This window comes from uncultured Hyphomicrobium sp., from assembly GCF_902826555.1.
Classification (GTDB): domain Bacteria; phylum Pseudomonadota; class Alphaproteobacteria; order Rhizobiales; family Hyphomicrobiaceae; genus Hyphomicrobium_C.
The window spans coordinates 1-50140 of record NZ_CADEFI010000013.1 but is presented as its reverse complement, the minus strand read 5'-3'; the positions used below and the strand labels follow the sequence as shown (position 1 = coordinate 50140).

Below are 50140 nucleotides of genomic sequence, written 5' to 3'. Positions count from 1 at the left end.
CGGCGCTTCAGGCCCGGCATGCGGTCGACCAATCCGAGTCCGAAATCGCGTGCGGCGCGGAGAAGCGTTGAGTCGTTCGAGAAGAGCTTGTTCAGACCGTCGAAGGCCGCGGCGGAAACGAAGCCGTCGAAACGGCGCCATTTCTCATAGCGGCCGAGGCTTTCCATGCTGCCGGGGTCGAGACCGAGGCGGAGGCTGTCGGCCACGATCTCGCTCAAGGCGGCGACGTCGCGAAAGGCGAGATTGACGCCCTGGCCGGCAATCGGGTGCACGCCGTGGGCCGCATCGCCGACAAGGGCGAAGCGCGGCGCCACGTAAGCGCGCGCCAGATGCATTTCGAGCGGCCAGGATTGGCGCGGACCGGCGATCTCCAGCGTTCCGAGGCGGCCGGCGACGCGCGTTTCGACCTCGGCGAGGAAGCCAGCGTCGTCGAGCGCCAGAATGCGGGTCGCTTCGTCGGCCTCCTCGGTCCAGGTGAGGCAGGAGCGGTTGCCCGGCAGCGGCAGGATCGCGAAGGGGCCTGCGGGCAGGAAGTGCTGGATAGCGCGTCCATCGTTCGGGTGGTCGTGGGCGATGGTGGTGACGATGGCGGTCTGGCCGTAGCGCCAGCCGACGGTCTTGATCCCGGCGCCATCGCGCGAAGCGGAGCGGCGTCCCTCGGCGCCGACCAGGAGCGACGACGCGAGCTCGCTTCCATCGCGCAAGGTGATGGACACATGATTTCCGGCATCGGAGAAGCGGTCGATCTCGGCGGGTGCGATGACGGTAAGGCCGGGATCGCGGGCTACGCTCTCGTAGAGCACGCGTGCGAGGGCGGGGGCGGGCACAATGTAGCTCGCGGGGGCGGCATCATCTTCGACGAGGTTGTCGTATTTGAGCAGCACCGGGCGGACACCGGCAGCGAGGCTCGAGTCCGTGATCTCGATCCCGGTCACGGGCGCGGCGTCCTTGGCGATCGCCTGCCAGATGTCGAGCGTCTCCAGCATGCGCCGCGTGCCGGCCGAGAGGGCGAAGGCACGGGCGTCGGGTCCGGAGGGCGCCTTCAAGGGTGCCCGATCGACGAGAGCCAGGCGGATGTCGCTGCCGAACGCCGACAGCATGGCGCGGGCGAACGCGAGGCCGGCGAAGCTCGCTCCCGAGATGACGATGTCGAAGCGCTGGGTGCTGGGCGTATCGGTCATTGGCAATCGAGGGCTCCGGTCGTGGCCAAGCATGCTCGGCTGCTACAGATGGAAGCCTTGACCCATTTGGCGGCGCAGCCCATCGTTTTCGCACCGTTTCGTTAGCATTTTTGCCGGGGAGACTCCATGTCCGCAGCCTCAGAGCCGTCTTGCCAAGCGCTCGCAGGACTTCTCGAGGTGCTCGATCTCGAACGGCTCGAGGTCAACCTTTTCCGGGGGATCAGCCCGCAGAACGGCTGGCAGCGGGTCTATGGCGGGCAGGTGCTTGGGCAGGCGTTGGTGGCCGCAGGGCGAACGGTCGAGGAGCCGAGGGCGGCCCATTCGCTGCATGGCTATTTTCTGCTGGCGGGCGATCCGGCCCACCCCATCCTCTACGAGGTGGAGCGAATCCGCGATGGCGGGAGCTTCACCACGCGCCGTGTGAAGGCGATCCAGCACGGACGCGCCATCTTCGCCATGAGCGTTTCCTTCCAGAAGGACGAGGACGGGTTCGAGCATGCGGCGGTCATGCCGGAGGTGCCTCCGCCGGAGGCTTTGCCTTCGGCGGCGGAGCGGGTTGCGGAACTGATCGATGCGCTGCCGGAGAGCATGCGCAGCTATTGGCAGCGCGAGAACCCGATCGAGCTCAGGCCAGTCGATGTTTCACGCTATTTGAGCCGCGATCCGCACCCGCCGGCGCAGAACATCTGGCTCAGGGCCAACGGCCGGCTGCCGGACGATCCGCGCCTGCATCAGTGCGTGCTCGCCTATGCGTCCGACTTCACGCTCTTGGACACGGCGCTGATCGCACACGGCAAGCTGCTGTTCGATCGCGATATTCAGCTTGCCAGCCTCGATCACGCCCTGTGGCTGCACCGTCCTTTCCGTGCCGACGAGTGGCTCCTCTATGCCCAGGACAGTCCGAGCGCTTCGGGGGCGCGTGGCTTCTGCCGGGGCAGTTTTTTCACGCGCGACGGCCGGTTGGTCGCCTCGACGGCCCAGGAAGGCCTGATCCGAAAGCGGCAGACGGCCTACCTGATCAAATAGACAGCAATTGGTAAGGTCTGCCTATTTATTGAGCGCGTCCCTACGGGCTTTGACGTCGGGAAAGTTGCGACGTTATATTCAATTAATTCAACACTTTAAGTGCCAAATCGAGTTGGCACGTGACTTGAGTATCCCTTCCGGCATTGGTGCCGGCTTTTCACCGGTGCCCTGTCCGAGGCCGTCTTGCGCTGATGCTCAAGCGTGGGACCAAACAGGGGGGGTGCTCTCCATGAAGCTCATCACTGCCATCATCAAACCCTTCAAGCTCGAGGAGGTGCGGTCGAACCTGACCGATATCGGCCTCCAGGGCATGACCGTGACCGAAGTGAAAGGTTACGGGCGTCAGAAGGGCCATACCGAGGTCTATCGCGGCGCGGAGTACGCCGTGAGTTTCCTTCCCAAGATCAAGATTGAAGTCGTCGTTTCCGGGGCCCTCGTGGACAAGGCCGTCGAAGCGATCGTGAAGGCCGCAAAGACCGGCCAGATCGGCGACGGAAAGATCTTCGTCTCCTCGATCGAGCACACGCTGCGCATCCGCACGGGTGAATCGGACGATGCGGCGCTCTGAGAACATGCGGCACAACGGTCAACACGAGGGAGTTTTGGAAATGAGCTTTGGACGATTTTCGCGGATCGCGAGCGCGCTTGGCGGCGCTGCAGCGCTCACGCTTCTACCGGAGGCCATGGCCTTCGCCCAGGACGCCGCTGCCGCGGCGCCCGAGCCTACACCTACGGCCGACTCGGGCGATACCGCGTGGCTGCTCGTCTCGACGGTTATCGTGCTCATGATGAGCATCCCGGGTCTCGCCCTTTTCTACGGCGGCATGGTGCGCAAGAAGAACGTGCTCAACACCACGGCGATGGTGTTCGTGTCGGTCGCCGTGCTTTCGGTGGTCTGGATGCTGATCGGCTACTCGCTGGCCTTCACCGATGGCGGTGAGCTGCAGCCTTACATCGGCGGCTTGGATAAAATCCTGCTAGCTGGCGTGACGAAAGACGCACTCTCCGGGACAATCCCCGAGACGCTGTTCGTCGTCTTCCAGATGACCTTCTTCGCCATCACGCCGGCGCTCATCGTCGGCTCGGTTGTCGAGCGGATGAAGTTCTCGAGCCTGATCGTGTTCCTGGTCCTGTGGAGCCTCATCGTATACGCGCCGGTTTGCCACTGGGTGTGGGGCGGCGGCTTCCTCAGCAAGGACGGCGTGCTCGATTTCGCCGGCGGCACCGTGGTGCACATCAACGCCGGTGTTGCAGGCCTCGTTGCCGCGATCGTTCTCGGCAAGCGCAAGGGCTACGGCACAGAAAATCTTGCTCCGCACAACCTCGTGCTGACGCTGATCGGCGCCTCGCTGCTGTGGGTGGGCTGGTTCGGCTTCAACGCCGGCTCGGCTGCCGCCGCTAACGCCTCGGCCGCCAACGCCGCGCTCGTCACGCAGGTCTGCACCGCCGCCGCCGTTATCGGCTGGCTCGTGGTGGAGTGGATCGTGCATCGCAAGCCGACGGTGCTCGGTGCGACCTCCGGCGCCATCGCCGGTCTGGTTGCCATCACGCCGGCTGCCGGCTTCGTCGACGCCACGGGCGCCCTGATCATCGGCCTCGTTGCCGGCGTGGTCTGCTACATCTTCGCAACCGGCGTGAAGCGCGCGCTCGGCTACGACGACAGCCTCGACGTGTGGGGTGTCCACGGAGTCGGCGGCATCGTCGGCGCGGTGCTCACGGGCGTTTTCGCCCGCGAGGCGATCGGCGGCACGGCCGGAGCCATCGAGGGCAACGTCGCGCAGGTCTGGACCCAGGTCTACGGCGTGCTCGCAACCGTCGTCTGGTGCGCGGTGGCGACGTTCGTGATCCTCATCGTGATCAAGATCGTGATGGGGCTGCGCGTCTCGGAAGCCGAGGAGCTCGAAGGCCTCGACATCAACCAGCACGGCGAAGTCGTACAGTAAGGCTTCGGCTGGCGGAGACATACCGCCAGCCCGTTCTCTGGGTGTTTTTCACCGATGCCTCCCGAGGGCGTTTCGCCTTCGGGAGGCTTTTTCGTGATCAATTGACTGGCAAAACCCGCTTGGTGCTTAAAAATTACGCACGCGAGGGCGGCAGTGATGGCTAATTTGTGGCCGTCGATTTTCGAATTCCCAGGGGATTCAACCCCCTACATAATCTCCGCAAACTTGGCACAGCTCTTGACTCTCCCTCCGTCGATTGTTGCCGGCCGTTCGCCGGCGGCATGTCGGAGGCCTGTCTCGCGCCTTCAAACGTGCGCGGGACGAAAATCAAGGGGTGCTCTCCATGAAGCTCATCACTGCCATCATCAAACCCTTCAAGCTCGAGGAGGTGCGGTCGAACCTGACCGATATCGGCCTCCAGGGCATGACCGTGACCGAAGTGAAAGGTTACGGGCGTCAGAAGGGCCATACCGAGGTCTATCGCGGCGCGGAGTACGCCGTGAGTTTCCTTCCCAAGATCAAGATTGAAGTCGTCGTTTCCGGGGCCCTCGTGGACAAGGCCGTCGAAGCGATCGTGAAGGCCGCAAAGACCGGCCAGATCGGCGACGGAAAGATCTTCGTCTCCTCGATCGAGCACACGCTGCGCATCCGCACGGGTGAATCGGACGATGCGGCGCTCTGAGAACATGCGGCACAACGGTCAACACGAGGGAGTTTTGGAAATGAGCTTTGGACGATTTTCGCGGATCGCGAGCGCGCTTGGCGGCGCTGCAGCGCTCACGCTTCTACCGGAGGCCATGGCCTTCGCCCAGGACGCCGCTGCCGCGGCGCCCCCAACGCCGGATAAAGCCGATACCGGCTTCATGTTCGTTGCCACCACCATCGTGCTCTTGATGACGATCCCCGGCCTCGCTCTCTTCTACGGCGGCCTGGTGCGTACGAAGAACATGCTTGCGCTCCTCATGCAGGTGTTTGCGATCGTCTGCGTGGTGGCGCTGATCTGGGTCACCTACGGCTACAGCATGGCCTTCACCAACGGCGGTGCGCTCAACGACTACGTGGGCGGCTTCTCGAAACTGTTCCTCGCCGGTGTTACGCCGTCGTCGCTCGCAGCGACGTTCTCGAACGGGGTCTACATTCCGGAGCTGTCGTTCGTCGCCTTCCAGATGACGTTCGCCTGCATCACGCCGGCGCTCATCGTCGGCGCCGTCGCCGAGCGCATGAAGTTCTCGGCGGTGATGGTGTTCGTGATCCTCTGGGTGACGTTCGTCTACTTCCCGATGGCGCACATGGTCTGGTACTGGGGCGGCCCGGACGTCTTCGCCGATGCTGCGAAGGCAGGCGAGCCTAAGCTCTCGGAAGTGCTGGCCGACGCGGGTCTCCTCTTCAAGTGGGGTGCTCTCGACTTCGCCGGCGGCACCGTGGTGCACATCAACGCCGGCATCGCCGGTCTCGTTGGCGCTCTCATTGTCGGCAAGCGCGTCGGCTACGGCACCGAGCCCATGCCACCGCACTCGCTGACGCTGACCATGGTTGGCGCATCGCTGCTGTGGTTCGGCTGGTTCGGCTTCAACTGCGGCTCGAACCTCGAGATCAGCGTCACAGCCGTGATCGCCATGATCAACACGTTCGTGGCCACCGCTGCGGCAGGCGTGGCCTGGATGCTGGCGGAGTGGATCGTGAAGGGCAAGCCGTCGCTGCTCGGCCTTGCTTCGGGTGTCGTTGCCGGTCTGGTTGCGGTCACGCCGGCCGCCGGCTTCGCCGGTGCCATGGGCTCGATCGTGCTCGGACTGGTCGCGGGTGTCGTGTGCTTCATCTTCTGCACGGGCATCAAGAACCTGTTCGGCTACGACGACAGCCTCGACGTGTTCGGTGTGCACGCCGTCGGCGGCATCATCGGCGCCATCGGCACCGGCATCCTGGTGAGCCCGGATCTCGGTGGTTCGGGTCTCGCCGACTACACGTCGAAGCCGGGCGAGCTGGTTGCCGGCTCCTACGACATGGCTACGCAGGTGTTGATCCAGTCGAAGGCGGTGGGCTTCACCATCCTGTGGACCGGCATCATCTCGGCGATCCTGTTCCTGCTCATCAAGTTCACCATCGGCCTGCGTCCGGTGGTCGACGGCGAGCGCGAGGGTCTCGACATCACGGATCACGGCGAACGCGCTTACCACTACTAGGCGCCTTGGGCTCGCCGTCCTGGAGACGGCGAGCCTTTTCGATTTCGGACTTTCTTGTTCAGCCCGGGGTTTTCAGCCCCGGGTTTTTTTACGCGACGATGACGATGCGCGGGTCTGGCTTGCCTGAAGATCGTGCGCGACGCGGCGAGGATCTGGGCAAGGGGAGGCGGTGACAGCCGAAGATGCCTAGCTTTTGGGCGCGTTGGGATTGCGATGCGGATGGGATCGAAAAGATCACCAAGTGGTTTCAACTGGTTGCAGCCTGATGGCGTGTTGGCACGAGTTTTGAACACCTCGTTGCGGTGCACGCTTTCCCGGGTGGCGTGCACAGGGGCGCTCAATGAACACCTCACACTACGCAGCTCATTCCTGGTCGCCGGAGTACGCCACGTAGGCTGCTCGATCCGGCACAACCAAGGATGGCGTCCACTCTAACGACGGTGGACGCAACGGGCTCGGGAAATCGGCGGCGCTCAAGCGCGGCCGAAGGGGCAACACGAGGGAGTTTGGGACCATGACACTAAAATTACTGAAGCGCGTTGCGGGTCCGCTGGGGGCGGCCGCGTTCCTTACGCTCGGTAGCGCAAGTGCCGCGCTGGCACAGGCCGCACCGACGCCGGACAAAGGCGATTCGGCCTTCATGTTCGTGGCGACGATTGTCGTGCTGTTGATGACGGTTCCGGGCCTGGCCCTGTTCTACGGCGGCCTCGTGCGTTCGAAGAACATGCTTTCCATCCTCATGCAGGTGTTCGCCATCACCTGCATGGTGGCCATCATCTGGGTCACCTACGGCTACAGCATGGCCTTCACCAACGGCGGCGCGCTCAACGACTACGTGGGCGGCTTCTCGAAGATGTTCCTTGCGGGCGTCGACGCCACGACGCTGGCCGGCACGTTCTCCAACGGTGTCTACATTCCCGAGTATGCCTTCGTCGCCTTCCAGATGACGTTCGCCTGCATCACGCCGGCCCTCATCGTCGGCTCGCTGGCCGAGCGCATGAAGTTCTCGGCCGTGCTGCTGTTCGTTGCGCTCTGGGTGACGTTCGTCTATTTCCCGATGGCGCACATGGTCTGGTACTGGGGCGGCCCGGACGTTTTCGCAGAAGCCGCGAAGGCGGGTGAGCCCAAGCTCTCGGAAACGCTGGCTGATGCCGGCCTGCTCTTCAAGTGGGGTGCTCTCGACTTCGCAGGCGGCACGGTGGTGCACATCAACGCCGGCATCGCCGGTCTGGTCGGCGCTCTCATCGTCGGCAAGCGCGTCGGCTACGGCAAAGAGCAGATGCCGCCCAACTCGCTGACGCTGACCATGGTCGGCGCGGCGCTGCTGTGGTTCGGCTGGTTCGGCTTCAACTGCGGCTCGAACCTCGAGGTCAGCGCGACGGCTTTCGTCGCCATGATCAACACCTTTGTCGCTACCGCTGCGGCCGGCCTCTCGTGGATGATCATCGAATGGCTGGTCAAGGGGCGTCCGACGCTGCTCGGCCTTGCTTCAGGTGTCGTTGCCGGTCTGGTCGCGGTCACGCCGGCTGCCGGCTTCTCCGGCCCGATGGGTGCGATCGTGCTCGGTCTCGTCGCCGGTCTCGTTTGCTTCTTTGCCTGCACCGGCGTGAAGAAGCTGCTGCGCTACGACGACAGCCTCGACGTGTTCGGTGTGCACGGCATCGGCGGCATCATCGGCGCCATCGGTACGGGCATTCTGGTGAGCCCGGATCTCGGTGGCTCGGGCCTCGCCGACTACACGTCGAAGCCTGGCGAACTCGTTGCCGGCTCCTACGACATGGCCGCGCAGGTGTTGATCCAGGCCAAGGCGGTCGGCTTCACCATCCTGTGGACCGGTATCCTCTCGGCCATCCTGTTCAAGATCGTCGATATCCTTATCGGTCTGCGTCCCACCACGGACTACGAGCGTCAGGGTCTCGACCTCGTCGATCACGGCGAGCGGGCCTACAACCACTAAGGCACGCTTGAGGAACCTGCCGGTTCTCCGGCCGGCAGGTTCCAATCGGATTCTCTCCCGAGCACGCGTCTCCCCTAGACGTGCTCCAAACTTGGCCCGGCGCTTTGTGTGCCGGGCCTTTTTCTTTCTTTGCGTCTAGATGATGGTGATGCGGGTGCGTCGGCCTACGCGGGCGAGCACCTTCAAGAGATCGCTTCGCTTCAGCGCGACGCAGCCTTCGGTCGGCTTCAATCCATCGCTTGCGACATGCATGAAGATGGCGCTGCCGGAGGCGCGTCTGCGGGGCCGCCTGTTGTAGTCGATGACGACGACGACGTCGTAGAGGCGGTCGCGGCGCCAGAGATGTTCCGCACTCGCCGGATAGGGATGCGTGATAGGGCAGTTGTAGTTGCGATCGTTCGCTGCGTCGCACCATCCGTCCTGTGGTTTGGTGATCCGGAGCGGCAGGGCCGTCCTCGGGCGGGCGAGCACGTCCCGGCGCCAGTAGGCGCCCTCAAGGCGGAACGTGCCGCGCGGGGTGGCGCCGTCTCCTTCGCATTTTCGCGAGCGAATTCCGCTGCGTCCGAGCGCACACCGGAGCAAGAGGTTGCCGCAGGAGAGGCGGCCCACGGTCTTTTGCGGTCCGGTGCTTCTCACGACGATTTTACGTACGGTGATGGCGCATCCCCTTTTCCAATCGCGTCCGGATCCGATAACCGTCCGCCCTCAGCACCCTACCTCAGCCGAAAAGCAGATGCTAAGAGGGTGCACCCAACACTTTGCCAATCCGGAGCCGCCGAGCATGAGCGCAGCACGCAGGATCCTTCTTGTCGACGATGACGAGGATCTCCGCGGATCCCTGCAGGATCAACTGGCCCTGCACGACGAATTCGATGTTTCCGTCGCGGGAACGGCGGGCAAGGGGATCGAGGCGGCGAAGAGCGGCCATCACGATCTCGTCGTGTTCGACGTCGGGCTTCCCGATATGGACGGGCGCGAGGCGGTGCGGCTGCTGCGCAAAACGGGCTTCAAAAGTCCCATCATCATGCTGACGGCCAACGACAGCGACGCCGATCAGATTCTCGGCCTCGACGCGGGCGCCAACGACTACGTGACCAAGCCGTTCAAGTTCGCCGTGCTGCTGGCCCGTATCCGTGCGCAGCTGCGCCAGCACGAGCAGAGCGAGGACGCGGTCTTCACGATCGGGCCCTACACGTTCAAGCCGGCCTCGAAGCTCCTGCTCGACGACAAAGGCGGTAAGGTGCGTCTCACGGAGAAGGAGACGGCTATTCTCAAGTATCTCTACCGGACGGGCGACAAGGTGGTTTCGCGCGAGACGCTCCTGCACGAGGTGTGGGGCTACAACGCGGGCGTGACGACGCATACCCTCGAAACGCACATCTACCGTCTCAGGCAGAAAATCGAGAAAGATCCCTCGAATGCCGAGATCCTGGTGACCGAGACCGGCGGCTACAAGCTGATGTCATGAACAGCTTGTTCTCATTTCATCAACAAGGCCAAGGCTGGCCCTGGACCGAATAGGCCGAATCGCCCGAGCTTTCAGGCAGAGTTCCGGCACCGCGTAAGGTGTGCCGCTTTGTCCGGTCGTGCTTCCCGTTGGACATGTTGCGTTTGCATGGCTCTGCCATGACCGCCGCGCCCGTGTCCGGTAGCACTCCGACGTGCCTGTTGCGGGGATTATCGAGATGCCTATCGATGCGCTTGTTCAACCTCTTCTCAACGTGCCGTTGTTCCAGGGGCTCAAGCCCCTGCAGCTGACGGAAATCGCGCGCCGCGCGGATCGGATCGTCTACAAGCCCGGCGATGTGATCGTCACGGCGCATGGCGAGCCCGATGCCGCCGTGCTGGTGGTCTCGGGTGAGGCCGTGCGCACGGAGGGGCCGGGGCTTGAGCGTGGGGGCAACGAGGCGATCCCGACCGGTGCCCTCATTTCAGAAATGACAATGCTGATCGCGACCGAGTGCACATCGACCGTGGTGGCGCGCACGCCGGTCAGGGCATTGCGCATCACGCGTACGGAAATGCTCGCGCACATGACGGACGATCCGACGCTCGCCGAGCATTTCATCGAGAAGATCTCGGGTCGCCTCTCGTCCTTCGTCGCCGGGCTCAAGGAGATCGACGAGACGCTCGCGAAGAATGACGGGCCAATGATCGGCAAGCCCGACGTCACAGCGGATGCGGGTGCGGCCGTGCTGCACTGATTGTCCATCTGCTGGTCGAAAGAGAGAAGGCCGGAACGCTTGGCGCTCCGGCCTTCTTTGCGTTTCATGCCCAGATCAGACGCGGCCCGTGCGCACGTCTTCCTCCGGGTTGGCACCGATTTTATGGATCGAAAGGTCGGCGCCGCGCCGTTCCTCCTCGGGCGTGAGACGCAGTCCGAAGGCGGCATGGACGATCGAATAGACGACGACACCGACAATGAGCCCGAAGATGGCGCCGGCTACGCTGCCGACAAGCTGGGAGGAGAGGGTAACGCCGCCGAGACCACCGAGGGCGGTCTGACCGAAAATTCCGCAGGCGATGCCGCCCCAGAGCCCGCACAAGCCATGCAGGGCCCAGACGCCGAGGACATCATCGATTTTCCAGCGGTTGGACGAGATCTGGAACATCTGCACGAAGATCACACCGGCCGCGGCACCGGTCACGAGAGCACCCACCGGATGCATGATGTCGGAGCCCGCGCAGACGGCAACGAGGCCGGCGAGCGCGCCGTTGTGCACGAAGCCGGGGTCGTTGCGACCGGCGACGAGGGCCGCGAGAATGCCGCCGCACATGGCCATGAGCGAGTTCAGAGCCACCAGTCCTGAGATCCCCTTGAGACTTTGGGCGCTCATGACGTTGAAGCCGAACCAACCGACGCAGAGCAGCCAAGAGCCCATGGCGAGCCACGGGATCGACGAGGGCGGGATGCCGATGGAGCTGCCGCGGTCGTATCGGCCGAGGCGCGGGCCCAGCCGCAGGATGGCGCCGAGCGCAACCCAGCCGCCGAAGGCGTGCACGACAATCGAGCCTGCGAAGTCCTTGAACTGGGCGCCGAGCGCATCGGCAAAGAGCGTCTGCTGGATGGCGAAGTTGCCGTTCCAGACGATGCCCTCAATGAGGGGATAGCAGAGGCCGACGACGAGGGCGGTGGCCGCGCATTGGGCGCCGAAGCGGGCGCGCTCGGCAATTCCGCCGGAGACGATGGCGGGAACGGCCGCCGCGAAGGTGGCGAGGAAGAAGAACTTCACGAGTGCCATGCCTTGGGGGGCGAAGGCCGTATCGCCACCCGAGATGGACGCTGCGTCGGCCAGGAAGGTGACGCCGTAGGAGATCCAGTAGCCGATGAAGAAGTAGCAGATGGTCGAGATGGCGAAGTCGACCAGGATTTTGACGAGGGCGTTGACCTGGCTTTTGTGACGTACGGTTCCGACCTCGAGGAATGCGAAACCGCCGTGCATGGCGAAAACGAGAATGGCTCCCATAAGCAGAAAGAAGACGTCGGCACCCTGTAGACTTGGATCCATTTATGCCCCCAGTGTTGGTCGTTTTTTATGCAAAGTGACGCCGTTTTGCGCCCTTTGCCCATTGGACGGGCTCTTGGATCAAGATTTGTGCCAGGTGACGGTCGAGTGATTTTGTTCCGTTGCGCCAAAGAGTAAGAGCGCAGACCGTAAACGGCTGCGCTCTCTTGTGATCGATAATTAGGCTATCGGATCCGTGGTGCTGCCCGATGTGCGAGCACCGCTGTGCGCGTCAGCGGACGCGACGCGGATTCATGTAGAGATCGGCTTCCTGGCGATCGATCTCGGGCTTGATCTTGCCGGCCAGCATGCCCTTGTAAAGGCGCTGCATATGGCGGCGGCAGTCGCCGTTGAAGACCATCATGGCACCAAACAGCTTGACCACCGTCGTCAGCCGTTTGTCGGCGCCGGATTTGATCTTGCACTTCCATTTGCCGCCGATGGAGAAGATTTTGCCGTCAAGGTAGCCGACGGTCTCCCCGTGCTGGTTGATCAGCGAATAGTCGCCGCCCAAATTGATGAAGGCGCGCTTCAGCCGGTAGAACTCGGGCTTGCCCGAGCTGTCGATGATGAAGAACGAGAAGTGCTCGGGCATCAGCGGCCATTTGTTGGCCGAGCGCTCGAGATAGATGATGTACTGGTCGTCGTTGGTGTTGATCGAATAGGTCATGACCGGCAAGCCGCGCGCGCCGATGGTCTGCTGCAGCGAACGGCCGATCATGAGATCCATGGTGGCGCGCCAATTCAAGTTCTCAGTGAAGAGCTTGAAGACGAGGCGCTTGTCCATGCCCTGGGCCTTCTTCCAAGCATCCTCGCGGTAGCCGAAGAGGCCGGTGCGCTCGCCGTTCTCGATGATCTCGCCGAAGATATCCATGTCGGTCGTGAACTGACGGGACTTGGCGCGATTGCGGGTGCGCTTGTAGACGCCGAATTCGGTGAAGTTGAAGTCGGTGATCCAGATGTCGACGACGAAGCGATCCCAGCCGTCAGCGGCTGGCTTCGAGGGCTTCTTGCCCGTGTCCTTCTTCTTCGTTTCCGCGGCGTCCTTTAGCGCTTCGGCGCGTGCGTCACGCGCGGCATCGGCGGCGGCCGCGTCGGCCCCTGCGTCCGCAACCTTGAGGGCAGATGCTGCAGTCATGCCGGTCTCCCTTCGGCTCCCTTGGAGCGTTGGCAAAACGCGAATCACTCAGTTGGGAAAAGGCTAGCACCGGGGCTTCGGCGGCGTGTGGCGCCCAGAGGGCCGCAGCGTGCAAAAGCTGTGGGTAGCGCGCGGCAAGCGATTGGATGGGCGGGGATTTGCGTCGCGCTGCGGGATCGCGCGTGACGCGCGGGACTCAGCGGCTGCCGAAAATGGCCGAGCCGACGCGGACATAGGTGGCGCCGAACTGGGCCGCGGTCTCGAAGTCGCTGCTCATGCCCATGCTGAGCTCGGAAAGACCGAGGTCGCCCGCGAGCTTGGCGAGAAACGCGAAGTGGACGGCTGGGTCTTCCTCGACCGGGGGAATGCACATGAGGCCTGCGATCTCGAGGCCGAGCGTGCGGCAATGGGCGAGGAAATCCGCGGTGTCCTTGGGGGCGATGCCGGCTTTCTGCGGCTCCTCGCCGGTGTTCACCTGGATGAAGAGCTGCAGTCGCTTGCCCTGACGCGCAAGCTCGTCGGCGATGGCCTTGGCGATTTTCGGCCGGTCGATGGTGTGAATGGCGTCGAACAGCTCCACCGCCTCGCGGGCCTTGTTGGACTGGAGGGGGCCGATGAGGTGGAGCGTGAGGCCGGGATAGAGCGTGCGCAGCTCCGGCCATTTCGACTTGGCCTCCTGCACGCGGTTCTCGCCGAAGAGGCGGTGGCCCGCCTCCAGGACGGGGCGGATGTCCTCGGCGCCGAAGGTCTTGGTGACGGCGATGAGGTGGACGGACGCGGGATCGCGGCCCGTCTCACGTGCGGCGGCGGCAATGCGGGTCTCGATCTCGGCGAGCGCTGCGGGGGGCGAATGGAGTGCGGGGTTGGTCATGGTGTTCGGTTTAGCCGATATGCGCACGGCGTGCGCATGTGTAGGTCGATATGGGTAAAAAGTGCTATTATTTGCGCATATGAGGTCGAATGTGGGTAGCCGTTACGCATGTTGATCCTTATACGGGTAGAAATTAATAAAAATTACCCATATTCCGACTCATGTGGGTAATAACTACCCATGTCTAGATTTAGTGGGTAAAAACTGTCAATATTTACTCATGTCTTCCTTCGATCCCAACCGGCCGTATAACGATCTGCCTACCCTGCCGCCGCGGGTGGATCTTGAAACCAAATCCATCCTGAAGGCGTGCGTCAGCGCCAGGGCCAAGCTCGCCGCGCTCAAGGAGGCGGCCGCTCTCATTCCCAACCAGGACGTGCTGGTCAACTCGATTCCGCTCCGGGAGGCCAAGGATAGCTCGGCGATCGAGAACATCGTCACCACAAACGACCGGCTCTTCCGGTTCGCGAATGCGGATGCCAACCAGGCGGATTCCGCCACAAAGGAGACGCTGCGCTACCGCACGGCGTTGCTCCGGGGCTACGAGAGCCTGAAGAGCGGCCGGCCGCTGACGACCAATACCGCCGTCGACGTTTGTCGCGCAATCAAGGATGTCGATCTCGATATTCGCCGCACGTCCGGCACCAACCTCAAGAACCAAAGTGGCCGGGTCGTCTACACACCGCCCGAGGGGGAGGATGTGCTGCGCGAAAAGATGACGGACTGGGAGCGCTTCGTGCACAGCGAATCCGACCTCGATCCGCTCGTCAAAATGGCCGTCGCTCACTACCAATTCGAGGCCATTCACCCCTTTCCGGACGGCAACGGGCGCACGGGACGCGTGCTCAACATCCTCTTCCTGATCGAGAAGGAGCTGCTCGATCTCCCCATCCTCTATCTCAGCCGCTTCATCAACGACCGGAGGAGCGAGTACTATCGGCTGCTGCTCGAGGTGACGACCGAGGAAGCCTGGGAGCCCTGGATCCTTTATATGCTGAACGCGGTCGAAGAGATGGCGGCTTGGACGCGGAGCAAGATCTGGGCGATCAAACATCTGATGGCGGATACCGTCCGGTACGTCCACGCGGCCGTGCCGAAAGTCTATAAACGCGAGCTCGTCGAACTCCTCTTCGTCCAGCCCTACGTGCGCATCGGCGACCTGGTCGGTGCCGGGCTCGGGACGCGCAAGACGGCGGCCGGGCACCTCAATCAGCTGATCGCGGCAGGGGTTCTCCGGGAGGAAAAGGAGGGACGGGACAAGCTCTTCATCAATGTCCGGTTTTTCGATCTGCTCATGAACGACAGCAACGATTTCGCACCGTTTCCGGCGGTGGCCGTCGACACATGACACGGCTCATGTCGACGAAATCGACATGTCCGGCCTCTCATGACGATAAATCCGCCAAATATCGACACGAGGGCGACAGGACGCTGCCTTGACCAGGCCCCCTCTTTCGGGCTCATTACGCCGCAAATCTTAATCCTAAGACGTACGAAAGCCCCCATGGCCACCGAACGGTACAACGCGCCCGCGCGCGAGAAGCATTGGCAGAATGTGTGGGAGGAGGGGGAGATCTTCCGGGCCTCCGACGACCACTCGAAGCCCAAGAGCTATGTGCTCGAGATGTTTCCCTATCCGTCGGGGCGCATCCACATGGGGCACGTGCGCAACTACGCGATGGGCGACGTGGTGGCGCGCTTCAAGCGCGCGAAGGGCTTCAACGTCTTGCATCCGATGGGATGGGATGCCTTCGGCATGCCGGCGGAGAATGCCGCCATCGAGCGCAAGACGCATCCCGCGACGTGGACGTACGCCAACATCGACACCATGAAGGGTCAGCTCCGCTCGATGGGGCTGTCGCTCGATTGGAGCCGAGAGATCGCGACCTGCAGCCCCGACTACTACAAGCACCAGCAAAAGCTGTTTCTTGATCTGCTGAAGAAGGGGCTCGCCTACCGCAAGAGCTCGAAGGTCAACTGGGATCCGGTCGATCATACGGTGCTCGCCAACGAGCAGGTGATCGACGGGCGCGGCTGGCGCTCGGGGGCTCTCGTCGAGCAGCGCGAGCTTACGCAGTGGTTCTTCAAGATCACCGCCTATTCGGACGAGCTGCTGCAGGCGCTTTCGACACTCGACAAGTGGCCGGAGAAAGTGCGCCTCATGCAGGCGAACTGGATCGGCCGCTCGGAAGGCATGCTGGTGCGCTGGGCGCTGGATGCCAAGACGGCGCCGAAAGGGCACAAAGAGCTGGAGATCTACACGACGCGTCCCGACACGCTGTTCGGCGCCTCGTTCATGGCGATCGCGCCGGACCATCCGCTGGCGAAAGCGGCAGCGGAGACCAATCCGGAATTGGCGGCGTTCTCCGAGGAGTGCCGGCGCATGGGGACGTCGGTTGCCGATCTCGAGAGCGCGGAGAAGCGCGGCTTCGACACCGGCATCCGCGCCGTGCATCCGTTCGACAAGGATTGGAAGGTGCCAGTCTATGTGGCCAACTTCATCCTCATGGACTACGGCACGGGCGCGATCTTCGGCTGCCCGGCGGGCGATCAGCGCGACCTCGATTTTGCGCGCAAGTACGAGCTGCCGGTAATCCCAGTGATCCTGCCGCCGGGCGCCAAGGCCGAGGGCTTTACGGTCGGCGAGACGGCTGTCGATGGCGACGGCACGATGATCAACTCGCGCTTTCTGGACGGGCTCTCGACCAAGGGTGCGTTCGAGGAGGCAGCGAAGCGGCTCGAGGGGGCGAAGCTCGGCGGCAGGCCCGTCGGCGAGCGCAAGGTCAATTTCCGGCTGCGCGATTGGGGTATCTCGCGGCAGCGCTACTGGGGCTGTCCGATTCCGGTCATCCACTGCGAGGACTGCGGAATCGTGCCGGTGCCGGCCAAGGACCTGCCGGTTCGTCTGCCTGACGATGCGACCTTCGACAAGCCGGGCAATCCGCTCGACCGGCATCCGACCTGGAAGCACGTGGACTGCCCGACGTGCGGCAAGCCGGGCCGCCGCGAGACGGATACCATGGACACGTTCGTCGACAGCTCCTGGTACTACGTGCGCTTCACGGCGCCGCATGCCGACAAGCCGGTCGATACCACGCAGGCGAACTACTGGCTGCCGGTCGATCAGTACATCGGCGGCATCGAACATGCGATTTTGCATTTGCTCTATTCGCGCTTCTTCTATCGGGCGATTTCGGATGCTGGGCACGGCACAAAAAACCTTCGCGAGCCGTTCGCGGCGCTTTTCACGCAGGGGATGGTGACGCACGAGACCTACAAGTCCGGGGCCGGGGCCTGGCTGCTGCCGAGTGAGATCCGCTTCGAGGGCGAGGGTGACGGGCGGCGGGCCGTCGAGATCGCGACCGGGAAACCGGCCGCCATCGGCGGGATCGAGAAGATGTCCAAGTCGAAAAAGAACCTGGTCGACCCGGACGACATCATCGAGGGATGGGGGGCGGACTGCGCACGCTGGTTCATGCTGTCGGACAGCCCGCCGGAACGCGACGTGGTGTGGACGGAGGCCGGCATTCAGGGCGCGGGGCGGTTCATCCAGCGCGCCTGGCGCGTGGTCGACGATCTGGCCGACCGGGCGCCGCCGCGGGGTACTGCTCAACCTGGGCAATTCTCAGCGGAGGCGCTCGATCTGCGCCGGGCGGCCCATAAGGCGACCCATGCCGTGGCCCAGAGCATCGAGGGCCTGAGGTTCAACGTCGCCGTGGCCCAGATCTATGAATTTACCAATGTCCTGTCGTCGGCTCTGGCCAAATCCGCTGCACCGGCCAAGATCAACGAAGACTTCGCATGGGTCCTTCGAGAGGCTGGCGAGCTATTCGTGCAGATGATCGGCCCGATGATGCCGCATCTGGGCGAGGAATGCTGGGCGCGGCTCGGATACAACACTTTGCTGGCCAATCAGCCGTGGCCGACGGTGGATACCGGGTTGCTCGTTGACGATAAGATCACCATTGCCGTACAGGTGAATGGCAAGCGCCGTGATGAGCTTCTCATCGCGCGCGATGCTGCCGAGGACGAGGTCAAGGCGGCTGCACTGAAGCTCGATCCCGTCGTGCGGGCTCTCGAGGGACGGCAACCGAAGAAGATCATCGTCGTGCCGCAAAGGATTGTGAACGTCGTCGCCTAGCGTGCCAAGCGCGCGTTGGGTGTCCGAGGGGACCGCGGGACGTCTGGGGGACTATGCGTTCGAGCGTCGGAACAGACATCGCTTTGAACCTGGCAGCTTTCCGCCGTGTCGGTGGATGGCGTAGCGCCTCGCGTCTGGTGCTGGCCGCTGCCCTGGTGGCGCCTTTCCTCTCGGGCTGTGGCAACAGCGGTTTTCGCCCGCTCTACGGCGGCGCAGGCATCGGCGCGCAGGCCGACCAGAAGCTTGCCAAGGTTGCAGTGTCGACGATCCCGGGCCGCGTCGGCCAGCAGATCCGCAATGAGCTGATCTTCCATGCCACCGGCGGCGGCGGCGAGGTGGTGAGCCCGGAAATGCGGCTCGAGGTGGCGATCCGCGAAAGCGTGACCTCCACTCTGGTCAGGATCGACGGCGACTCCGGCGGTCAGGTCTACAACGTCGAAGCCAAGTTCCAGCTCGTGCGCGTCTCGGACAAGTCCGTGGTGCTGTCGGGTACCAGCTACGGCCGCGCCAGCTTCGAGCGCAACACGTCGATCTTCTCCAACGTGCGTGCGCGCGACGACGCGGAGGATCGCGCGGCGAAGGTGGTCGCGGAAGACCTCAAGGCGCGGCTCTCGGCCTATCTCGCAGGCGCCGCCTAAGCGCCCATGGTTGCCGTCAAGGCGCATCAGGCCCAGGCCTTTCTCTCCTCACCCGATCCCAAGATCCGAGCGGTTTTGTTCTTCGGCTCCGATGCCGGGCTTGTTGGCGAACGTGCGCAAGCGATGGCCAAGGCCGCAGCGGCGCGCTTCAATCCTCCGGGCGAGCTGATCCGGATCGATGATGCGGATCTCGATGCCGATCCCGACCGACTGGTGGTGGAGCTCGGCACCGTGCCGATGTTCGGCGGTCCCAAGATCATCCGCACGACGACCGGCAGACGCGTCACCGCGCAAACGCTGAAGCCGCTCGTGGAGGGTGCTGCGCTCGAGGGCGTGTTGATCGTGGAAGGCGGCAACCTCAAGCCGGACGAGGCCTTGCGGCTCCTGTTCGAGAAGTCGCCGGTGGCGGCTGCCGTTGCCTGCTACAGCGACGGTGCGCAGGATCTCGAGGTGCTGATCCGGGAGATGGTGCGCGGGGCCGGCATGACGATCACCGCCGATGCGCGACATGCGCTGGTGGACCGGCTCGGGGCGGACCGGGCGCTATCGCGCGGCGAGATCGAGAAGCTCTTGTTGTTCGTGGGACCGAAAACCGAGATCGGCGTCGAGGACGTGGAAGCCGTGGTGGGGGATGTGTCAGAGCTAGCGCTCGAACGCATCACGTTCGCCGCGGCGGCAGGGCAGGTGCAGCGGGCGGTTGCAGAATGCGGGCGTGCCGTGTCGTCCGGGGAAAGTCCGCAATCCATCATCCTGGCCACGCAACGGCACTTTCAGAGGCTGCATCGCGTGCGGGCGGCCGTAGACCGGGGAAGCTCGCTCGAGGATGCGCTGCGCCAGATGCGCCCGCCGCTGCACTTCAAGCAAAAAGACGCCTTTGCAGCCCAATGCAGGGTCTGGACGACGCCCAGGCTTACGGAAGCGCTCGCGCGCATCTCGGGGGCTGCGAAATCGGCCCGTCTTGCCGGCACGCTCGACGAGGCGATGTCCGAACGGCTGGTGATGGGGCTCGCCATGATGGTGAAGGATGTGGCAGGGCCGGGCCGCGCGCGCTAGAACGCCACGTCCGATCCGCCGTCGTGCGGCTCAACTCTGATCGCGGGGAGAAAGTAACGATGCCAGGCACGCAATTCGACGTGGTCGCGATCGGCAACGCCATCGTCGATATCATAGGCCGCTGTGACGACAGCTTCCTTGCGCGCCATGGGGCTCCGAAAGGCCACATGCGGCTCGTGGATACGGCAACCATCAACGCCATCTACCAAGACATGGGGCCGGGCATTGAGATCTCGGGCGGCTCCGCGGCCAACACCGTGGCAGGCGTCGCGTCGCTCGGCGGTCGCTCGGCGTTCATCGGCAAGGTCGCCGAGGACGAGTTCGGACGCATCTTCCGCCACGACATCACGGCGGCCGGCGTGTCGTTCAAGACGCCCGCGGTGGTCGACGCGAGCCGCTCCACCTCGCGCTCGCTCATTCTGGTGACGCCCGATGGGCAGCGGACGATGAACACCTTCCTCGGCATCAGTACCGATCTGGACCAAGGTGAGGTGGACCCCGAGGTCATCCAGAAATCGAAAGTCGTCTATCTCGAAGGCTATCTTTTCGACCGGGACGAGGCGAAAGCCGCATTCCGGCAGGCCCTCGACATCGCGAACAAGGCCGGGCGGCGCGTGGCGTTGACGCTCTCCGATTCCTTCTGCGTCGATCGGCACAGAAGCGAGTTCCTGGCGTTGATCCGCGCCGGCATCGGAGTTCTGTTCGCCAATGAAAGCGAGATCCTTTCGCTCTACGAAACCACGAGCTTCGACGAGGCGGTGACGCGGGTTGCGCGTGATACTCGGCTTGCGGTGCTGACGCGCAGCGAGAAGGGCTCGGTCGTGGTGTCGGAAGGCGAGGTGATCGAGATTGCCGTCCAGCCGGTGGCGAAGGTCGTCGATACCACGGGGGCGGGCGATCTCTATGCGGCGGGTTTTCTATTCGGCCTGGCCCGGGACCTCGATCTCGAGGCGGCGGGGCAGTTGGGCAGCTTCGCTGCAGCGGAGATCATCGGCCAGATGGGCGCGCGGCCCGAGGTGAAGCTCGCGCACCTCGCCCGCATGCGGGGCTTTCTGGCCTAGGGCTTGCCGCCGAAGGAGCAAGTTCCGCCAAGGAGCAATTGCTACGGGACCTACCGGGTTTGTTCCGCGGGGCATACAAGTCCGAGAATCTTTTTCGCAACAACTCTCAGCCTGACGTACCTTCCTATTGGATCGTCTTCGTTTTTCTCCTTGGCAAAGGGAGGCGAAATTCATCAAGATTCCTGTAAATCGAATCGTGATGGATGGATCCTGGTCATGCCTTCCGACTTTGCGCGCCGCGGCCGACCCAGAGGCAGCGGTCTCGACGACCGGGTCCAGCTTCGCCGGATCGTGGAGATGATCGAGGCTGACCCTGGCCTCAAGCCGACCACAGCCATCAAGGCGATCGGAGTCACCGACCCGTCGTCGATTCGCAGATTGAGGGACAAGCTCAAGGCCGAACATCACGGCGAGACAGCGCATGCCGCGTCGCCATCCCCTGCTCGGGGTCTTTCGGCCGAGCTGTTCGAGGCGCGCCCGACGGCGACACCGGCACAACCGGATCGCACGTCGGGCCGCTCTCAAACTCATCATGCGGGGAGCCTCGCAGAGGCCGCATCCGCCACCGTTTCCGATGCTCAGCTGCAATGGTTTGCGTATTGGTGCGCATTGGGCCTCTCTGCGGTTTCGTCAACCGTGAAAGCGCAGATGGCCATGATGGATGACTTTCTGACCGTTCCGCAGGTTCACTCCGCGTTGCGTCATCAGCTTCTGTTCAACGAAGTGGCGAAAGCGTTCTGTCCCAAGCGTTCGGATGTCCGAACCACTCTTCACTAACCACTGCCTAGAACCAACAAGACCTTCAGGCCGCACCCCAAGCGGCCTTTTTTCATGCCTGCGGTTTCGGTCTCAGGCTTCGGCCCAGTCGGCGAGGCGATCGAGGAAGGCGAGGCAGCGGTCGAGCTCGGAGATGGCGATCCACTCGTCGGCGGTGTGGGCCTGCGCGATGTCGCCCGGGCCGCAAATTACGGACGGAACGCCTGCCGCCTGAAAGAGACCGGCCTCGGTGGCATAGGAGACCGCGGCGGTGTCGTTCTGCTCGGCGAGCTTCAAGGCCAATGTGACGATGTCGGAATCGGAATCGGCGGCGAACGGCGGCACGCGATTGATCTCGCGGATGCTAATCGCGGCTTCGGGCGCGACGCGGCGCATGCCTGGCAGGCACTCTTGCTCGGCAAAATCGACAAGACGTCGCTCGATAGCATCGACGTCGAGCCCCGGCATGGAGCGGACGCCGAAATTAAAAATACAGGATGCCGGAATGATGTTGGTGGCGGTGCCGCCCTCGATCTCGGTGAGCTGTAGCGTGGGATGAGGCGGGGTGAAGCGCGGATCCGGCGGGAAGGCCGCAAGCTCGGCCTCGATCTCGTTGATCTTGCCCATGAGGCGCGCGGCGACCGCAATGGCGTTGACGCCGAGATGCGCCATGCTCGAGTGGGCGGCGCGGCCCGTGATCTCGATCTGCCAGCGCACGGGGCCTTTGTGGGCGTCGACGACGGCCATGGAGGTCGGCTCGCCGACGATCACGGCGCGAGGTTTCGGAAGCCGGCTGCCGAGCTCGGCAATCATGGGGCGCACGCCGATGCAGCCCGTCTCCTCGTCATAGGAAAAGAGGATGTGGATCGGCGTCGTGAGATTGCGGCGACGGAATTCCGGCACCATGGCCAGCACGCAGGCGAGATAGCCTTTCATGTCCGCCGTGCCGCGGCCGTAGAGGCGGTCCGCGTCCCGGCGCAGCACGAAGGGATCGCTGGTCCAGTCGGCGGCGACGGCCGGGACCACATCGGTGTGGCCGGAAAGGCCAATGCCCGGGCGGTCGGTGGGGCCGATGGTGGCGAAGAGTGAGGCCTTGGCGCCGTCGTCCGTCGGGACGAGGCTGTAGTCGACACCGTGCTGTGCGAGGTAGCTCTCGATGTCGGCCACGAGCGCGCGATTGGATCTGTGGCTGGTGGTGTCGAAGGCTACGAGCCGCGATAGGATTTCGATCGCCGCCGTCGTTCGGGAGTCCGGCATTTGCATCAGTTCACGCTGCGAAAAGCATAGGGGCTATCCAGCGAGAAGGCGGGGATGGCGACGTCGAACAGCCGCCCGGTCTCGTCGGTCATCTGGTAGCTGCCGACCATGATCCCGGATGGCGTCGAAAGCGGGCAGCCCGAGGAGTAGGTGAAGGATTGGCCCGGCGGAATGACCGGCGTTTGCCCAACCACGCCCGGTCCGCGCACCTCCTCGGTCTTTCCGTTGGCGTCCGTGATGCGCCACAGACGGCTCTTGAGCTGAACGGTGTGCTCGCTCTCGTTGGAGATCTCGATGGTGTAGATCCAGAAGAAATAGCTTTCCTCCGGAGTCGATTGCTCGTCCGAGAACTCGGGCGTGACGCGGATGCGAAGGCCGTGCGTCACCTGCTCGTATGGCGTCTCGTCGCTCACGCGGTCGTTCCAGAGAATGATTTCAGCGAGCGAGCTTTACCATGGTGGGTCGCACGGCCGTCAATGTTCTTCGGTGAGCGGCCGTGCGGGCTGGGGCTCACGCCCTTTAACCTCGGGCGGCTTTGACCGCGGCGTCGAGGTCGGCCAGCAGATCCTGCTCGTTTTCGAGCCCGACGGACAGTCGCAACATGCCGTCCGTAATGCCAAGCTCGGCCCGCGCCTCCGGCCCGATGCGGTAATGGGTCGTGGTCGGAGGATGCGTGATGATGCTCTTGGAATCGCCCAAGTTATTGGAAATCTTTATGATCTTGAGCGCGTTCTGGAGGCGGAATGCGGCGTCCTTGCCGCCTTCGATCTCGAACGCGATCATCTGGCCGCCGCCGGTCATCTGCTTTTTGGCCAGCGCCGCCTGAGGATGATCGGCGCGGCCGCAGTAGATCACGCGCGAGATGCCCTTCAAGGTTGCGAGGCCGTCGGCAATAAACGCCGCGCTCGCGCTCTGGGCCTTGACGCGGATCGGCAGCGTCTCGAGGCCTTTGAGCATCACCCAGGCGTTGAAGGGGGACAGCGACGGGCCGGTCTGGCGAATGAAGTCCTGCAGGTGGTCGGTCAGGAACTTCTCCGTGCACAGCACCGCGCCGCCGAGGCAGCGGCCCTGACCGTCGATATGCTTGGTGGCGGAGTAGACGACGACGTCGGCGCCATGTGCGAGCGGCCGCTGCAGCATGGGGGTCGCAAACACGTTGTCGACCACGGTCGTGATGCCGTGCGTCTTGGCCAGCGCCGTGACGGCGCCGATGTCGACCAGATCGAGCGTCGGGTTGGCCGGTGTCTCGAAGAAGAAGGCCTTAGTATTCGGCTTGACCGCCGCCTTCCAGTTCTCGATGTCGCGGCCATCGATCAGCGTCATGGCGATGCCGAAGCGCGGACACAGCGTCTCGACGATGTAGCGGCAGGAGCCGAACATGGCGCGGGCGGCGACGATGTGGTCGCCGGCTTTCAGGAACGAGAGGAGGCCGGCGGTCACGGCGGCCATGCCGGTGGCGGTGGCGCGGGCGACCTCGGCGCCTTCGAGCAGTCGGATGCGCTCCTCGAACATGGCAACGGTCGGATTGCCGAAGCGGGAATATTGGAAGCCGGGGTCCTCGTTCTTGAAGCGGGCCTCGGCCTGCTCGGCGGAATTGTAGACGAAGCCCTGCGTCAGGAAGAGGGCTTCGGAGGTCTCGCCGAACTGGGAGCGCAGCACCCCGCCATGCACGAGCTGTGTCTCTGGCGACCAAGTCGCGGGGTCCGCGGAGATCGGCGTCTTCTTCGTGTTCGTCATTGGGAGCGTCCTTCGCGTGCTGCGGGCTTTCTCGGCCCGCAATGAGCTCGGGCCGATGATTCACGCTTCGGACTGATAGGGCCCGAAGCGATCATGGCCACAAAAAAACCCGGCTGTCCTCCCCGCTGCAACGAGCCAGGGCGGACCAGTTGCCGGGTCACGCTCATGGGCCCTCTTTAGCGAGTTGTTTAACGTGGCTGCAAGCCGGCCGGCCAAATCACCACGATCGCGTTTTGCTGGGACCGACGATTCACGAGTCAGATTGGTAGGATCTGACGCAATCGTGGTCCTGCCGCCGCGATAAGATCGGGATTAGCCCCTCCGGGCTCTTGGCGTCAAGGGGCGCTTCGTCTAGAGCCAACGCGTAGAGGAGTGCTGCGGATGTCCAAAACCCAGAAAATCACCGTGTCCGAGGTGGATTCGCTGCTTGGCGTCGCGGCGCCGGACGGCATCCTGCCGGTGCAGGCGATCCGGGCTCTGGTGTCTGCAGGTGCGCTCAAGAGCGCCGAGCCGTTTGCCGCCGGACAGATTCAGCCCGCGAGCGTGGACCTGCGCCTCGGGCCGCGCGCCTATCGCGTGCGCGCGAGCTTCCTGCCGGGCCCCGGCGGATCGGTGGCGTCGCGGCTCGAAGACCTCAAGTTGCACGAATTCGACATCGAGAATGGGGCGGTGCTCGAGACCGGCTGCGTCTATGTCGTGCCGCTGCTCGAAAGCCTGGCGCTCCCGCAGACTATCGCCGCCTCCGCCAATCCGAAGAGCTCGACGGGGCGGCTCGATGTGTTCACGCGCGTGATCGCCGACGGCGTGTCGGCATTCGATCTGGTGCCAGCCGGGTATCGCGGTCCGCTCTATGCCGAGATTTGTCCGCAGACTTTTCCGATCGTGGTGCGCAAAGGATCGAAGCTGTCGCAGCTGCGCTTCCGGCTCGGCAATCCGCGCGAGACCGATGAGGGGTTGTTGCAGCTTCAGTCGCGAGAGACGCTGGTTTCCGGAGCGAAGGCGGACATTCAAGACGGTATCGCGCTGTCGGTCGATCTGGCCGGCGACGGGAACGGTTTGGTGGGGTACCGCGCCAAGAGGCACACGGGCGTGGTCGACGTCGACAAGCCGGGGGCATGCGCGGTCGCTGACTATTGGGAGCCCGTGCGTGCGGACGCAAAGCGGAGGCTGATCCTGGATCCGGATCAATTCTATATCCTGGCCTCGAAGGAAGCGGTGCACATCCCGCCCACGCATGCGGCGGAGATGATGCCGTTCAATCCGCTGGTGGGTGAATTCCGCGTGCACTACGCAGGCTTCATGGATCCCGGCTTCGGCCATTCGGCGGCGGGCGGAGCGGGGTCACGCGTGGTCCTGGAAGTGCGCTCGCACACGGTGCCGTTCATTCTCGAGGACGGGCAGATCATCGGCCGGCTCGTCTACGAGCGCATGATGGAGGTGCCTGAAGTGCTTTACGGGCGTGAGCTCGGCAGCAACTACCAGGCGCAGGGGCTGAAGCTCTCGAAGCATTTCAAGTAGGCCTGCCGAGCAGGTCGTTCCGCGAACCGCTCCGATCGTCATCCTCAGGACAAGCCCGAGGATGACAGTGTGTGCTAGTCATCGCTTTGCGTGTCGGGGCAGACGAGGGGCTTGGACGCGGCGAGGATTGCGCGGAGGACGCCGGGAAAGCGTTGCTCGATCTCGGCGCAGCGAAGCGTGTTCACGACCTCGGTGCCGCGCCGCTCGGAGCAGATGAGGCCGGCCTCACGCAAAATCTGGAAGTGATGCGACTGCGTCGATTTCGGCAGGTGCTGGGGTGCGGCGGCCGAGCAGTTGAGCGGGCAATCGCCGCCTACGAGCCGGCGCACGATCTCCAGGCGCACGGGATCCGCCAGCGCATAGAGAATGCTCTCCAGTTTCAGCTCGTCCAGCGTTGGGTGCAGCAGGGGTCTTTTCATGGCTCAAGATATGGCAACTGTGCTGGCCTAATTCAATAGTTCGAAAGTCTTGAACTTACGTAATTGATCCCTATCTCAGCGTTGTCCGAAGGCCTCCGAGGCGGACAGGCCCACCCCGTGCTTAGGATTATCACATTGGAAAATATGGAGAAAGTTCTATGTCCCGTCCCCTTGAAGGTAAAATCGCGCTGGTCACGGGTGCAAGCCGCGGCATCGGCCGGGCTATCGCGCAGCGCCTCGCTGCTGACGGCGCCCTGGTCGCGGTCCACTATGGAAAAAGCAAGTCCGCGGCCGACGTCGTCGTCGCGGGCATCACGGCGAAAGGCGGCGCGGCCTTCGCCATCGGCGCGGACCTGGCCGCCAAGGATGGCGTAAAGACGCTCTACGCCGCATTCGACAAAGAGGTGCAGGCGCGAACGGGGGCGACCAAGTTCGACGTGCTGGTCAACAACGCGGCCATTGCGCCGTTCGCGACCTTCGAGGCGACGACGGAAGCGGCGCTCGACGAGATCTATACCGTCAACGTGAGATCGCCGTTTCTGATCACGCAGGAAGGCGCCAAGCGCCTGCGTGACGAGGGACGTGTCGTTTTCATTTCGAGCGGCGTGGTGCGTACGCCGGTTCCGGATGCGGCCGCCTATTCGATCCTCAAGGCGCCGATCGACAACCTGACCAAGGTCCTGGCGGTGGAACTCGGACAGCGATCGATCACCGTCAATGCGGTTGCGCCGGGCGTGATCGACACCGACATGGCGGCGGCGTTCGCGCGCGATCCGGCCGCGGCCGAGTTCGTGAAGAGCAAGCAGTCGCTGAAGCGCATCGGGCAGCCTGACGATATCGCGGAGGTAGTGGGATTTCTCGCAGGCGCCGGGGGCCGCTGGGTGACCGGGCAGGTCGTCGAAGCGTCGGGCGGCACCGGTCTTGTCTTCTGAGCTTTTTTTGCAGGGCGCCGCAGAAGCGGCTTCGCATGGCACAACACTTGGAGAAGACTCGTCATGTCTCGTTCTCTTGAAGGCAAGATTGCTTTGGTTACGGGCGGAAGCCGCGGCATCGGCCGGGCGATCGCCGAACGGCTCGCCGCTGACGGTGCGCTGGTTGCAGTCCACTACGGAAAGAACAAGTCTGCTGCCGATGACGTCGTGGCGGCAATCGGCGCCAAAGGAGGGAAGGCGTTCGCCCTCGGCGCGGATCTCGCGGCCAGGAACGGCGTGAAGACGCTCTACGCCGGTCTCGACAAGGAACTCAAGGCGCGCACGGGATCGACGCAGTTCGATATCCTCGTCAACAACGCGGGCATCGCGCCGTTCGTCGGTTTCACCGATACGACCGAAGACGTGCTGGACGAAATCTACGCCGTCAACGTGCGCGCGGTGTTCTTTTCCACGCAAGAGGCCGCGAAGCGACTTCGCGACGGCGGGCGCGTGGTAAACCTTTCGAGCGAGGTGGCGCGCGCGCCTGCGCCGGCACTTGCCGCCTATTCGGCATTGAAGGCGCCAATCAACAATCTCACGAAATCGCTTGCCGTCGTGCTTGGCGAACGCGCGATCACAGTCAACGCCGTGGCGCCGGGCGCTATCGACACCGACATGGCCGCTGCGCTGGTCAGCGATCCTGCGACGGTCGAGCATCTCAAATCTCAGCAGGCGCTGAAGCGAATCGGCCAGCCAGAGGACATCGCAGATGCGGTGGGCTTCCTGGCCAGCCTGGACGGGCGATGGGTCACCGGGCAGACGATCTACACGTCAGGTGGCGCCTTCCTGACCATCTAGCGTCTTGGAGGCTCCGGCCTTGGCCGGAGTGACGGAGCTGGCAGTCACCAGCGTTCCCCGGAGGTGGCTGCTCGCTATCTCCCTGGCGCTCCGTCACTCTCGCATCATGGAGCAACCCTGCTCCGCATGGACGGCGGGCGTCTCTCGCGGGATCAGGGCGCGTGCCATCGCGAGCCCGCAGACTGCGCCGACGATCTGAGCCGTGAGGAAGCCCGCGACATCCTCGGGCCGGATGCCAGAGAATGTGTCGGTCAGGCTTCGCGCGAGCGTGACCGCGGGATTGGCGAACGACGTCGAGGCGGTGAACCAATAGGCAGCAGTGATGTAAAGGCCGACGCTCGTGGCGACGGCCTGCGGTCTTGCCCTGAGCGTGAGAAGGATCACCAGCACGAGCCCGAACGTTGCGACGCCTTCCGAAAAGGACTGCGCGAAGCCGTCGCGTATCTTTCCCGATACCTGTAGGAGCGGCGTGGCGAACATTGCGTGCGCGACCATGACGCCCACCACGGCGCCGACCAGTTGCGCGGCAGCGTATGCCAACGCTTCCATTCTCCCGATCTCCTGCCGCACCCAGAACACGAGGGAGACCGCGGGATTGAGATGGGCACCCGATATCGGGCCCAGCATCGTGATCAGCACCACCAGCATGGCGCCGGTCGGTAGCGTATTGCCGAGCAGCGCGATGGCATCGTTACCGCCCGCCAGGCGGTCGGCCATGATCCCCGAACCGACGACGGTCGTCAGAAGGAGCGCGGTGCCGAGCGCTTCGGCGGTGAGCTTCCGTCGGAGAGAGGCGACCGGACTCACTTAGCCGGTTCCGCGGATGACGTGCGGTGGCGTCCGATCTCGTCGAGCCGCTGCTGCAGCGAGAGCCCGTCCAGCGAGGCCAGCGGCAACGAGGTGAAGACGCTGATGCGCTGGTACAGCATGCGGTGAGTATCGGCAAAGGCGAAGCGCCGTTCGCTTTCAGTGCCTTCTGCTGCGGATGGATCCGGGACGCCCCAATGCGCGCTGACCGGCTGGCCCGGCCATACCGGGCATACTTCGTTCGCCGCGTTGTCGCACACGGTGAACACGAAATCCAACCGGGGCGCATCGGGTGCCGCGAATTCCTCCCAGGATTTCGATCGCAAGCTCGTGGTATCGTAGTTGAGCTGACGCACGAGATCCAGCGCGTAGGGATGTACACGGCCGCTCGGTTGACTTCCGGCGCTGTAGCCTTTGAAGCGGCCGTTGCCGAGGCGGTTCAAGATGCTTTCAGCGATGATCGAGCGGGCTGAATTATGTGTGCACAGGAACAGCACATTGAGAGGTGTGCTTGTCATTTCGATTTCCCTTACTTCGAACACACGGAGCGAATTTTCTTGAAGGTGGCGCCGCAGAGCTCCGGCTGGCCCCGGCAGCAGTCGTCGACGAGATATGCGAGAAGCTGACGCATACCTTCGATGTTCACCGCGTAGCGCACGAAGCGTCCGTCGCGCGTGCCGAAGATGAGGCCGGCACGATCGAGCTCCTTCAGATGAAAAGATGCGGCGGTTGCGCTCGCCTCGACCGCATCGGCGATCTCGGACGCCGGAAGCCCATTCGGCCCCTCGGCGACGAGCATTCGAAAGATGCGCAGGCGTTGCGGGTGCGCCAGCGCGGCGAGCGAGGTTACGGCTTGGGTCTCATTCATAATTCAATAATACAAGAACTATTGAATTATACAAGGGCCTGATGCGAGGTGGCTCAGGCTGCGTGCGAGCGACTGCTATTTCGTGCCGAAGTAGGTGGTGAGGAAGCGGGCGTAGATCGCCGTCAGCTTCTCGAGGTCGGCAAGGGACACGTGCTCGTCGACGGCATGGATGGTCTTGTTGACGAGGCCGAACTCGACGACGGGGCAGACGTCCTTGATGAAGCGGGCGTCCGAGGTGCCACCGCCGGTGGAAAGCGCGGGCGTGCGGCCGGTCTCCGATTTGATGGCTGCGCTCAGCGTTTCGACAAGCACGCCGGGTTTGGTGAGAAACACGTCGCCCGTTCCTGAAAATTGGAGATCATAGCGCGCGCCGACGGTTGCGGCGGCGGTCTCGCATTGCTCGCGCACCCACGTCTCGATCGTGGGCCGGCGCCAGGTGTCGTTGTAGCGAATGTTGAGGGTCGCGCGCGCTTCGGCAGGGATGACGTTCGCCGCCGTGTTCGGGACCGAGATGACCGTCACCTGCAGGTTTGACGGTTCGAAATGCTCGGTGCCGCGATCGATCTCGGCCGACGACAGGCGGTCGAGAATGCGCGCCAGCTTGGGGACCGGGTTGTCTGCCTTCTGCGGATAGGCGGCATGGCCTTGCCGGCCGTGCACGACGATCTCGGCCGTCAGCGATCCGCGGCGGCCGATCTTGATCTCGTCGCCGAGGGCTTCGGGATTCGACGGCTCGCCGACGATGCAGGCATCAAGCGTCTCGCCGCGCGATCGCAGCCAGTCGAGCACCTTCGTCGTGCCGTTGATGGAGGGCCCCTCCTCGTCGCCGGTGATCAGGAACGAGATCGAACCGGGGAGCTTGCCGTCGTTTGCTGCGAGGTGGCGGAGTGCGGCGGCGACGAAGCAGGCGACGCCACCCTTCATGTCGACCGTGCCGCGGCCATAAAGTGTTTCACCCCGGATCTCGCCGGCAAAGGGCGGGGCGGTCCAAGCGGCGAGGTCACCCGGCGGCACGACATCCGTGTGGCCGGCAAAGCAGAGATGCGGCGCCGATGTGCCGATGCGCGCGTACAGGTTCTCGACGTCGGGCGTCCCGGGCTCGGTCATGACCATGCGATAGCAGGTAAAGCCAGCTGCTCCGAGCACGTGCTCGAGGAGCGACAGCGCGCCGCCTTCTGCGGGCGTCACGCTTTCGCAGCGGACGAGCGCTTGCGTCAGGGCAATGGGATCGGTGGGGTCGGTCAACATCGGGCGGCTGTTGCGAAAATCCAGCGCGAGACATAGACGCTCGGGCCCGCAACCGCAATCACAGCCTTCGGGCGGGCCTCGATGTGACTAAGCCAGGGCAAGCGGATCGGGGCCGTGGCGGTTCGGGCCATCGGCGCCGCGAACGAAGCCGTTGTCGATGACCACGGCCAGCACAATGACGGCGATGATCCAGAATACCACGCCGCCGGCACCCCGAGCGCCGAAGCCGATCTCGAAGCCGGCGTACGGCGCAACCAGATTGAGCGCGTTGGCTGCAGTGGAGGCGGGGGCGACCCAGGAGGGCCAATCGCGGTCGTTGCAGCGTTTGACGGTGATGGCCGTGAGCGGGAAGAGCAGCATCAACTGCCAGATGGTGTCGGGCACATTCGCCGGCGGGATGTCTTCAGCGGTGAAATATTCGGGGTTCAGGATCAAGCCGCCGCCGATGTTCAGCACCGCGAAAACGATCAATCCGATCCACCAGGGCTTACGGCTGATGCGTCCGCGAAACGTGGTCAGGAGCGGCAAAAGTCGCATGCGCCGTTCTCAGCTGCGAGGCCCCAATGCGTCGCTCGCCGGGCGGGTCGGCATGCGGTCCTGGATCAGCTCGATCTTCTGCCAGATCTTCTGACTCATGTGCGCCGTCAGCCGCTCGATGTCGCCTACGGCATCGAGGATCGCCGGATCGCGCAGTTTGTCGCCGTAGAGAGCAGCGACTTTGCTCGCCAGCGCGAGGAGCTCCGAGCAATAGCCGAGGTAGCGCAATAGCTCGTTAGGTGTCATGCCCCGGTTAGGCGAGGACGACGTGCGCGGCGCGCCGAGCGCGCTCGGATCCTTGGTGAGTTGGTGCATGTCGATGACGTGGATGATCGAGCGCACCTCGTGGAGGGATTTCAGCGCCCGGTCGCGGCGCCAGCGGCCCTCGAGCGACCATATGAACAGCGCAAGGCCGGCGAAGACGATGATCAGGCTGGTTGCCGAGTCGACGCCCTGCATGATGTTCGTCAACTCGGCCGAGGTCTCGAGCCCGCGTGCCTTCCAGGCGAGCCAGGCCATCAACGCGATACCCCCGCCAATGACGAGGCCGGCAAGGATACGTAGCGTGTAATTGGGGGTGGCGATGTCGGCGATGCCGGCGGAGGTGCGCTGCGTGATCTCGATCAGGTTGCGGCCGACACGCTCGAGCCCGGAGCCGGGGAAGCGCTCGCCGATGCGGCGGGCGAGCGTCTCCAGCGTGCTGATGATCTTGTCGGGATCGAGCGTGTGATACATGGCGGGCCCGTCGACGTGGCTGCCTCTTACCCTAACCCTCTCCCCGCAAAGCGGGGAGAGGGAATGACGGGTCAGTCGCGCAGAAGCTCGTTGATGGAGGTTTTGGAGCGGGTCTTCTCGTCGACGCGCTTGACGATGACGGCACAATAGAGGTTCGGGCCCGGCTCGCCGTTGGGAAGGGGCTTGCCCGGCATGGATCCGGAGACGACGACCGAGTAAGGCGGAACCTTGCCGAAGTGCTTCTCTCCGGTGGCGCGGTCGATAATGGTCGTGGAGGCGCCGAGATAGACGCCCATGGAGAGCACCGAGCCCTCGCCGACCTGAACACCTTCGGCCACCTCGGCGCGGGCGCCGATGAAGCAGTTGTCCTCGATGATGACCGGGCCGGCCTGTAAGGGCTCCAGTACGCCGCCGATGCCGGCGCCGCCCGAGATGTGGCAGTTCTTGCCGATCTGGGCGCAGGAGCCGACGGTGGCCCAGGTGTCGACCATGGTGCCGGAGTCCACGCGGGCGCCCAGGTTGACGAAAGCCGGAAGCAGGACGGCGCCGGGGGCGATATAGGCCGAGCGGCGAACAATGGCGCCCGGCAGCACGCGGAAGCCGCCCTTCTTGAAGTCATCGGCGGTCCAGCCCTCGAACTTGGGGGGCACCTTGTCCCAATAGAACGAGCCGGCGGGGCCACCCGAAATGAGGCTCATGTCCTCGAGACGGAACGACAGCAGGACGGCCTTCTTCAGCCATTGATTAACAACCCATTCGCCGCCCTTCTTCTCGGCGACGCGGGCTTCACCCTTGTCGAGCGCTTCGAGGGCGGCGTCCACGGCGTCGCGCACGGGGCCTTTGGTTGCGGCGGTGATGCCATCGCGGGTTTCCCAGGCCGCCTCGATTGTCGATTGAAGGTCGCTCATTTGCGGTCATGCCCCTAATTTTCTTGTCCGGAGGCGTTCTTGGCGGTCCGGCCGGGGGCTTGTCAATGATCAGGCGGCGTCCGCTCCAAGATCCTTAGGGCATTCAGCGCACGGCAAACCTGGCGTTAACACGATTGGTCTAATCTTACGGATGTGGCCGGTCGGGGCGGTCGCGCGCCGACGCCCGTGCACGAGAGCGAATTTTGTATTGCGTAAAGGGGTCATCTCAGTGGGAAGAACCCAGGATCTCGGTGCCAGAGGCCCGAACAGCGTCGTCACGGCAGGCCCGTGGAATGGACGCGACAGCTACATCGCTGAGACCGCCGTCACACTCGATCGCCTGACGGCAAAGATCGAGCGGCTCGAGCAACGCGAGGAAGCGCTCAAGGCGCGCGTCGCGGAGCTGATCGAGCATGCGCAACAGGCGAGCCGCCTGCAAGCGCTTGCGGAAAGTCTCAGGAACTCAAGAGACTATAAGCTCGATGAGATCATCAGGCAGGTGAAGGATACGCGTGGCCGTCTCGATGCAATCGAAGGGCCGCGCTCCGAATATGCTGCGCTTACGTACCGGAGCTTCATCGCGGTCGACCGCAAGCTTGCCGAGATTTCGGCGTCGCTGACACGCAGCGCGCGGTTTGCGGGGTGGTTGCAGGCCAGTGGAGTCGTGATCGGCCTCGTCGCGGTGACGGCCGGCGCGCTGTTCGCCGGGCGCGTGTTCTAGTTCGCGGCGGTTCCCAAGGTTTCCGACACGAGGTGCTTTGCGGCCTCGGAATCCCATTCCGCGGGGCCCGGCAAGCGTCCGATCTCGCGGCCTTCAGGGTCAATCAGGATGGTCGTCGGCATGCCGACAGCCCTGAGCGCCGATCCCGAGCGCGTGGTCGGATCGGCATAGAGTGCAAGCGATTTCACGTTGATGCCGTCAAGAAACTTGCGGGCGGCCTCGAGCCCGGTGCGGTCGACGGCGAGCGCGACCACCTGGAACTTGTCGGAGCCCAAGTCCTGCTGCAGCCGGTCCAGCGACGGCATCTCCTCGCGACAGGGTGCGCACCAGGTGGCCCAGAGGTTCAAAAGCACCGTTTTGCCGCGGAAGTCCTTGAGGGTCCTCGGTGCTCCGGTGCTATCGACGAAATTAACCTCTCCGATGGGCTCGGGCGTCTTCTTGTAGACGAAAGCCGGAAGGCCGGGCGCGCGGCGGTGGGCGGAAGCGTCGGCGGTCTCCTTTTTGGGGGCCGGGGCCGCAGTTTCGGAGCCGGCGGTGTTGTCAGGCCGGCCAAGCGTGCCGTATACCGCCGCAAAGCCGACAAGAGCCGCTAGGGCGGCCAGGGCCACCACGGTCGCGAAGCTCGTTCCGGGCGCGCCGGTCGGGGTGTCGTTGTTCATTTTACTACTTCCGATCGTCAGGGTCTCGCGGAGGGCCCGTCCCGTGACAGAGAAAAACGCCAACAAGATGTGGGGTGGCCGGTTCGCTGCCTCGCCCGCCGAGATCATGGAGGAGATAAATGTCTCGATCTCCTTCGACAAGGAGCTTGCACCGCAAGACATCCGCGGCTCCAAGGCGCACGCGGCGATGCTGGGCGAGACTGGGATCATCACGAAGAGCGATGCGCGCGAGATCCTGAGGGGGCTCGACCAAGTGGCTGCCGAGATCGCGGACGGCAGCTTCACCTTCTCGCGGGCGCTCGAAGACGTGCACATGAACGTCGAGAGCCGGCTCAAGGAGCTGATCGGCGCGCCGGCCGGACGGCTGCATACGGCACGCTCGCGCAACGATCAGGTGGCGACCGATTTCCGGCTGTTCGTCAGGGATGCTGCGGACGGCATCGTGCGGACTATCGGGGACCTGCAGGCGGCGCTGGTGGCGAAGGCCGAGACGCACGCGGCGACGGTGATGCCGGGCTTCACGCATCTGCAGCCTGCGCAGCCGGTGACGTTCGGCCATCATCTCCTGGCCTATGTCGAGATGCTCGGGCGCGACCGGGGGCGCTTCGTGGATGCCCGCCGCCGGCTCAACGAATGTCCGCTGGGCTCGGCGGCGCTGGCCGGAACGTCGTTCCCGATCGACCGCGCCAAGACGGCCGAGGTGCTGGGCTTCGACCGGCCGATGGCCAATTCGCTCGACGGAGTGGCGGATCGGGATTTCGCGCTCGAGGTGCTGGCGGCGGCTGCGATCACGGCCGTGCACCTGTCACGCTTCGCCGAGGAGATCGTGCTCTGGATGACGCCGCAGTTCGGTTTCATCCGGCTTTCCGACCGCTTCACGACCGGCTCGTCGATCATGCCGCAGAAGCGCAATCCGGATGCTGCCGAGCTGGTGCGGGCCAAGGTCGGCCGCATCGCCGCGGCGTTCCAAGGTCTTCTGATGGTCATGAAAGGGCTGCCGCTCGCCTACTCGAAGGACATGCAGGAGGACAAGGAAGCGACCTTCGATGCGCTGGCATCGCTCCGGCTGGCGCTGGCGGCGATGGCAGGCATGGTCGGGGATCTCGAGCCCAACAAGGAGGCCATGCGGGCTGCGGCAGGCCGCGGGTACTCGACGGCGACCGATCTCGCCGATTGGCTGGTCCGGGAGCTCAAAATGCCGTTCCGGGACGCCCACCACGTGACCGGAGCCATCGTGAAGGCGGCCGAGGAGCGGGGATTGGAGCTCGAAAAAGTGCCGCTCGACGCCATGCGGGCCATCGAGCCGAAGATCTCGGACGCCGTTTACTCTGTTCTTTCCGTGGAGAATTCCGTAAAATCACGGAGGAGCTATGGGGGAACTTCGCCACAGAACGTCGCGAAAATGGCGCGGGCGTGGGCTCGGCGCTTGGAAAAGGAGGGCGCCGGGCGCTAAAATCCGCCCGGTTTCCCTGTTAGCCGTCGGATCCTCCGCGGTTTTGCCGGGTAGGCTTGAGGTTAGATCGAGATGACGCGTTTTATCCGCGCTGCCATGGCCGCTTCCGCGCTGGCGTTCACGCTCAGCGCCTGTGGCGTGCGTGGCGGTCTCGAAAGCCCGCAGGAAGCCAAGGCCGAGCCGACGGCCGAGGCCCAGTCGGGCGAGGGCAAGCCCGAGGGCGCCGCGCCCAAGCCGCACAAGGGCTTCGTCCTGGACGGCCTGCTGCGCTAGCTCTGGCGTCGTACGCCCGGCGAATTCGCCTTTCCCGCTTTCAAGACGGTGGCTCCTGCCGCTATAGGTGCGTCGCCGCTTGGGCTCGAGGGCCCGAAGCGATTCCTGTCTAGCCCGGACGCGCCTCGCCCATGCACCATTTCGACTACAGAGACGGCGTGCTGCACGCCGAGGACATCCCCCTTCCGCGGCTGGCGGTCGAGGTCGGAACGCCGTTCTACTGCTACTCCACGGCGACGCTCGAGCGACACTATCGGGTGCTGGCCGAGGCTTTCGCCGGACAGGACGCGGTCATCTGCTTTGCGGTGAAGTCCAACTCCAACCAGGCCGTGCTCAAGACCATGGCTCGTCTCGGGGCCGGCATGGATGTCGTTTCCGAGGGCGAACTTCGGCGTGCACGGGCGGCCGGGGTGCCGGCGGAGAAAATCATCTTCGCCGGGGTCGGCAAATCGCGCGAGGAGATGGCGTACGCCCTTTCGGAGGGAATCTTCAGCTTCAACGTCGAAAGCGAGCCGGAGCTCGTGGCGCTCTCCGAGGTTGCGGAAGGGGCCGGCGTTCAGGCGCGGGTGGCGATCCGCGTCAATCCGGATGTCGACGCCAAGACGCACGCCAAGATCTCGACGGGAAAGAGCGAGAACAAGTTCGGCATTCCCTATCTCGCTGCCATTCCCCTCTATGAGAAGGCGCGACGTTTGCCGGGGCTCGACGTGTCGGGCATCCACATGCATATCGGCAGCCAGATTACGGATCTGGCGCCGTTCCGCGATGCGTTCCGGCTGATGCGCGATCTCGCGCTCGAGCTTCGGCGCGAGGGACACGCGATCCATCATCTCGACATCGGCGGTGGGCTCGGCGTGCCGTATCGCGGCTCGAACGAGGTGCCGCCGCATCCGGACGAGTACGCGATGCTGGTGCGCGAGACGCTCGGCGATCTCGGGGCGCGGATCTATCTCGAGCCGGGCCGCATGATCGTCGGCAATGCGGGCCTTCTCGTCACGCGCGTGCTGTACGTGAAAGACGGGGCCGGAAAGCGGTTCACGATCGTGGACGCGGCCATGAACGACCTTATCCGGCCGACGCTTTACGAAGCCTATCACGAGGTGTGGCCGGTGCTGATGTCGCGCCTGTCCGGCCCGCGTGTGATGCAGGATATCGTGGGACCGGTGTGCGAGACGGGCGACTATCTCGCGGTGGAGCGGGAGCTGCCCGCCTTCGAAGCCGAGGAGCTGGTCGCGGTTATGACGGCCGGCGCCTATGGGGCGGTGATGTCGTCGACGTACAATACGCGGCTGCTGGTGCCGGAGGTGCTGGTCAATGGGCACGAGTTTGCCGTCGTGCGGCCGCGCCCGTCCTATGACGACCTGATCGGCCTCGACCGCCTGCCGTCCTGGCTCGCGGGCTAGCGATACGCCCTCGATGCCGTGATGCGAAGCATGGCTCCGCCGTGACGTTTTCCCGACATAGGTCGGGACGCACGCATGTCCGCGAGGAGCACAAGTTCCGCGATTTTCTAGGCGCTTAGCGGCGCTTCCGGATCGCGCGTGCCATGGGGAACGTTAGCGGATTTTAATGAAGGGCGCTGTTCGCCCATGCTAGGCTCGGCCCATGGAGATGGATCAGGGACCCCGGACAGCCGACCGCTCGTTCGAGCGCAAGGTTTGGCGCGCGCGTGTCGCGATCGTGCTCGAGCAGCTTTGGCTCAAGCTCTGGGTTGTTCTCGGCGTGTTCGCGGCCTTTGTGCTGGCGTCGTACGCCGGCCTCTGGACGGTGCTGCCGACGGTGGTGCACGTCGCGCTGCTGGGGCTGTTTGGCCTGGCGCTCGCTGCCGCGCTCGTGTCCATGGTGCGCGTCACGTGGCCGACCCGCGAAGACGCCATCCGGCGCATCGAGCGTGTTTCGGGCGTGCCGCATCGGCCCGCCACGTCCTACGAAGATACCGTCAGCGCGCCGTCGTCGGATCCGGCGACACACGCCATCTGGCAGGCGCATCGCGCGCGGATGGCCGCGCTGCTCGCCAAGCTCAAGGCCGGCAAGCCGCGGCCCCGGACCGATCGTTTCGATCCGTTCGCGGTTCGCGCCGGGCTGCTGCTCGGTCTCGTGGGCCTGACAGCGCTGCTTGGAGACGGCGTCTATGAACGCGTGCGCGGCGCCTTCGTCTTCGGTGCGGCGTCGGCGAAGTCGGAAGCCCGCCTCGACGCGTGGCTGACGCCGCCTGCCTATACCGGTCGGCCTCCGGTAATGCTCGCCGACGGGGCTCGTGGCGTGAAGGCGCCACCCGCCGGTGCCGATGGCGCGGTCAAGACATCCGGACCCGAGGTTCCAGCCAAGAGCGTGCTCATCGTCCGCGCCGGCGGCATGGGGTCGACGCCGCTGGCCATCGAGGTCGAGCCGATGCTTCCGCCCGGCGAACGGTCCGCCGTGGAGCGTGTGGATGCCGATCCCGCCAAGGATGTCGGCGACCTCAAAGAGGTGCGCTACAGCATGACGCGCTCGGCCATCGTGCGTGCGCTGGCCGGCCGAACGGAGCTTGCGCGCTGGCAGATCGTGGTGACGCCGGACGCGCTTCCCAGGATCTCGCTGTCGCGGCCGCCGGAGCTTACGCCGCGTGGATCGCTCAAGCTGACCTACAAAGTCGAGGACGATTACGGCGTGGCGTCTGCGGGCGTGAAGCTCAAGAAACTCGCCGATCCGCCGCGCGATGCGAAAACGGCATGGGCTCAACCGGAACCGCCTCGCGGCCCGCGCGCGCCGTTGATACGGCCGCCGCGGCTCGATTTGCGTTTGCCGAAGCCCAATGCGACCTCGGCCGAGGCGCACACATATTTCGAGATGGCCTCGCATCCGTGGGCCGGGCGCAAGGTCATCATGACGCTCGAAGCCAAGGACGTCGCCGGACAGATCGGACAGAGCCCGGGCTTCGAGATGATCCTGCCGGAGCGCCAGTTCAAAGATCCGCTGGCGCGGGCCATCGTCGAGCAGAGAAAGAAGCTTCTCGAAGACAGCCGCTACCGGCCGACGGTGATCCACGCGCTCGATGCACTGACGCTCGGGCCGGAGACCTTCACGGTCGACGAGAAAGTCTATCTCGGACTTCGGACGGCGCGCCACCGGCTCATGAACGATCGCACGCGGGCGGCGTTTCAGAGCGTTGTCGATCAGCTGTGGCAGATCGCGCTCAAGATCGAGGACGGCGATCTCTCGGAAGCGGAGCGCGCGCTCAAGGACGCGCAGGACAAGCTCGCCAAAGCGCTCGAGGACGGCGCGTCCGAAGAGGAGATCAAGCGCCTGATGCAGGAGCTCAGGCAGGCGCTCAACGAGTTCATGAAGCAGCTTGCGCAAGAGAACGATGGCAACCAGCAGCAGGAGGGCCAGAATCCCGACCAGCAGACGCTGGGGCAGGATGATCTCGAGCGCATGATGCGCAATCTCGAGGAGATGGCTAAGAGCGGCTCACGCGAGCAGGCTCAGCAGATGCTCTCTGAAATGCAGGATCTCATGGAGCGTTTGCAGTCTGGCCGGCAGGACCAGGCGCAGCAGCAGCGCAACCAAGAGATGATGAAGATGATGGAAGAGCTGGGCAACATGGTCGGTGACCAGCAGCAGCTCATGGACGAGACGTTCGGCAAGCAGCGAGAGGAACCCCAGGACAGCGGTAAAGGCGGCAGCAATCGCAAACCCCCTCCCAACATGAAGGGCATGGGCGAGGCAGGCGGAGGGCAAGGCTCGGGAGCGCCGCCCGGTCAGTCGCAGCAAGGGCAACAACGCGGCCAGCGTGGGCAACCGCAGCAGGGAGCTCAAGGCCAGCAAGGCCAGGGCGATCAGCTCGGCCAAGGCAACGACCGGCAGGGCGGTCTCGAAGATCTGACCCGGCGCCAGCGCGAGCTGAAGAATCGCCTCGGACAGATGCAAAAGAACATGCGCGAGAAGGGCGGCCCGTCGAGCCAGCAGCTTCAGGACGCCGAGGGCGCGATGCAGAGTGCTGAGGAAGCGCTGGGACGCGGCGACCTCCAGGAGGCGACCGAGCAACAGTCGCGCGCGCTCGATCAGATGCGTCAAGGCGCGCAGAACATGGCGCAAGAAATGATGCGGAACATGCCGCAGCGCTATGGCCAGTCCGGCGATACGCCGCGCGATCCGCTCGGCCGCCCGCAGCGCACGCAGGGACCGGATCTCGGCACGTCCGTCAAGGTTCCGGATCAGATCGACGTGCAGCGGGCGCGGGAAATTCTCGAGGAGCTGCGCCGCCGCCTCGGCGAGGCAACGCGCGCTCCCGTCGAGCTCGACTATCTCGAACGCCTCTTGAGGCGCTTCTGATCTAGCGGAGGGGCCGCCTTACCGGTGGCAGGCGTGCGTTTCGATGGCGGCACCGGCCGGCCGGCATTGCGAAAGCGTCGCGAAGCGGCGCTGTGCGCCCTGCGTCAGAAATGGGCACCCCAGCGTTTGCCTTAAGGCCTTGATCAGCTGATCTTCGGTCGAAACAGCGAAATAACTTCCGCCCGTCGCGTCGGCGATGCATCGGGCTTTGAAGTAGTCGACACCGCCTCCGCCCTCCCTGTAGCCGATAACGTGAACCGTCACGTCGAGACCGGATTTTTCAAGTTGGGTGCCGAGCGCACACGGATCACCTCCGCAGGTTTCCTCGCCGTCCGTCACGAGGACAATGACTGCCGGTTGTTGTCTGAAATCGAGCGCTTCTGCGGCCTGCCGAACCGACTCCGTCAGCGGTGTCCGGCCTCGTGGATTGATCGTTTCGACAATGCCCAGAAGCTGATCGGCTGCGTTGGCGGTGGGCCTCATGTGCAGCTGGATCGCATTGCAATCGTCGTACGCACCTTCGCCATATACGATCAGCCCGAGCCTTCGCACCGGCGCCACTTCGGGCACGACCACCCTAAGCGATTGCTTGAGCCGGGCAATTCGGGGAACCTTCAGTGCGTAGTCGGTGGTGCCCATCGAGCCCGACGCATCGAAGACGATCATTGCATCCGATTGACAAGCTTTGGTGTCGTCGCCAGACGAGGCCGATGTGCATGTTAGTATGAGGCACGCGCAAGCCAGCGCGATGACCCGGTAGGGTGTTAGCAGAGACATGGACGCTCCCAGTTGCCCGGAGTCGGCAAAACTAGTTCCGCGCGCGATATCCCGTAAGGCAGCGGATTGCCCGTTTAAGTCGGGCACCGCTCACGGTCTAGACCGAGAATAGTTCCCGCATCGCCTTCGAGTTATTTGTGGGATCGCTTCGACCGATTGCGCAAACAGATCTACGGAGCGGCCGCGGGTGCAGAACGGATGCCAAGGCCGAAGATGCCTTGATGGCTTGCGAGCGTGGTCGTCAGGCGACCGCTCGGCGGCTCGGTGCCGGAAAACCAATTCTTGAGCTGACTCCAGAGGTCGAGCGGAAGCCAGGCGCCGTCACGCTCGGAGAGCGGCATGGTGTAGGGCGCGAACGTGAACTTGTATTCGAAGAAGTAGGAGACGCGCTCGGTCCGCAGCTCGATGCCGACGAGGGCCTGTGCCACGGCTCCGGCAACCTGGTATTCGTAGGTCCGCGTCTCGGATTTGGCGAACTGGACCTCGGAATGGGGGAGGGTCACGCCGGCGCCGAGCCCGACATAGGGCTGTACGCGCGGCAGGCCTGCGAGCCGAATGAGCCCATTCAGCGTCAGCATATTGTGGCCGTGGCTCGCCTCGAGCTTGCGGAAGATGTCGCGCAGGCGGGCGCGCTCGGGTGCCGGTGCGCCGTTGAGCGTGCCGGTGAAAGCCGTATCCTCGTCCAGGCGCGCGAGGGTTTTCGAGTGCGTGAAGTCGAGCATGGTGCCGATGCGCGCGCCAGCTCCGAAACGCACGATGCGGGCGCCGTAATAGATCGGGTTGACGAAGGGCTTGCCGTCCCACTGCACGTCCTTGGCGGTGAAGTCGTGCACACCCGGTTTTTTGACCGACACGTCGCTCGGGTAGGTGTAGGGCACGCCGCCGTAGCCGGCGAACATCAGCTCGCTGCCCGACGTCGTGCTCGAGCTCGAAGATTGTGCGGAGCCGGCGGCGCGATCCGAGTGCGCGCCGTCGGTCGACTGCTCGGTGACGATCGGGACGGTCACGGCTGCGAGGGCGATGAGCGCGAAAATGGCTGAGAGGGTTTCGGCTCGCCGGATGTCCGGTTTCGGGCTGACGCCGCGCGAAAGCTCGGACGTCCAGACGGCGCCTGTCGCGACTTGCATCCTGTTTTCCCTCGTTATCGGCGGCGGAATTCAGTACCGGATCGTGCCGCCCGGCTCAATACCGAGCATGGCCGCAGCCGAATTTCCCAGCTTGATCCGGATCAAGGGCGGGGTTTTTGGAGCTGTTCCAGCATGCGGTAGACGACCTCGATCTGAGGGGCGTCGCGGGTCAGATAGTTTTCGCTGGTATAGCCCCACCAGTCCCAGCAGCCCTGGGGGTTGACGGGCGATGCTTCAGCCTCGGGAAACAGGATGATGAAGGCATTTCCGTCCGCCCAGTTGGCGTAACCGGACTCGCGGATGAAAGCCTCACCGGCGGTGGCTCGGTTCTGGGTGCAGCCGTGATAGGCGATGTGCACGCGGCAGGTGGCGTCCTTGGCGCACGTCGGCGGAATGTAGACGACGCCGCGCTCCTCCATGCCGTGATTGGGGATGTCCTTGAAGAAGGCCTGCTGGTCGAATTCCTGGAAGACACCTGCGGGCGCCGATACGCGCGGGGCGAGCTCGCCGTAGATCCGCTTCAAAACCTCGCCGGCCTGATCGTAGTCGCAGTCGACGACATAGGGCTTGCCCGTGTCCTCGCAGGCCAGCCCTTCATCGCCGGTGACGAACGCATGGCCGGCAGGAAGACCGGAGACGTAGGTCAGATTGCTTTCGGGGAGACCTAAGCGCTCGTAGTAGTCGTAGGCCGCGGCGACGATGGAGGGTACGACGGTGCGATCGTTGGTGCCGGAGAAAAGGTAGACGCGGTCGGTGACGAGACTGTCCAGCGGATCGATGCGTCCGGCGGCGGCAAGCTTCCGGGTCCGCTCGGCAAGGAGCTGAGTGTCCGGAATGCCCCAGACGGCCAGCGCATTCAACATGCAGCCGTTGATGGCCTTGGAGAGATTGAGGAAGGCCAAGCCGGGTCCGGTCATCACATCGGCGAACGCGCTTTCGGCGCAGCCGTACGGGCCGCCCGCGATGATGGCGGCGCCCGCCACGATCTTGGAATGGGCGATCTGGAACTGGCCGGCCATGTAGGCGCCGGAGGAAATGCCGGACACGGACGTCTCGGAGATGTTTGCGGCGAGGGCCGGGAGGGGGGCGGCGGCCGGAGCCTCGGCGCGGCACGGTGAGGCTGCGAGCAGGGCGATCGTCAGGACTGCAATGCTCGCCGGCGCCGCCCGCATCAAGTTTTCCCTTCGCTCTTGGAGAGCCGTATCTTGTTCGCCCGTTCGGCGACGCCGCGCGAACCCCATCGCTGATGCGTCGGTGAACCTTAGCGTGGCGAAGCCGGCATTGCCATGACGGCGATTTTCCCGTCCGTCAGCGCAGGCGAACCGTGACGCGATCGACGCGGCCTTTGGCGTCGATGACGGTCAGTTTGGCGAAACCGCGTCCGTCCGGCTGCCATTCCACCTCGCGCCGGAGCGGGTCGGAGGTCATGGGATTGCCGTCGATCATCCAGGTGAGCGGCAGTGCGCCGCCTTCGGCCTTTATGATCAGCGGCTCGGCCTCGCGCTCCTCGAGGTCGAGCTCGGAGCGGTCGGGCGGGAACGAGATCAACACCGGCGGCTCGCGGAAGGGTCCGGTCGCAATGGCGTCGTCGCTGGGCTCGCGAAATCGCTTGAGCGGCGGCGGGAGCGAGGCGCCGGTCGCCTTCACGACACCGGCTGGTGCCGAGCGGAACGGCGCCGTGCGCTCGGTGATGCGGGCGAACGCATCGAACAAGATCGGCGCGGCGCCGAAGCGGCCCATGAGGCCGGGCGTCGAGGCGCCGTCGGGGCGGCCGACCCACACGGCGACGACGTGGCGCCCGTCATAGCCTACGGCCCAAGCGTCGCGGTAGCCGTAAGACGTTCCCGTCTTGTAGGCGATGGTGCCGCCTTTTGCGTTGGGCGGGGGCGGTGCATCGCGCAGGATGTCGGTGACGTACCACGACGAGACCGGCGACAGCAGACGGCGGCGCGGGCCGCCCGGCGTCGCGGCGGGATCGTCAGCGTGCCAGCGCAATGCAATGGGCTCGCCGCCGCGGGCGAGACCAACGTAGAGCGACGTCAGGTCCTTGAGCGTCATTCCGAGACCGCCGAGTGCGATGGCGAGCGAGGGTTGCGCGTTGGCCGGCAATGCGGGGGCGATGCCGGCGCGACGGAAGCGGCCCATGAGGCGGCCGGGGCCGACCGCTGCCAGCACCTTGACGGCCGGTACGTTAAGCGAGTTGCCGAGCGCCTCGCGGATGCTCACCGTGCCGTAGAAGGCTTCATCGAAGTTCTCGGGCGTATAGGAGCCGAAGCGGGTGGGGCGATCCTCGATGAGAGTTTCGGGATGGGCGAGTCCCTGCTCGAAAGCGAGGCCGTAGATGAAGGGCTTCAAGGTCGAGCCCGGCGAGCGCACTGCGTCCGTCATGTCGATGGCGCCGAGGCGGTCGCTGTCTAGGTAGCCGGCGGAGCCGACGTGGGCGAGCACGTCGCCCGTCGTGTGGTCGACGACGAGCACCGCGGTCGAGAGCTTGGGCCCAAGAAGCTTCGTCTGCTCGGCGGCGAGCTTCTCGATGGCCAGCTGGATATCGCGGTCCAGCGTCAGCTTGTGGATCGTCTTGGCAGGGTATGCGGCGACCTCGGATTCGGAGAGGTGCGGGGCGAGCTTCAAGACCTCCAGACGCTGCTTCGGTATGCGCTCGTGCTTGGCCCGTTCGGCCTCGGCCTTTGGCAGCACGCCCTCCTCGACGGCGCGATCCAGCACGCGGTCGCGCGCCTTGCGGGCGGCTTCGCTGTTGCGATCTGGGCGACGGCGCTCCGGCGATTGGGGAAGGGCAACAAGCAGGGCCGCTTCGCCTGCCGAGAGATGCTTGGGCTCCTTGCCGAAGTAGGCGAGGGACGCGGCGCGCACGCCTTCGATGTTGCCGCCGAATGGCGCTAGCCTCAGGTAGAGTCGCAGGATCTCCTGTTTGGACAACTGCTCCTCGAGCTGGAGCGCGCGCGCGATCTGGCGCAGCTTGCCGGCGCCGGTGCGCTCGTGCTTGCCCTCGAGAAGGCGAGCGACCTGCATGGTCAATGTGGAGCCGCCGGACAGGATCTGTCCATGGCGCGCCAGAAGGTAGCCCGCACGCAAAAAGGCGAGATAGTCGACGCCGCCGTGCGCGTAGAAGCGCTTGTCCTCGAATGCCATCAGGATTTGGAGATAGCGCGGATCGACTTCGCTCACGTCCAGCGGAAGGCGCCAACGCCCGTCCTTGGTGGTGAAGGCGCGCAGGAGCCGGTTTTCGCGATCCAGCACCGTGACGGATTGGGCTTGCGCGGCCGCCAGCGGCAGCGGACCGATCTCTTTCTTGGCGATTTCCAAGGACACCGCTGCGGCGGTGACCACGAGGGTCACCGCCGCGACGGCGTAGGCGGCGAGCCGCAGAGGGCGTGGGAGTGGCGTTCTCCGTCGCGGGGGGGTGCGATCGGGGGTGGGGGAGAAGGCCTCCTCTGCGGCCCGCCGTTGCGTATGGAACGAGAAACGCATGTCCGTTCCTTATTTCGTCGGCTTGACGACGAGGGTGCCCGCGCCGGAGCGCGCATAGCGCTCAGGCCGGTACATGTCCTCGATGGTCGCGGCGGGGTGGACGAACGCGCCGGGCGTCACGGCGCGGACGATGTAGGCGACGGTGGCGGTGGCTGCCGGAGCGGGGCCGGCCTTTTTGGCTTCGGGTGCCGTCGCGGTATCGGAATTGCCCTCATCCGAACTGTCGCTGTCGCTCGCGGAGCTCTCCGAGTTGTCGCCGGAGTCGCTGTCGCTGCTCGAGCTCTCGGACGCCCAGAGATCGAAGGCCGCGACGAAGCGATCGTCCCGGAACTCCGTGTGCTCGGGGCGGCGCTTCGTTTTCAGCCAGTCGAGGGTGGCGATGTCGCCGGAGTCGACGAGGCGGGGGTTCTCGATCTCGAGTCCAGCGGGCAGGCGATCGACGAGAAGGACGCGGCCGGCGGCCTCGTCGCTCTCGATCTTGACCACGGCGACGAGGCGCTCGTTCTGCGCGATCTCGCTCTTGCCGCCGGTGGCGCTTTCGAGATCCACTTTCTCGCCCTCGAGCGTGTAGTAGCTGCGCTCGATCTTGAAGCCCTTCGAGATGGCGGGCTCGGGGGTGAGCGAGGCGCCGATCACGGTGACGACGGCATCGGTCGCCGTATCGCCGCCGTTCTCGATGGTGATGCCCTGCTCCAGCTCATCGGCCGACAGTGCGCGGATCACGGACCCGGTGACCGAGGTGCCATTGACCGCGAGCTTGGCGCCCTTTGCCTGCTCGCCGAGCGCGTGGGCGGCCAACAGCATCCACGCCTGCTCCTGCGTCGAAGTGTAGTTGCGGGCGAGGTAGGCCTTGGAGATGACGGTAACCAGACGCGGCGTCTCGGACTTCACGATGCCGGCTTCAGAGGCGAGCGTCACGAGAGCCGCGCCGTCGCGGATGTCTGAGCCGTAGTCGGAGCGGGCAAGACGCAGCTTGTCCTGCTCGGCAAACACGTCGAGGGCGGCCTTGAAGGCCGTTTCGGCGCGCTCCTTGTCGTTGACCATGGCAAGCGCGGCGCCGATCTGGGCCTTGGCGAGCGGCGTCGTGAAGCGGTCGAGGCGCGTGTCGGCGTAGTAGCGCAGCTCGCCCACCGGCGTGCGGCCGTTGCGGGCCAGTACGTAGAGGGCGTATGCGCGATCCTCGCCGCCGGAGGTGAAGTCCTCACCGTTCAAGGCGAAGTTCTGCAGGCGGTCGAGGGCCTGGTTGAAGGGAAGCTGGCGCACGTCGTAGCCCAACTCGCGAGCGCGGGTCAGGAAGTCGGTGACGTAGCTCGTGAGCCAGAGGTCGGCGTTGCCAGGACCCCAGCTGCCGAAGGCGCCGGAGCTATCCTGCATGTCGAAGACACGGGTGATGGCGCCGTTCACGCGCTCCTTCAGCTCCTTGTCGGCGCCGATGCCGATGCTCGCGGCGACGACGTTGGCGTATAGCAGGGGAAGCGCGCGAGAGACCGTTTGCTCGGCGCAGCCGTACGGATAGCGGTCGAGCGCGGTTAGGAGACCGGGAACGTCCATGGTGGCCGCTGGGCCGACCGAGAGGTTGACGCGCGTGCGATTCCTGATCAGACCGGCGACGAGATCCTTCGACAGCGTGAGCTTGCCGCCGTTGGCCGCGAGGGAGGCGACCGTGGTGCGCTTGATGTCGCCGGCCGGAGGCTTGACGTCGATAGTGAGGCGGCGGGAGACATCGATGCCGGCCGGGCCTGAGATGCGCACGTCGTAGGTGCGCAGACCGACGTCGGCGGGCTTGAACTTGACCTGGTGCGACTTGCGTTCGCCGTCCTTGAGGTCGATCGCCTTCTCGGCCAGCGATTTCTCGCCTTCGGTCTGGTCGAAGAGCTTGGCATTGTAGGTGCCGGCGGGCCCATCGACGTTGTGCAGAGAGAGGTCGACGAGCGCTTCGTCGCCGAGGGTGAGGAAGCGCGGCGCGGAGGCCGTCAGCGCCAGGCTGTCGCGGACGATGACATCGCCGGTGCCGTGGCCGACCTTGCTCTTCGTCCAGGCGACCGCCATGACGCGCACGGTGCCGTTGAAGCTCGGCAGCGCGAAGGTGACGTTGGCGGTGCCGTCGGGGCCTACTGTGACGATGCCCGAGTAATAGGACACCGTCTCCTCGACCGGTGGGCTGCCCTGGAGGCCCGGGTTCTCCATGCCGTCGCCGCCGGAGCGCAGCTTGCCGCGCTCGGCGCGCATGCCGTCGATCAGGCGGCCATAGAAGTCGCGCAGCTCGAGGGCGAGCTTGCGCTGGGCGTAGAAGTGCGCTTCGGGCGCGGGAACCTGGTAGCGCGTCAGGTTCAGGATGCCGACGTCGACGGCGGCGACCGTGACGCGGGCTTCCTCGCCGGCTTCTAGACCTTCGACCTTCACCGGAATGGCGAGCTCGGTCGCGCTCTTGACCTTGGCCTCGGTGGGGAGGCTGACCTTGAGCGTGCGCTTGGACTGGTCGACGCCGATCCAGCGCACGCCGATGGCGCGGCTCGGCATGCGTTTCGCGACCTCGTCCATCGGGCGATAGAGGAGCGCGGTGGCATAGGCGCCGGGGCCCCAGTTGTCGCCGACGGTGATGTTCACGTCGCCGCCACCTTTCGGCAGCTCGACTTCCTGAGTCGACAGAAGGCCGTTGCCGAGCACGGTGACGAGGGCCTTGCCGCCCTGCTTGGCGGCGATGCGCAGCTTTGCCGTCTCGCCCACCTGATAGGTGGCCTTGTCGAGGGCAACGTCGAGCATCTCGGGGCTCTCGGCCGTCTCGCCGCTGGTGTACCAGCCGGCGTTGAAGACGACGCTCGACAGCGTGCCGCCGGTCTCGGACGAGCTCACCTCGAGGCGATAGCGGCCGTAGTCGACGTCGGCGGAAATGGCGGCCGGCGTGCCGGCGGCGACGTCCACTTTGCCGTTGCCGATCTTGCGCGTGATGGTCTGGCTCTCGTAGGTCCAGTAGCCGTCACGGCGGTACCACTGCCACGAGCTGTCGAGACGCACGAGGTTCCAGTCGAGGCTGCCGGCGGCGGCCTTGCCGTTGCCATCGAGGAGGACGACCTCGAAGTTGGCTTTCTCGCCTTCGCCAAGCGCGGACGTTTCAAACAACGGCTTGATGCCGATGCGCGGCTCGCCAAGGTTGACGGGTACGGTGATCGAGCGCTCGATGGTGCGGCCGCCGGCTTCGCGCAGGCGGACGATGACATTGGCTTCGAGCGGCTTGGCCGTCTTGGTCACCGCGGGAAGCGCGACGGCGAGCGCGGCTTTGCCCTGCGCATCGGTTGCGGGAAGGTTCTCCAGCGGCTGACGCACGGGGCTCACGGTCTCGTCGGCCTGGCCGAAGCGATAGCCGGCGAAACCTTCGAGATCCTTGGCCGAGGGCTTGACGACGATGTCGCCCTCGAGCGCCATGTCGGCGGCGGGCGGTCCATAAAGGAAGCGGCCGGCGACATCGATGGTCTTTGTCTCCTCTGGCGCGAGGACGCCAGCGCCTTCGGTCAGCGTCATATCGAGGCGCTCAGGCACGTAGTCCTCGACGAGGAACGAGACTTGGGTGATGGCATCGGCGTTGGGATCGGCGTGCAGCCTTGCGCGCCAAGTGCCGGTCATGGCGCCGCCGCCGAGGGCGAGACGCAGTGTGCGTCCACCGAGCTCGGTTTCGGTCAGCGGATAGCGGCCGTGCTCGACGCCGTCGGGACGCACGACGATGAGGGTGGTGGGAAGCGTGGCGGCCGCGCCCGTAGCATCGCGTACGAGCGCAGTGACGTTGACCTCCTCGCCGGGACGGTAGACGCCGCGCTCGGTATAGAGGTAGCCGTCGAGCGGTCCTGGGGCGTCGCGGCCCTTCACGCCGCGGTCCGAAAGATCGAAGGCGTTGCTCGTAAGGTCGAGGAATGCGTACTCGCCGGTGGCGTTCTGGGCCACGAGGATTGCGGGCGCGTTGCCGCCTTCACCTTTCGACTGGCCGGCGTCGAAGCGGACGTAGCCGTTCTTATCGGTCTTGGCGGTGGCGAGTACCTCGTTGTTGCGGGCAACGAGGCGGACGGCCGCGTCGGTGATGG

44 protein-coding genes and 1 riboswitch are annotated in these 50140 nt (G+C 64.7%); of the genes, 22 read left to right on the top strand and 22 right to left on the bottom strand.

The window, feature by feature from the left end; translation table 11 throughout:
• Positions 1-1181: FAD-dependent monooxygenase (locus QZV93_RS07920; protein ID WP_295557400.1), on the bottom strand; the 1181-nt coding region annotated here is incomplete at its 3' end.
• 126 nt (positions 1182-1307) lie between these two features.
• Here QZV93_RS07920 and tesB point away from each other — a divergent pair.
• The 6 genes from tesB to QZV93_RS07890 all read left to right on the top strand — a co-directional run bounded on the left by tesB (position 1308) and on the right by QZV93_RS07890 (position 8287).
• Positions 1308-2207, top strand: coding sequence for an acyl-CoA thioesterase II (gene tesB / locus QZV93_RS07915; RefSeq protein WP_295557398.1), 900 nt, complete (start codon positions 1308-1310; stop codon positions 2205-2207).
• Between the two features lie 229 nt (positions 2208-2436).
• Complete coding sequence (locus QZV93_RS07910) at positions 2437-2775, top strand: P-II family nitrogen regulator (RefSeq protein ID WP_291180668.1); 339 nt, start codon at positions 2437-2439, stop codon at positions 2773-2775.
• 115 nt (positions 2776-2890) lie between these two features.
• Positions 2891-4150 carry an ammonium transporter gene (locus QZV93_RS07905; protein WP_295557463.1) on the top strand — a complete coding sequence of 420 codons (1260 nt, stop codon included), beginning with the start codon at positions 2891-2893 and terminating at the stop codon, positions 4148-4150.
• Between the two features lie 343 nt (positions 4151-4493).
• Positions 4494-4832 carry a P-II family nitrogen regulator gene (locus QZV93_RS07900; protein WP_291180668.1) on the top strand — a complete coding sequence of 113 codons (339 nt, stop codon included), beginning with the start codon at positions 4494-4496 and terminating at the stop codon, positions 4830-4832.
• Positions 4833-4947: 115 nt separating this feature from the next.
• Positions 4948-6330, top strand: coding sequence for an ammonium transporter (locus tag QZV93_RS07895; protein ID WP_295557462.1), 1383 nt, complete (start codon positions 4948-4950; stop codon positions 6328-6330).
• A 514-nt stretch (positions 6331-6844) separates the two neighbouring features.
• Positions 6845-8287 (top strand): ammonium transporter, encoded by a 1443-nt coding sequence (locus QZV93_RS07890; RefSeq protein ID WP_295557397.1) that lies wholly within the window; start codon positions 6845-6847, stop codon positions 8285-8287.
• Between the two features lie 135 nt (positions 8288-8422).
• Here QZV93_RS07890 and QZV93_RS07885 read toward each other — a convergent pair whose 3' ends face one another.
• Complete coding sequence (locus tag QZV93_RS07885; protein ID WP_295557395.1) at positions 8423-8923, bottom strand: L,D-transpeptidase family protein; 501 nt, start codon at positions 8921-8923, stop codon at positions 8423-8425.
• 145 nt (positions 8924-9068) lie between these two features.
• On the opposite strand from QZV93_RS07885, the gene QZV93_RS07880 reads away from it, so the two are divergent.
• Positions 9069-9755, top strand: coding sequence for a response regulator transcription factor (locus QZV93_RS07880; protein WP_295557393.1), 687 nt, complete (start codon positions 9069-9071; stop codon positions 9753-9755).
• A 217-nt stretch (positions 9756-9972) separates the two neighbouring features.
• Positions 9973-10491 (top strand): cyclic nucleotide-binding domain-containing protein, encoded by a 519-nt coding sequence (locus QZV93_RS07875; RefSeq protein ID WP_295557391.1) that lies wholly within the window; start codon positions 9973-9975, stop codon positions 10489-10491.
• A gap of 75 nt (positions 10492-10566) precedes the next feature.
• Here QZV93_RS07875 and QZV93_RS07870 read toward each other — a convergent pair whose 3' ends face one another.
• From QZV93_RS07870 to QZV93_RS07860, 3 genes are all read right to left on the bottom strand, one after another.
• On the bottom strand, positions 10567-11796 hold the full coding sequence (locus QZV93_RS07870; protein WP_295557390.1) for an ammonium transporter: 1230 nt from the start codon (positions 11794-11796) through the stop codon (positions 10567-10569).
• Positions 11797-12025: 229 nt separating this feature from the next.
• Entirely contained in the window at positions 12026-12931 is a 906-nt protein-coding gene (locus QZV93_RS07865) for a hypothetical protein (RefSeq protein WP_295557388.1), read from the bottom strand.
• A 196-nt stretch (positions 12932-13127) separates the two neighbouring features.
• Complete coding sequence (locus QZV93_RS07860) at positions 13128-13802, bottom strand: YggS family pyridoxal phosphate-dependent enzyme (protein WP_295557387.1); 675 nt, start codon at positions 13800-13802, stop codon at positions 13128-13130.
• A 220-nt stretch (positions 13803-14022) separates the two neighbouring features.
• Between QZV93_RS07860 and fic the strand changes: the two genes are divergently transcribed.
• The 6 genes from fic (at position 14023) to QZV93_RS07830 (ending at position 21472) form a co-directional block, all read left to right on the top strand.
• The gene (fic, locus tag QZV93_RS07855) at positions 14023-15150 is read left to right on the top strand and encodes a protein adenylyltransferase Fic (protein WP_295557386.1); all 1128 of its coding nucleotides are present in this window, start codon (positions 14023-14025) and stop codon (positions 15148-15150) included.
• 156 nt (positions 15151-15306) lie between these two features.
• Positions 15307-17943, top strand: a complete 2637-nt coding sequence (leuS, locus tag QZV93_RS07850; protein WP_295557384.1) for a leucine--tRNA ligase — start codon at positions 15307-15309, stop codon at positions 17941-17943.
• 53 nt (positions 17944-17996) lie between these two features.
• On the top strand, positions 17997-18581 hold the full coding sequence (lptE, locus tag QZV93_RS07845; RefSeq protein ID WP_295557383.1) for an LPS assembly lipoprotein LptE: 585 nt from the start codon (positions 17997-17999) through the stop codon (positions 18579-18581).
• Between the two features lie 6 nt (positions 18582-18587).
• Positions 18588-19634, top strand: coding sequence for a DNA polymerase III subunit delta (gene holA / locus QZV93_RS07840; RefSeq protein WP_295557381.1), 1047 nt, complete (start codon positions 18588-18590; stop codon positions 19632-19634).
• Between the two features lie 59 nt (positions 19635-19693).
• Positions 19694-20695: an adenosine kinase gene (locus QZV93_RS07835; RefSeq protein WP_295557380.1), complete on the top strand. Its 1002-nt coding sequence runs from the start codon at positions 19694-19696 to the stop codon at positions 20693-20695.
• A gap of 216 nt (positions 20696-20911) precedes the next feature.
• The gene (locus QZV93_RS07830) at positions 20912-21472 is read left to right on the top strand and encodes a hypothetical protein (RefSeq protein ID WP_295557378.1); all 561 of its coding nucleotides are present in this window, start codon (positions 20912-20914) and stop codon (positions 21470-21472) included.
• Positions 21473-21544: 72 nt separating this feature from the next.
• On the opposite strand, the gene argE is transcribed toward QZV93_RS07830, so the two are convergent.
• The 3 genes from argE to metZ form a co-directional block, all read right to left on the bottom strand.
• Positions 21545-22708 carry an acetylornithine deacetylase gene (argE, locus tag QZV93_RS07825; RefSeq protein ID WP_295557376.1) on the bottom strand — a complete coding sequence of 388 codons (1164 nt, stop codon included), beginning with the start codon at positions 22706-22708 and terminating at the stop codon, positions 21545-21547.
• A 5-nt stretch (positions 22709-22713) separates the two neighbouring features.
• On the bottom strand, positions 22714-23121 hold the full coding sequence (gene apaG, locus QZV93_RS07820) for a Co2+/Mg2+ efflux protein ApaG (RefSeq protein ID WP_295557374.1): 408 nt from the start codon (positions 23119-23121) through the stop codon (positions 22714-22716).
• Between the two features lie 106 nt (positions 23122-23227).
• Complete coding sequence (gene metZ, locus QZV93_RS07815) at positions 23228-24445, bottom strand: O-succinylhomoserine sulfhydrylase (RefSeq protein ID WP_295557372.1); 1218 nt, start codon at positions 24443-24445, stop codon at positions 23228-23230.
• Between the two features lie 155 nt (positions 24446-24600).
• A riboswitch (SAM riboswitch) is annotated at positions 24601-24679 on the bottom strand.
• A 147-nt stretch (positions 24680-24826) separates the two neighbouring features.
• Here metZ and QZV93_RS07810 point away from each other — a divergent pair.
• Entirely contained in the window at positions 24827-25963 is a 1137-nt protein-coding gene (locus tag QZV93_RS07810) for a 2'-deoxycytidine 5'-triphosphate deaminase (protein ID WP_295557370.1), read from the top strand.
• 74 nt (positions 25964-26037) lie between these two features.
• Here the strand turns inward: QZV93_RS07810 and QZV93_RS07805 are convergent, their stop codons facing one another.
• Positions 26038-26382, bottom strand: a complete 345-nt coding sequence (locus QZV93_RS07805; protein WP_295557369.1) for a helix-turn-helix domain-containing protein — start codon at positions 26380-26382, stop codon at positions 26038-26040.
• Between the two features lie 158 nt (positions 26383-26540).
• Between QZV93_RS07805 and QZV93_RS07800 the strand changes: the two genes are divergently transcribed.
• Both QZV93_RS07800 and QZV93_RS07795 read left to right on the top strand, forming a co-directional pair.
• The gene (locus tag QZV93_RS07800; RefSeq protein ID WP_295557368.1) at positions 26541-27314 is read left to right on the top strand and encodes an SDR family oxidoreductase; all 774 of its coding nucleotides are present in this window, start codon (positions 26541-26543) and stop codon (positions 27312-27314) included.
• 63 nt (positions 27315-27377) lie between these two features.
• The gene (locus QZV93_RS07795; RefSeq protein ID WP_295557366.1) at positions 27378-28151 is read left to right on the top strand and encodes an SDR family oxidoreductase; all 774 of its coding nucleotides are present in this window, start codon (positions 27378-27380) and stop codon (positions 28149-28151) included.
• A 93-nt stretch (positions 28152-28244) separates the two neighbouring features.
• Here QZV93_RS07795 and QZV93_RS07790 read toward each other — a convergent pair whose 3' ends face one another.
• The 7 genes from QZV93_RS07790 to dapD all read right to left on the bottom strand — a co-directional run bounded on the left by QZV93_RS07790 (position 28245) and on the right by dapD (position 33254).
• Positions 28245-28958 (bottom strand): MIP/aquaporin family protein, encoded by a 714-nt coding sequence (locus tag QZV93_RS07790; protein ID WP_295557365.1) that lies wholly within the window; start codon positions 28956-28958, stop codon positions 28245-28247.
• Complete coding sequence (locus QZV93_RS07785) at positions 28955-29476, bottom strand: arsenate reductase ArsC (protein WP_295557363.1); 522 nt, start codon at positions 29474-29476, stop codon at positions 28955-28957. Before QZV93_RS07785 ends, QZV93_RS07790 begins: the two co-directional genes overlap by 4 nt.
• An 11-nt stretch (positions 29477-29487) precedes the next feature.
• Positions 29488-29826, bottom strand: a complete 339-nt coding sequence (locus QZV93_RS07780) for a metalloregulator ArsR/SmtB family transcription factor (protein ID WP_295557361.1) — start codon at positions 29824-29826, stop codon at positions 29488-29490.
• A 75-nt stretch (positions 29827-29901) separates the two neighbouring features.
• Positions 29902-31074, bottom strand: a complete 1173-nt coding sequence (gene dapE / locus QZV93_RS07775) for a succinyl-diaminopimelate desuccinylase (RefSeq protein WP_295557360.1) — start codon at positions 31072-31074, stop codon at positions 29902-29904.
• A gap of 87 nt (positions 31075-31161) precedes the next feature.
• The gene (locus QZV93_RS07770; RefSeq protein WP_295557358.1) at positions 31162-31611 is read right to left on the bottom strand and encodes a DUF805 domain-containing protein; all 450 of its coding nucleotides are present in this window, start codon (positions 31609-31611) and stop codon (positions 31162-31164) included.
• Between the two features lie 9 nt (positions 31612-31620).
• Positions 31621-32346 (bottom strand): hypothetical protein, encoded by a 726-nt coding sequence (locus QZV93_RS07765; protein ID WP_295557357.1) that lies wholly within the window; start codon positions 32344-32346, stop codon positions 31621-31623.
• A gap of 71 nt (positions 32347-32417) precedes the next feature.
• On the bottom strand, positions 32418-33254 hold the full coding sequence (gene dapD, locus QZV93_RS07760; protein WP_295557355.1) for a 2,3,4,5-tetrahydropyridine-2,6-dicarboxylate N-succinyltransferase: 837 nt from the start codon (positions 33252-33254) through the stop codon (positions 32418-32420).
• A gap of 229 nt (positions 33255-33483) precedes the next feature.
• Here dapD and QZV93_RS07755 point away from each other — a divergent pair, with 229 nt between their 5' ends.
• Positions 33484-33975 carry a hypothetical protein gene (locus QZV93_RS07755; protein WP_295557353.1) on the top strand — a complete coding sequence of 164 codons (492 nt, stop codon included), beginning with the start codon at positions 33484-33486 and terminating at the stop codon, positions 33973-33975.
• Here the strand turns inward: QZV93_RS07755 and QZV93_RS07750 are convergent.
• Positions 33972-34634, bottom strand: a complete 663-nt coding sequence (locus tag QZV93_RS07750) for a TlpA disulfide reductase family protein (RefSeq protein ID WP_295557352.1) — start codon at positions 34632-34634, stop codon at positions 33972-33974. The genes QZV93_RS07755 and QZV93_RS07750 overlap by 4 nt on opposite strands.
• 67 nt (positions 34635-34701) lie before the next feature.
• Between QZV93_RS07750 and argH the strand changes: the two genes are divergently transcribed.
• The 4 genes from argH to QZV93_RS07730 all read left to right on the top strand — a co-directional run bounded on the left by argH (position 34702) and on the right by QZV93_RS07730 (position 40674).
• A complete protein-coding gene (gene argH, locus QZV93_RS07745; RefSeq protein WP_295557460.1) occupies positions 34702-36087 on the top strand; it encodes an argininosuccinate lyase in 1386 nt (461 codons plus the stop codon).
• Between the two features lie 72 nt (positions 36088-36159).
• Positions 36160-36360 carry a lipoprotein gene (locus tag QZV93_RS07740; protein WP_295557350.1) on the top strand — a complete coding sequence of 67 codons (201 nt, stop codon included), beginning with the start codon at positions 36160-36162 and terminating at the stop codon, positions 36358-36360.
• Positions 36361-36491: 131 nt separating this feature from the next.
• Positions 36492-37763 (top strand): diaminopimelate decarboxylase, encoded by a 1272-nt coding sequence (lysA, locus tag QZV93_RS07735; protein WP_295557349.1) that lies wholly within the window; start codon positions 36492-36494, stop codon positions 37761-37763.
• Between the two features lie 208 nt (positions 37764-37971).
• Positions 37972-40674, top strand: a complete 2703-nt coding sequence (locus QZV93_RS07730) for a TIGR02302 family protein (protein WP_295557347.1) — start codon at positions 37972-37974, stop codon at positions 40672-40674.
• A gap of 18 nt (positions 40675-40692) precedes the next feature.
• Here the strand turns inward: QZV93_RS07730 and QZV93_RS07725 are convergent, their stop codons facing one another.
• From QZV93_RS07725 to QZV93_RS07705, 5 genes are all read right to left on the bottom strand, one after another.
• Complete coding sequence (locus QZV93_RS07725; RefSeq protein ID WP_295557346.1) at positions 40693-41340, bottom strand: VWA domain-containing protein; 648 nt, start codon at positions 41338-41340, stop codon at positions 40693-40695.
• Positions 41341-41621: 281 nt separating this feature from the next.
• Positions 41622-42578, bottom strand: coding sequence for a hypothetical protein (locus QZV93_RS07720; RefSeq protein WP_295557345.1), 957 nt, complete (start codon positions 42576-42578; stop codon positions 41622-41624).
• Between the two features lie 101 nt (positions 42579-42679).
• Positions 42680-43750: a poly(3-hydroxybutyrate) depolymerase gene (locus tag QZV93_RS07715; RefSeq protein WP_295557344.1), complete on the bottom strand. Its 1071-nt coding sequence runs from the start codon at positions 43748-43750 to the stop codon at positions 42680-42682.
• 136 nt (positions 43751-43886) lie between these two features.
• Positions 43887-46067 (bottom strand): penicillin-binding protein 1C, encoded by a 2181-nt coding sequence (pbpC, locus tag QZV93_RS07710; RefSeq protein ID WP_295557343.1) that lies wholly within the window; start codon positions 46065-46067, stop codon positions 43887-43889.
• 9 nt (positions 46068-46076) lie between these two features.
• On the bottom strand, positions 46077-50140 hold a 4064-nt coding region (locus QZV93_RS07705), incomplete at its 5' end, for an alpha-2-macroglobulin (RefSeq protein WP_295557342.1).

What these genes read in the sequence shown, in the direction of transcription:
- argH (WP_295557460.1), top strand. Translation starts at nt 34,702, where the DNA reads ATGTGGGGTGGCCGGTTCGCTGCCTCGCCCGCCGAGATCATGGAGGAG.
- QZV93_RS07730 (WP_295557347.1), top strand. Translation starts at nt 37,972, where the DNA reads ATGGATCAGGGACCCCGGACAGCCGACCGCTCGTTCGAGCGCAAGGTT.
- QZV93_RS07905 (WP_295557463.1), top strand. Translation starts at nt 2,891, where the DNA reads ATGGCCTTCGCCCAGGACGCCGCTGCCGCGGCGCCCGAGCCTACACCT.
- QZV93_RS07860 (WP_295557387.1), bottom strand. Translation starts at nt 13,802, where the DNA reads ATGACCAACCCCGCACTCCATTCGCCCCCCGCAGCGCTCGCCGAGATC.
- lysA (WP_295557349.1), top strand. Translation starts at nt 36,492, where the DNA reads ATGCACCATTTCGACTACAGAGACGGCGTGCTGCACGCCGAGGACATC.
- QZV93_RS07865 (WP_295557388.1), bottom strand. Translation starts at nt 12,931, where the DNA reads ATGACTGCAGCATCTGCCCTCAAGGTTGCGGACGCAGGGGCCGACGCG.
- QZV93_RS07800 (WP_295557368.1), top strand. Translation starts at nt 26,541, where the DNA reads ATGTCCCGTCCCCTTGAAGGTAAAATCGCGCTGGTCACGGGTGCAAGC.
- tesB (WP_295557398.1), top strand. Translation starts at nt 1,308, where the DNA reads ATGTCCGCAGCCTCAGAGCCGTCTTGCCAAGCGCTCGCAGGACTTCTC.
- pbpC (WP_295557343.1), bottom strand. Translation starts at nt 46,067, where the DNA reads ATGCGTTTCTCGTTCCATACGCAACGGCGGGCCGCAGAGGAGGCCTTC.
- QZV93_RS07805 (WP_295557369.1), bottom strand. Translation starts at nt 26,382, where the DNA reads ATGAAAAGACCCCTGCTGCACCCAACGCTGGACGAGCTGAAACTGGAG.
- QZV93_RS07770 (WP_295557358.1), bottom strand. Translation starts at nt 31,611, where the DNA reads ATGCGACTTTTGCCGCTCCTGACCACGTTTCGCGGACGCATCAGCCGT.
- metZ (WP_295557372.1), bottom strand. Translation starts at nt 24,445, where the DNA reads ATGACGAACACGAAGAAGACGCCGATCTCCGCGGACCCCGCGACTTGG.
- QZV93_RS07725 (WP_295557346.1), bottom strand. Translation starts at nt 41,340, where the DNA reads ATGATCGTCTTCGATGCGTCGGGCTCGATGGGCACCACCGACTACGCA.
- QZV93_RS07830 (WP_295557378.1), top strand. Translation starts at nt 20,912, where the DNA reads ATGCCTTCCGACTTTGCGCGCCGCGGCCGACCCAGAGGCAGCGGTCTC.
- QZV93_RS07900 (WP_291180668.1), top strand. Translation starts at nt 4,494, where the DNA reads ATGAAGCTCATCACTGCCATCATCAAACCCTTCAAGCTCGAGGAGGTG.
- QZV93_RS07870 (WP_295557390.1), bottom strand. Translation starts at nt 11,796, where the DNA reads ATGGATCCAAGTCTACAGGGTGCCGACGTCTTCTTTCTGCTTATGGGA.
- QZV93_RS07720 (WP_295557345.1), bottom strand. Translation starts at nt 42,578, where the DNA reads ATGCAAGTCGCGACAGGCGCCGTCTGGACGTCCGAGCTTTCGCGCGGC.
- QZV93_RS07750 (WP_295557352.1), bottom strand. Translation starts at nt 34,634, where the DNA reads ATGAACAACGACACCCCGACCGGCGCGCCCGGAACGAGCTTCGCGACC.
- QZV93_RS07795 (WP_295557366.1), top strand. Translation starts at nt 27,378, where the DNA reads ATGTCTCGTTCTCTTGAAGGCAAGATTGCTTTGGTTACGGGCGGAAGC.
- QZV93_RS07765 (WP_295557357.1), bottom strand. Translation starts at nt 32,346, where the DNA reads ATGTATCACACGCTCGATCCCGACAAGATCATCAGCACGCTGGAGACG.
- dapE (WP_295557360.1), bottom strand. Translation starts at nt 31,074, where the DNA reads ATGTTGACCGACCCCACCGATCCCATTGCCCTGACGCAAGCGCTCGTC.
- argE (WP_295557376.1), bottom strand. Translation starts at nt 22,708, where the DNA reads ATGCCGGACTCCCGAACGACGGCGGCGATCGAAATCCTATCGCGGCTC.
- QZV93_RS07910 (WP_291180668.1), top strand. Translation starts at nt 2,437, where the DNA reads ATGAAGCTCATCACTGCCATCATCAAACCCTTCAAGCTCGAGGAGGTG.
- QZV93_RS07785 (WP_295557363.1), bottom strand. Translation starts at nt 29,476, where the DNA reads ATGACAAGCACACCTCTCAATGTGCTGTTCCTGTGCACACATAATTCA.
- QZV93_RS07835 (WP_295557380.1), top strand. Translation starts at nt 19,694, where the DNA reads ATGCCAGGCACGCAATTCGACGTGGTCGCGATCGGCAACGCCATCGTC.
- dapD (WP_295557355.1), bottom strand. Translation starts at nt 33,254, where the DNA reads ATGAGCGACCTTCAATCGACAATCGAGGCGGCCTGGGAAACCCGCGAT.
- QZV93_RS07715 (WP_295557344.1), bottom strand. Translation starts at nt 43,750, where the DNA reads ATGCGGGCGGCGCCGGCGAGCATTGCAGTCCTGACGATCGCCCTGCTC.
- QZV93_RS07895 (WP_295557462.1), top strand. Translation starts at nt 4,948, where the DNA reads ATGGCCTTCGCCCAGGACGCCGCTGCCGCGGCGCCCCCAACGCCGGAT.
- QZV93_RS07780 (WP_295557361.1), bottom strand. Translation starts at nt 29,826, where the DNA reads ATGAATGAGACCCAAGCCGTAACCTCGCTCGCCGCGCTGGCGCACCCG.
- QZV93_RS07890 (WP_295557397.1), top strand. Translation starts at nt 6,845, where the DNA reads ATGACACTAAAATTACTGAAGCGCGTTGCGGGTCCGCTGGGGGCGGCC.
- leuS (WP_295557384.1), top strand. Translation starts at nt 15,307, where the DNA reads ATGGCCACCGAACGGTACAACGCGCCCGCGCGCGAGAAGCATTGGCAG.
- QZV93_RS07740 (WP_295557350.1), top strand. Translation starts at nt 36,160, where the DNA reads ATGACGCGTTTTATCCGCGCTGCCATGGCCGCTTCCGCGCTGGCGTTC.
- QZV93_RS07810 (WP_295557370.1), top strand. Translation starts at nt 24,827, where the DNA reads ATGTCCAAAACCCAGAAAATCACCGTGTCCGAGGTGGATTCGCTGCTT.
- holA (WP_295557381.1), top strand. Translation starts at nt 18,588, where the DNA reads ATGGTTGCCGTCAAGGCGCATCAGGCCCAGGCCTTTCTCTCCTCACCC.
- QZV93_RS07880 (WP_295557393.1), top strand. Translation starts at nt 9,069, where the DNA reads ATGAGCGCAGCACGCAGGATCCTTCTTGTCGACGATGACGAGGATCTC.
- QZV93_RS07875 (WP_295557391.1), top strand. Translation starts at nt 9,973, where the DNA reads ATGCCTATCGATGCGCTTGTTCAACCTCTTCTCAACGTGCCGTTGTTC.
- fic (WP_295557386.1), top strand. Translation starts at nt 14,023, where the DNA reads ATGTCTTCCTTCGATCCCAACCGGCCGTATAACGATCTGCCTACCCTG.
- lptE (WP_295557383.1), top strand. Translation starts at nt 17,997, where the DNA reads ATGCGTTCGAGCGTCGGAACAGACATCGCTTTGAACCTGGCAGCTTTC.